The sequence below is a fragment of the Nocardia sp. CA-136227 genome (genome assembly GCF_050955695.1).
GTDB lineage: Bacteria > Actinomycetota > Actinomycetes > Mycobacteriales > Mycobacteriaceae > Nocardia.
In genome coordinates, this window is record NZ_CP192081.1 from 1,723,207 (window position 1) to 1,779,952 (window position 56,746).

General features: G+C 69.5%; 46 protein-coding genes, 1 tRNA gene, 2 pseudogenes and 2 riboswitches (2 of these 51 running past the window's edge). Of the genes and pseudogenes, 15 read left to right on the forward strand and 34 right to left on the reverse strand.

Going from position 1 to position 56,746, the window contains the following annotated elements:
• Together ACQP06_RS07610 and ACQP06_RS07615 are read right to left on the reverse strand one after the other, a co-directional pair.
• Positions 1–349 carry the 5' portion of a cyclase family protein gene (locus tag ACQP06_RS07610; RefSeq protein ID WP_433671511.1) on the reverse strand. 299 nt of this gene lie to the left of the window's left edge, so the window shows 349 of its 648 coding nt (coding positions 1–349); its start codon is at positions 347–349; the stop codon falls past the left edge of the window.
• Position 350: 1 nt separating this feature from the next.
• Positions 351–1,187, reverse strand: a complete 837-nt coding sequence (locus ACQP06_RS07615) for a class I SAM-dependent methyltransferase (protein ID WP_433671513.1) — start codon at positions 1,185–1,187, stop codon at positions 351–353.
• An 85-nt stretch (positions 1,188–1,272) separates the two neighbouring features.
• On the opposite strand from ACQP06_RS07615, the gene ACQP06_RS07620 reads away from it, so the two are divergent.
• Positions 1,273–1,701 carry a helix-turn-helix domain-containing protein gene (locus ACQP06_RS07620; protein WP_433671515.1) on the forward strand — a complete coding sequence of 143 codons (429 nt, stop codon included), beginning with the start codon at positions 1,273–1,275 and terminating at the stop codon, positions 1,699–1,701.
• Between the two features lie 17 nt (positions 1,702–1,718).
• On the opposite strand, the gene bla is transcribed toward ACQP06_RS07620, so the two are convergent.
• Both bla and ACQP06_RS07630 read right to left on the reverse strand, forming a co-directional pair.
• Complete coding sequence (bla, locus tag ACQP06_RS07625) at positions 1,719–2,627, reverse strand: class A beta-lactamase (RefSeq protein WP_433671516.1); 909 nt, start codon at positions 2,625–2,627, stop codon at positions 1,719–1,721.
• Positions 2,628–2,674: 47 nt separating this feature from the next.
• On the reverse strand, positions 2,675–4,453 hold the full coding sequence (locus tag ACQP06_RS07630) for a penicillin-binding transpeptidase domain-containing protein (protein ID WP_433671518.1): 1,779 nt from the start codon (positions 4,451–4,453) through the stop codon (positions 2,675–2,677).
• Between the two features lie 154 nt (positions 4,454–4,607).
• Here ACQP06_RS07630 and ACQP06_RS07635 point away from each other — a divergent pair, with 154 nt between their 5' ends.
• Positions 4,608–5,513 (forward strand): serine hydrolase, encoded by a 906-nt coding sequence (locus tag ACQP06_RS07635; RefSeq protein WP_433671520.1) that lies wholly within the window; start codon positions 4,608–4,610, stop codon positions 5,511–5,513.
• Here the strand turns inward: ACQP06_RS07635 and ACQP06_RS07640 are convergent.
• The gene (locus ACQP06_RS07640; protein WP_379277195.1) at positions 5,462–6,415 is read right to left on the reverse strand and encodes a LysR substrate-binding domain-containing protein; all 954 of its coding nucleotides are present in this window, start codon (positions 6,413–6,415) and stop codon (positions 5,462–5,464) included. The two genes, ACQP06_RS07635 and ACQP06_RS07640, sit on opposite strands and share 52 nt — an antisense overlap.
• A 36-nt stretch (positions 6,416–6,451) precedes the next feature.
• Positions 6,452–7,306, reverse strand: coding sequence for a thioesterase family protein (locus tag ACQP06_RS07645; protein WP_433671522.1), 855 nt, complete (start codon positions 7,304–7,306; stop codon positions 6,452–6,454).
• Between the two features lie 148 nt (positions 7,307–7,454).
• Here ACQP06_RS07645 and ACQP06_RS07650 point away from each other — a divergent pair, with 148 nt between their 5' ends.
• Positions 7,455–7,637, forward strand: coding sequence for a YegP family protein (locus ACQP06_RS07650; RefSeq protein WP_433671523.1), 183 nt, complete (start codon positions 7,455–7,457; stop codon positions 7,635–7,637).
• Between the two features lie 55 nt (positions 7,638–7,692).
• Here ACQP06_RS07650 and ACQP06_RS07655 read toward each other — a convergent pair whose 3' ends face one another.
• Positions 7,693–8,622, reverse strand: coding sequence for a LysR family transcriptional regulator (locus ACQP06_RS07655; protein WP_433671525.1), 930 nt, complete (start codon positions 8,620–8,622; stop codon positions 7,693–7,695).
• Positions 8,623–8,693: 71 nt separating this feature from the next.
• On the opposite strand from ACQP06_RS07655, the pseudogene ACQP06_RS07660 reads away from it, so the two are divergent.
• A pseudogene (locus tag ACQP06_RS07660) lies at positions 8,694–8,927 on the forward strand (indolepyruvate ferredoxin oxidoreductase subunit alpha); the annotation flags it as partial.
• 11 nt (positions 8,928–8,938) lie between these two features.
• Here ACQP06_RS07660 and ACQP06_RS07665 read toward each other — a convergent pair.
• The 4 genes from ACQP06_RS07665 to ACQP06_RS07680 form a co-directional block, all read right to left on the reverse strand.
• Positions 8,939–10,447, reverse strand: coding sequence for an amino acid permease (locus ACQP06_RS07665; protein WP_433671526.1), 1,509 nt, complete (start codon positions 10,445–10,447; stop codon positions 8,939–8,941).
• Positions 10,448–10,479: 32 nt separating this feature from the next.
• Positions 10,480–11,550 carry a Glu/Leu/Phe/Val dehydrogenase dimerization domain-containing protein gene (locus tag ACQP06_RS07670; protein WP_433673264.1) on the reverse strand — a complete coding sequence of 357 codons (1,071 nt, stop codon included), beginning with the start codon at positions 11,548–11,550 and terminating at the stop codon, positions 10,480–10,482.
• A 245-nt stretch (positions 11,551–11,795) separates the two neighbouring features.
• Positions 11,796–15,290: an indolepyruvate ferredoxin oxidoreductase family protein gene (locus tag ACQP06_RS07675; protein WP_433671528.1), complete on the reverse strand. Its 3,495-nt coding sequence runs from the start codon at positions 15,288–15,290 to the stop codon at positions 11,796–11,798.
• 170 nt (positions 15,291–15,460) lie between these two features.
• Positions 15,461–15,946, reverse strand: a complete 486-nt coding sequence (locus ACQP06_RS07680; RefSeq protein WP_379277190.1) for an Lrp/AsnC family transcriptional regulator — start codon at positions 15,944–15,946, stop codon at positions 15,461–15,463.
• Between the two features lie 85 nt (positions 15,947–16,031).
• On the opposite strand from ACQP06_RS07680, the gene ACQP06_RS07685 reads away from it, so the two are divergent.
• The gene (locus tag ACQP06_RS07685; protein WP_433671530.1) at positions 16,032–16,646 is read left to right on the forward strand and encodes an LppP/LprE family lipoprotein; all 615 of its coding nucleotides are present in this window, start codon (positions 16,032–16,034) and stop codon (positions 16,644–16,646) included.
• Between the two features lie 65 nt (positions 16,647–16,711).
• On the opposite strand, the gene hutH is transcribed toward ACQP06_RS07685, so the two are convergent.
• The 5 genes from hutH to hutU all read right to left on the reverse strand — a co-directional run bounded on the left by hutH (position 16,712) and on the right by hutU (position 23,675).
• The gene (gene hutH, locus ACQP06_RS07690) at positions 16,712–18,298 is read right to left on the reverse strand and encodes a histidine ammonia-lyase (RefSeq protein WP_433671532.1); all 1,587 of its coding nucleotides are present in this window, start codon (positions 18,296–18,298) and stop codon (positions 16,712–16,714) included.
• 26 nt (positions 18,299–18,324) lie between these two features.
• Positions 18,325–19,737 (reverse strand): amino acid permease, encoded by a 1,413-nt coding sequence (locus ACQP06_RS07695; RefSeq protein ID WP_433671534.1) that lies wholly within the window; start codon positions 19,735–19,737, stop codon positions 18,325–18,327.
• A 117-nt stretch (positions 19,738–19,854) separates the two neighbouring features.
• Complete coding sequence (gene hutG / locus ACQP06_RS07700; protein ID WP_433671536.1) at positions 19,855–20,814, reverse strand: formimidoylglutamase; 960 nt, start codon at positions 20,812–20,814, stop codon at positions 19,855–19,857.
• The gene (gene hutI, locus ACQP06_RS07705; protein WP_433671538.1) at positions 20,811–21,998 is read right to left on the reverse strand and encodes an imidazolonepropionase; all 1,188 of its coding nucleotides are present in this window, start codon (positions 21,996–21,998) and stop codon (positions 20,811–20,813) included. Before hutI ends, hutG begins: the two co-directional genes overlap by 4 nt.
• Before the next feature lie 6 nt (positions 21,999–22,004).
• Positions 22,005–23,675 carry a urocanate hydratase gene (gene hutU, locus ACQP06_RS07710; protein WP_433671539.1) on the reverse strand — a complete coding sequence of 557 codons (1,671 nt, stop codon included), beginning with the start codon at positions 23,673–23,675 and terminating at the stop codon, positions 22,005–22,007.
• A gap of 197 nt (positions 23,676–23,872) precedes the next feature.
• Here hutU and hutC point away from each other — a divergent pair, with 197 nt between their 5' ends.
• Positions 23,873–24,628: a histidine utilization repressor gene (gene hutC, locus ACQP06_RS07715; protein ID WP_433673265.1), complete on the forward strand. Its 756-nt coding sequence runs from the start codon at positions 23,873–23,875 to the stop codon at positions 24,626–24,628.
• A 26-nt stretch (positions 24,629–24,654) separates the two neighbouring features.
• On the opposite strand, the pseudogene ACQP06_RS07720 reads toward hutC, so the two are convergent.
• The 5 genes and pseudogenes from ACQP06_RS07720 to ACQP06_RS07740 all read right to left on the reverse strand — a co-directional run.
• Positions 24,655–28,011: pseudogene (locus tag ACQP06_RS07720) on the reverse strand (NAD-glutamate dehydrogenase); the annotation flags it as partial.
• A gap of 70 nt (positions 28,012–28,081) precedes the next feature.
• Positions 28,082–28,879 (reverse strand): IclR family transcriptional regulator, encoded by a 798-nt coding sequence (locus tag ACQP06_RS07725; protein ID WP_379279602.1) that lies wholly within the window; start codon positions 28,877–28,879, stop codon positions 28,082–28,084.
• Between the two features lie 22 nt (positions 28,880–28,901).
• A complete protein-coding gene (locus tag ACQP06_RS07730) occupies positions 28,902–29,474 on the reverse strand; it encodes a histidine phosphatase family protein (RefSeq protein ID WP_433671540.1) in 573 nt (190 codons plus the stop codon).
• A complete protein-coding gene (locus tag ACQP06_RS07735) occupies positions 29,471–30,277 on the reverse strand; it encodes a CbtA family protein (protein WP_433671542.1) in 807 nt (268 codons plus the stop codon). Before ACQP06_RS07735 ends, ACQP06_RS07730 begins: the two co-directional genes overlap by 4 nt.
• A 22-nt stretch (positions 30,278–30,299) precedes the next feature.
• Positions 30,300–30,515 (reverse strand): CbtB domain-containing protein, encoded by a 216-nt coding sequence (locus ACQP06_RS07740; protein ID WP_433671544.1) that lies wholly within the window; start codon positions 30,513–30,515, stop codon positions 30,300–30,302.
• A gap of 40 nt (positions 30,516–30,555) precedes the next feature.
• A riboswitch (cobalamin riboswitch) is annotated at positions 30,556–30,682 on the reverse strand.
• Positions 30,683–30,852: 170 nt separating this feature from the next.
• Positions 30,853–31,062, forward strand: a riboswitch (cobalamin riboswitch).
• A gap of 135 nt (positions 31,063–31,197) precedes the next feature.
• Between ACQP06_RS07740 and metE the strand changes: the two genes are divergently transcribed.
• Positions 31,198–33,462 (forward strand): 5-methyltetrahydropteroyltriglutamate--homocysteine S-methyltransferase, encoded by a 2,265-nt coding sequence (gene metE / locus ACQP06_RS07745; RefSeq protein WP_433671545.1) that lies wholly within the window; start codon positions 31,198–31,200, stop codon positions 33,460–33,462.
• Positions 33,463–33,522: 60 nt separating this feature from the next.
• Here metE and ACQP06_RS07750 read toward each other — a convergent pair whose 3' ends face one another.
• Complete coding sequence (locus ACQP06_RS07750) at positions 33,523–34,941, reverse strand: short-chain fatty acyl-CoA regulator family protein (protein WP_433671547.1); 1,419 nt, start codon at positions 34,939–34,941, stop codon at positions 33,523–33,525.
• 118 nt (positions 34,942–35,059) lie between these two features.
• Between ACQP06_RS07750 and prpD the strand changes: the two genes are divergently transcribed.
• Genes prpD through ACQP06_RS07765 form a run of 3 tightly spaced genes read left to right on the forward strand, consistent with a single transcriptional unit; the run spans position 35,060 to position 38,603 of the window.
• On the forward strand, positions 35,060–36,565 hold the full coding sequence (gene prpD / locus ACQP06_RS07755; RefSeq protein ID WP_433671549.1) for a 2-methylcitrate dehydratase PrpD: 1,506 nt from the start codon (positions 35,060–35,062) through the stop codon (positions 36,563–36,565).
• A complete protein-coding gene (gene prpB / locus ACQP06_RS07760; RefSeq protein ID WP_433671551.1) occupies positions 36,562–37,476 on the forward strand; it encodes a methylisocitrate lyase in 915 nt (304 codons plus the stop codon). Before prpD ends, prpB begins: the two co-directional genes overlap by 4 nt.
• Positions 37,476–38,603 carry a bifunctional 2-methylcitrate synthase/citrate synthase gene (locus tag ACQP06_RS07765; RefSeq protein ID WP_433671553.1) on the forward strand — a complete coding sequence of 376 codons (1,128 nt, stop codon included), beginning with the start codon at positions 37,476–37,478 and terminating at the stop codon, positions 38,601–38,603. Before prpB ends, ACQP06_RS07765 begins: the two co-directional genes overlap by 1 nt.
• 16 nt (positions 38,604–38,619) lie before the next feature.
• On the opposite strand, the gene ACQP06_RS07770 is transcribed toward ACQP06_RS07765, so the two are convergent.
• The 5 genes from ACQP06_RS07770 to orn all read right to left on the reverse strand — a co-directional run bounded on the left by ACQP06_RS07770 (position 38,620) and on the right by orn (position 43,239).
• Positions 38,620–39,612, reverse strand: a complete 993-nt coding sequence (locus tag ACQP06_RS07770) for an SGNH/GDSL hydrolase family protein (RefSeq protein WP_433671554.1) — start codon at positions 39,610–39,612, stop codon at positions 38,620–38,622.
• 86 nt (positions 39,613–39,698) lie between these two features.
• The gene (locus tag ACQP06_RS07775; protein ID WP_433671556.1) at positions 39,699–41,258 is read right to left on the reverse strand and encodes an ArnT family glycosyltransferase; all 1,560 of its coding nucleotides are present in this window, start codon (positions 41,256–41,258) and stop codon (positions 39,699–39,701) included.
• Between the two features lie 12 nt (positions 41,259–41,270).
• Entirely contained in the window at positions 41,271–42,272 is a 1,002-nt protein-coding gene (locus tag ACQP06_RS07780; RefSeq protein WP_433671558.1) for an SGNH/GDSL hydrolase family protein, read from the reverse strand.
• A gap of 201 nt (positions 42,273–42,473) precedes the next feature.
• Positions 42,474–42,546, reverse strand: a tRNA-His gene (locus ACQP06_RS07785).
• A 66-nt stretch (positions 42,547–42,612) separates the two neighbouring features.
• Positions 42,613–43,239, reverse strand: coding sequence for an oligoribonuclease (orn, locus tag ACQP06_RS07790; RefSeq protein WP_433671560.1), 627 nt, complete (start codon positions 43,237–43,239; stop codon positions 42,613–42,615).
• A 216-nt stretch (positions 43,240–43,455) separates the two neighbouring features.
• Between orn and ACQP06_RS07795 the strand changes: the two genes are divergently transcribed.
• A complete protein-coding gene (locus tag ACQP06_RS07795; protein ID WP_433671561.1) occupies positions 43,456–45,207 on the forward strand; it encodes a helicase HerA-like domain-containing protein in 1,752 nt (583 codons plus the stop codon).
• An 11-nt stretch (positions 45,208–45,218) separates the two neighbouring features.
• Here ACQP06_RS07795 and lysA read toward each other — a convergent pair whose 3' ends face one another.
• From lysA to ACQP06_RS07825, 6 genes are all read right to left on the reverse strand, one after another.
• Positions 45,219–46,565, reverse strand: a complete 1,347-nt coding sequence (gene lysA / locus ACQP06_RS07800) for a diaminopimelate decarboxylase (RefSeq protein WP_433671563.1) — start codon at positions 46,563–46,565, stop codon at positions 45,219–45,221.
• 132 nt (positions 46,566–46,697) lie between these two features.
• Positions 46,698–47,492, reverse strand: coding sequence for a mycolate reductase (cmrA, locus tag ACQP06_RS07805; RefSeq protein ID WP_357284449.1), 795 nt, complete (start codon positions 47,490–47,492; stop codon positions 46,698–46,700).
• Between the two features lie 134 nt (positions 47,493–47,626).
• Complete coding sequence (locus ACQP06_RS07810) at positions 47,627–48,058, reverse strand: DUF4189 domain-containing protein (RefSeq protein ID WP_379277241.1); 432 nt, start codon at positions 48,056–48,058, stop codon at positions 47,627–47,629.
• A 97-nt stretch (positions 48,059–48,155) separates the two neighbouring features.
• Positions 48,156–48,740 carry a VOC family protein gene (locus ACQP06_RS07815; RefSeq protein ID WP_433671565.1) on the reverse strand — a complete coding sequence of 195 codons (585 nt, stop codon included), beginning with the start codon at positions 48,738–48,740 and terminating at the stop codon, positions 48,156–48,158.
• Positions 48,740–50,767 carry an FAD-dependent oxidoreductase gene (locus ACQP06_RS07820; protein WP_433671567.1) on the reverse strand — a complete coding sequence of 676 codons (2,028 nt, stop codon included), beginning with the start codon at positions 50,765–50,767 and terminating at the stop codon, positions 48,740–48,742. The genes ACQP06_RS07815 and ACQP06_RS07820 overlap by 1 nt, the downstream gene beginning before the upstream one ends.
• A complete protein-coding gene (locus ACQP06_RS07825; RefSeq protein ID WP_433671568.1) occupies positions 50,764–51,342 on the reverse strand; it encodes a PadR family transcriptional regulator in 579 nt (192 codons plus the stop codon). Before ACQP06_RS07825 ends, ACQP06_RS07820 begins: the two co-directional genes overlap by 4 nt.
• A gap of 173 nt (positions 51,343–51,515) precedes the next feature.
• On the opposite strand from ACQP06_RS07825, the gene ACQP06_RS07830 reads away from it, so the two are divergent.
• From ACQP06_RS07830 to ACQP06_RS07845, 4 genes are all read left to right on the forward strand, one after another.
• Complete coding sequence (locus tag ACQP06_RS07830; protein ID WP_433671569.1) at positions 51,516–52,460, forward strand: hypothetical protein; 945 nt, start codon at positions 51,516–51,518, stop codon at positions 52,458–52,460.
• A gap of 198 nt (positions 52,461–52,658) precedes the next feature.
• Positions 52,659–53,072: an effector-associated constant component EACC1 gene (locus ACQP06_RS07835; protein ID WP_433671570.1), complete on the forward strand. Its 414-nt coding sequence runs from the start codon at positions 52,659–52,661 to the stop codon at positions 53,070–53,072.
• 6 nt (positions 53,073–53,078) lie between these two features.
• Entirely contained in the window at positions 53,079–55,319 is a 2,241-nt protein-coding gene (locus tag ACQP06_RS07840) for a caspase family protein (RefSeq protein ID WP_433671571.1), read from the forward strand.
• A gap of 83 nt (positions 55,320–55,402) precedes the next feature.
• The gene (locus tag ACQP06_RS07845) at positions 55,403–55,876 is read left to right on the forward strand and encodes an excisionase family DNA-binding protein (RefSeq protein ID WP_433671572.1); all 474 of its coding nucleotides are present in this window, start codon (positions 55,403–55,405) and stop codon (positions 55,874–55,876) included.
• A 220-nt stretch (positions 55,877–56,096) separates the two neighbouring features.
• On the opposite strand, the gene ACQP06_RS07850 is transcribed toward ACQP06_RS07845, so the two are convergent.
• Positions 56,097–56,746, reverse strand: partial view of a hypothetical protein gene (locus ACQP06_RS07850; RefSeq protein ID WP_433671573.1) — the 3' portion only. The gene runs 454 nt beyond the window's last position; the window shows 650 of its 1,104 coding nt (coding positions 455–1,104); its start codon lies beyond the right edge, outside the window; its stop codon occupies positions 56,097–56,099.

Consider the following 56,746-nt stretch of genomic DNA (forward strand, 5'->3'; position numbering starts at 1 on the left):
TGCCCCAGTGCTCCGACCATCCGGTCGCCACCAGCACGATCACGCCCGCAGCCACCCGCCCCTCGAAGTACTCGCGCCCGATCGGCCGACCGCCGCCCGTGGCTCGCGCGTCCACCACGACGGCCGGTCCGGTGAATCGCTCCAGCGGCAGCTCGTCGAGGGCGGGCAGGGCGTCGTCGATGTGCCGGGGCGCGTCCACGTGCGTGCCCGTCTGCGAACCCATGTCAAGGTGCAGCACATTGACGCCGTCGGCGGCCACGGTCAGCGCGGGTCGCACGGTCACCTCGGGATCGCCCGGGTAGACGGGCATGCCGGATCGGATCGGCACGGAGAGATCGAGGATGGGCATGTCAGCCGTGCTCCGGGGCGGTGGCGCGCAGCAGCCAGCAGGCGGCGGTGAAGCGGGCCGCGCCGTCGTGGACGAAGGGTTCGAAGGCGGCGCGGACGACCTCGACGACCTTCGCGCGGGTCGCCTCGTCGGCCTCGAGCAGCGCCAGGCCGACCGGTCCCAATCGGGAGACGTAGCCGGTGAGTTCGGATTCGGGCAGCGCGCAGTCGGCGTCGACCGGGGTGATGTCGATATCGGTCCAGCCGGCGTCGGCCAGGATCCCGGCCACCCGGTCGCGGTCGGCGAACCCGAATTGCCCAGGGGCGTCCGGGATTCGGGGCCCGAGATCGGGGAGCAGCGGGGCGGCCGCGTCTTCCGCGGTGGTGAAGAACGGGTTGTCGGCGGCGGCCCGCCACACGACACAGGCCAGCCGTCCGCCGGATCGGGTGGCGTGGCGCAGATTGGTGAACGCGGCCACCGGGTCGGCGAAGAACATCACCCCGAAACGGGACATGACGAGGTCGTGGACCGGGTCGAAGGTGTGGGTCTGGGCGTCGGCGCACACGAAATCCACCGGGAGGCCGGCCCGTTCGGCATTGGCGCGGGCCGCCTCGAGCATCGGCTCGGCGATATCGACGCCGGTGCAGCGTGCGCCCGTCGCGCGGGCGACGGCCAGGGTGGTGCCGCCGGTGCCGCAGCCGACATCCAGCACCCGCCGGGCGCCGTCGGTGCGTGCGGTCTCGACCAGCAGGTCCTCGAGCGGCCGCAGCACCCGGCCGATCAGGTCCTGGAAGTCGACCCAGGCGGTGCCGGAGGTGGCCCAGCGGTCGGATTGATCCTTGTCGAGCGGTGTCGTCATGATCGCTGTCCTTCATCGGGGAACGGACGGAGAACTACACTGTCTCAATTCAAGCCGACTCGAGGTCAAGTACGAGGTAACCCCGATGACCAGCCTGGACATCGCCGAGGTGGTCCGCCGCACCGGCGTCCCCGCCTCGACCCTGCGCTACTACGAGGAACGCGGCCTGATCGCGTCCACCGGCCGGCGCGGCCTGCGCCGCCAGTTCGACAGTTCCGTGCTCGAACAGCTGGCCCTCATCTCGCTGGGCCGCACCGCCGGATTCTCCCTCGACGACATCGTGCTGGTCTTCGGCCCGCAGGGCGAACTCCGGGTGGATCGGGCCCTGCTCACCGGCAAGGCCGACGAATTGGACCGCACCATCACGCAGATGACCGCGGTCCGGGACGGCCTCCGGCATGCCGCCGCCTGTCCCGCCCCGAGTCACGCCGAATGCCCGAGCTTCCGGCGCATCCTGCTGGGCGTGATGGCGGGCGAGATCGGCGTCACCGAGGCGATGAGCGGACCGAAATGACTGCGTGACAGGTCATTTCAGCGGACGGCGTGCACGGCTTCCTTGGTGAGCGCGGCCACCAGCGGATTGTCGTAGGCCGCGTCCTTGTCCGGCTTGGCGGTGAGTACCACGATCACCAGCGGCGCGGACCCGTCGGCGGGCCAGGTGACGGCGGCGTCGTTGGCGGTGCCGTAGTCGCCGGAACCGGTCTTGTCGCCGGTCTTCCAGTCCGCGGGCAGTCCGGCGCGGATGCGGGCGTCGCCGGTGGTATTGGCGAGCAGCCATGCGGTCAGCTGCTTGCGTTCCGGATCGGCGAGGGTATTGCCGACGACCAGCTTCCGATAGTCGCCGGCCAGGGCGGCCGGGGTCGTGGTGTCGCGCTCGTCGCCGGGGATATCGGTGTTGAGCTCCGGCTCCCAGCGGTCGCTGCGCGTCTTGTCGTCGCCGAGCAACCGTAGGAACTGGGTCAATCCCTGTGGGCCGCCGAGCAATTCGAGCAGCTGATTGCCCGCGGTGTTGTCGCTGCGGGTGATGGCGGCGTCACAGAGTTCGCTCACCGACATCCCCGTGTCCACCCGGGTGCTGGTGACCGGCGAGCCCGTCACCACCTTGTCCGCGCCGAAATGGATGACCTGGTCGAAGAATCCGCTGGCGAGGGGATGCATCTTCAGGAGCGCGCCGCAGGCCAGGCCCTTGAACGTGGAGTTGAAGGTGAAGCGTTCGTCCTGCCGGTAGCCGACGGTCGTGCCGGTGCCGGTGTCGATCACGAAGACGCCCGCCCGCGCGCCGTGCTGCTCCTCGAGCGCCCGCAGGGCGGCGTCGTTCGGCGCGGACGTGGTCGACGGCTCGTTGTGGGTGGCCTCGCTTTTCGAGTCGGTGCCGCAGGCCGCGAACAGCGGCGTGAGCACGAGTAGCGATGCCAGGGCGCGGTATTTCAGGGTCGGCAAAACAAGCCTTTCAATCGGTTTCGAGCGGTGTGGAGTGTTGCGGCTGGTCAGCGCGGTGCGCGCAGCATGCGGCCCGCGGCCTGCACGGCCGGGTCGGAACTGCCCGCGTCGCTGATGAAGACGGCGAAGGCGAGATCGCCGTCGATGCCGACGAACCAGCCGTGCGCGTGCTTGTCGTCGATGTATTCGGCGGTGCCGGTCTTGCCGAGCAGGCCGGGGATGTCGCGCAGGGCGGTGGCGGTGCCGCCGGTGATGGTCTCGCGCATCATGGATTTCACCTGATCGGCGATGCCGGGCGGCAGGGCCGGTGGCTGCCGGTCGGGCTTGCCGGGTTGACCCTGCACGATCGCCGGCGGCATGACCGACCCGTGGGCGAGGGACGCCGCCAGCAGCGCCATGCCGAACGGCGACGCGGTCACCTTGCCCTGCCCGATGCCCTCCTCCACCCGCAGGGCGGGTGTGTCGGCGGTGGGCACCTTGCCGGTGACGGTGGTCAATCCCGGTGTCACGTAGTCGATGCCGAGTCCGAGCTGGGCGGCGGCATTGGTCAGCCCGTCCGGCGGCAGCTGCACGGCCAGCCGTCCCATGGTGGTGTTACAGGACCGCGCGAAGGCGGTGTGCAGCGGCACCTGGCCGAGGTCGAAGTTGTTGTCGTTGGGGATCTCCCGGCCCTCGATGTTCTCCTTGCCGGGGCAGGCGACGGTGGTGTCCGGGGTGACCTGACCGGCCTGGAGGGCGGCCGACACGGTCACGGTCTTGAAGGTGGAGCCCGGCGGATACAGCCCGGTCAATCCGATCGGACCCTGCGCGTCGGCGGGCGCGTTCTGCGCCATGGCCAGCACTTCACCGGTGGAGGGCCGCAGCGCCACGATGGCCGCCGGGGTGGTGATCGGGGCCAGCGCCGCCTCGGCCGCGCGTTGCAGGCCGACGTCGAGGGTGGTGCGAATATCGGTGACCGGCTGGGGATCCGGGCCGCCGACCCGCTGGGTGCCGTCGCTGCCCTGGGCGCGGACCGCCCATCCGGCGGCGGCGTCGGCCCGCTGCTGCCACAGCTCCGACAGGCCCGAGAAGGTCGGTGAGGCGAGTGCCTTGTCGACGGCCAGCAGTCGCGTCTGCTGCGCGGTCGTCACGTTCGCCAGCGTGGTGAGCGCGGATTGAACGGTGGCGTAATCGGATTCGCGGAGGGTGACCGCGGTGACCGGCTTCCCCTGCGCCGCGGCCAGATCCGCTTGCAGGCTCGCGGCGGTGATGTCGGGCGCGACCGGTTGCAGTGCCGCCGCGACGGCCGCGGGGTCCGCGCCGGGCGCGACGTTCACCAGGGTCACCGCCTGCTGGGTGAGCAGCGGGCCACCGGTGCTGTCCAGGACCTTGGCCGGGTCGGGGTAGGCGACGGCGTAGGACAGCGGGCCGATGTTCAGGCCGGGCGCGATGGTGGCCGGGTCCCAGCGGATCTTCCAGTCACTCCCGGAGCGTTCGGCGCGGCCCGCGGTGGTGTAGGTCCACTCGTTCTTGCCGTCCTTGCCCAGCTTCCAGGTGGCGGAGAGGGCGAAGGTGCCGCCGTCGTCGGTCTTCTCGACCTTGCTCGCCGCGAAACGCACCTGTTTGCCGAGGTTGTCGTACAGCGTTCCCAGCGTGGTCGAGGCGGTGGCCGGATCGCTGGTCGCGGTCGCGGCGGCCGGGACGTCGTCGCGGGTCAGCGCGTCAACGAAGGCGTCGACGGTCTTGGACAATCCGGACGTGGGATCCGAGCCCGAGCACCCGGTCGCCGCCACCAGTACGGCCGCGACACAGATACCGGTGCTTGCCCTCCTGCTGAAAGCTGCCATGACAGCCACCCCAACACGGATCAGCACCCGGTGTCCAAGACCAACACGGATGAGAACCGATAAGCGTTTCGTTATCGTCGCAGCGCAAGGCCCACAGGCTCGCGAAGTATCGGGCGGTTGACGGCCCGATCCGGGCGCCGGGAATGCTGGGGGAGTGGAAGCGATCTTCGGGACGGCCGGTGTCGAAGGCCGCGTGCACGCCCGCTGTCTGAACTGTGACGGCGAATTCGGCTGGGCCGCCGACGAACCGGTGGTGCTGTCCTCGGTGGTGAAGGTGCCGCTGGTGCTGGAGTTCGCGCGGCAGGTCGCGGCCGGGCAGCTCGATCCCGCCGACCGGGTGCGCGCCACGGCCGCGGACCGGCTGGGCGGGGTGGGGTCGGCGGGCTGCCACGACGATGTCGAGTACAGCCTGCGCGACGCCGCCTACTTCGCGCTCACGGTCAGCGACAACACCGCCGCGGACCTGCTGTTCGACCGCGTCGGCGTCGACAACGTCCGCTCCCTGGTCCGCGAGCTCGGGCTCGCCGACACCCGGGTGATGGGGTCGATTCGCGACATCCTGTACCTGATGGCCGAGGACATCGGCGCGCGTGACCTGCTCGAATTCGCTCGGCGCTACCCCGAATCCAGTCCGGAGGAGGTGTTCGGCAGCCGGGCGGTGGATCCGCTGCGCACCACCGCCGGGACCGCCCGCGACATGACGCGCCTGCTGACGCTCATCGGCCGCGACCTGGCGGGCCCGCCCGAGGCGTGCCGGTTCGTGCGAGATCTCATGCGCCAGCAGGTGTACGGGCATCGGCTGCCGTCGGCGTTCCCGCCCGGGACCGACATCTGGTCCAAGACCGGGACGCTGCCGGGCATCCGCAACGAGATCGGCGTCGTCGAGTATCCGGACGGAAGTCGTTACGCCGTAGCGGTTTTCACGGTGTCACACAATCTGGCCGGTCGGCAGCCGGTGGTGGACCGGGCGATCGGGACGGCCGCGCTGACGGCCATCGAGCGCATCGATCACTGCCTGCCCGCGACCACATCCCACGGGCGGCGCTGCGGCGCGTCCTGAAGCGGGGCCGGGGGCGCGACGCCGTCGCCCTGCACCACCGACACGATGAGCTCGGCGAATTCCCGCACCAGCGGATGCGGGGCGGCGGCGGGCCAGGTCAGGGCGAGTCGCCAGCTCAGCGTGCCCTCGGGCAGCGGCCGCCACACCACCCGCGGCTCCTTCTGCGCCACCAGGCCGGTGTCGAAGGCGACGCCGCGACCCGACAGCACCATGCCGAGCACGAACTCCGGATTGACCGCGTGCTGCACCGAGGCGGGGTGGAAGCCGTGCTCCCAGCAGGTGCGCAGGGTGGCGTCGTAGAGGCCGGGGGCGGCGGCGCGCGGGAAGATCACCAGGCCGTGCCCGCTCAGGTCGGCCAGGGTGAGGGAAGTCCGCTGGGCCAGTGGGGAATCCCGGGGCAGCACCACGCCGAGCGGGGTCTCCACGGCCGGACCGGATTCGAGGCCGGGCGTCTCGGCGGGATATTGCAGCAGGCCCGCGTCCAGTTCCCGTTCGCCGAGCAGGCGGACCTGTTCGGCGGTGGTCAGCTCCTGTAGGTCCACCCGCACCTGGCGGTTCTCGAACGCGGTCAGCATGGCGGCCAGCACCCGGCCGGCCAGTTCGGGCGGCACGCCCACCCGCAGCGCGTCGACCTCGCCGCGGTGGGCCTTGTCGACCAGCGATTTCGCGCGTTCCCAGCGGGCGATCAGGTCGCGGGCCTCGACCAGCAGGATCTGTCCGGCCTCGGTGAGTTCCACGCGGCGGCTGTCGCGGTCGAGCAGCCGCGCGCCGAGCTCGCTCTCCAGCTTGCGGATGCGCTGGCTCAGCGCGGGCTGGGCGATCCGCAGCCGCTCGGCCGCGCGGCCGAAGTGCAACTCCTCGGCGACGGCGATGAAGTAGCGCAGCTGACGCAGCGGGTCCATCCCGTCGACGATATAGGTTTCCTTATCGCCGGGTGGTCAGGCCCGGGCGCGCACCTCGAGGATCTGCAGGCAGCGTCCGATCGGGCCCTGCTGGTCGTGCAGGACGGTCGAGCACAGGCCGACCCCGTCGGGTCCGATCGAGGTCTCCACTGCCAGGCCGATCCACTCGCCGACCGGCAGCCGGAACAGGTCGATGGTCAGGTCGGTGTTGAGGAAGGTGAAGTGCCGCGGATCCAGGCGTGCGCCAACGCCATTGGCCACGTCCGCGACCGAGAACACGCGCACCAGGGGTGAGATCTCCTCGCCCTCGACCACCTCGACGAGGGGCTTGACCCACACCCGCCGGGTGATGTCGTCGCTCTCCACGCCGCGCAGGTCCACCGACTTCACGTAGCCGACGTCCCAGCCGGCGGGCAGGCCCCAGCTGACCTTGCCCTCTTCCGGTACGGGCGGCAGCGGGGCATCGGCTGCGTGTGCGACCTGGGAGGTGTCCGTCGTGGCGATCCGCCAGGCCGCGGCCTTGGCCACCACGCGGGTACTGCCGTCGGGCTGCGGTGCCACCAGTTCTGCCGCCACCAGCTCGACCCGCTTGCCGGGCCGCTCGATCCAGGCGCGAACCTCGATCTCTCCCACCGGAATCGGGCCGAGGATCTCCATGGTCAGCCGCGCGATCCGCGTGCCCTCCCGGGGTGCGCACCGTTCCACCGCGCGGGCCAGCAGTGCCGAAGGCGGTGCGCCGTGCTGCATGGTTGCCGCCCACACGCTCACCGTGGACGCGGTGGCCCGGTATCGCTCGAATCCGTCGCGCTGGGACTCCAGCGCGAGGAAGTACGCCCTGGTCCCGGCCTCGTCCCCGGAGACCGCCTGATCTGCCGCTGTCGCATCCTGCATTCGGGTCACCCAGTCAACGTATCAGCCCACGTCCGACCCACTAGACGGTGTACGACAAACCCCCGCATGTCCATTCCGACCGTTCGGCATTCGAGCCCATACCCTGAGGCATGTCAGATGCACTTTCCAGGCGTGGAACGAGGTAGTCATGTCAGGCAAGTTCGAGCTGTTCGCTGATGCGGCCGACAAATTCCGGTGGCGGCTCAAGGCCGGCAACGGCGAGGTTATCGCGCAGAGCCAGGCCTACGCGAGCAAGGACGCGGCGAAGAAGGGCATCGCCTCGGTCCAGACCAATGCCGCGGGCGCGGCCATCGCGGACCTCACCGATTAGCCCGACCCGAGCGAGGCTCCGTCGCAGCTGATTCCGCGGCGGGGCCGCCGCGCGTTCAATGCCGCTGTGTCCGAGCCGCTTCGATGCGGGCGGCCAGATCGACCAGCTCGGCCGCCGGACCGGTCGGCGGCGTGCGCCGATGCCAGATGGCCCGGAACTTCCTCGTCAACGGCGTCGATTCGGCCAGCGGAACGGCGCGCAGCGTGCCCGCCCGCAGTTCGTGCGCCACGATCAGCCGGCTCACCACCGCCGGTGCCGCCCCGCTGCGAGCGGTCGCGAGAATCGCCGCAGCGGAACCGAGTTCGGCGGCAGGCGGGGCCGGTGTCCCGTGAATCTCGAGGGTCTCCCACACCGTGTCCCGGGTGCCCGAGCCGCGTTCGCGCCACAGCAGCGGAGTGTCGGCGAGTTCACGCGCGGTCAGCGGTCGGCGGCGGGTGGCCCATCGGTGACTCGGCGCGACGACCACCACCAGCTCGTCCGCGGCGAGCACCCGGCTGCCCAATCCCGGTGGCGGATGCGGTCCTTCGACGAATCCGAGCTCGGCGTCGCGATCGCCGACCGCCGCCGTCACCTGCCGCGAGTTGGCCACGTCCAGGACCACCGCCAGCTCCGGATGGATCTTCCGCAGCGCGGTCAGCCAGTGCGGAATCCGGTGGTCGGCAATGGTCGTCGAGGCCATGAGGCGCAGGCTCGGCCGCTCCACGCGGTGCAGGGCGGTAATGCCCTCGGTCAGCGCCAGCGCGGCCGCGAGCACCGGACGGCCCAGCTCGACCACCGCCTGCCCGGCATCGGTGAGCACCGATCCCGTGCGCCCGCGATCCAGCAGCCGTAACCCGAGCCGCCGTTCCAGCGCGCTGATCCGCATACTGGCGGCGGGCTGGCTGATGCCGTGCCGCCGCGCGGCCGCGCCGAGACTGCCCAGTTCGGCGACCGAGACCAGCAGGGCCAGCACGTCCAGGTCGGGCGTACCGGGCGGCAGGATCATAAGGACAGCTTATGACGTGATCAGCGTTCGGGCGCTACCTGACCACCGGAAACGGCCGGAGGATCAGCACCATGACTTTCGTGATCGGCGCGGACTGCGTGGACGTTCTGGACAAGGCCTGCATCGAGGAATGCCCGATCGACTGCATCGTGGTCGGCGAGCGGATGGCCTACATCAACCCCGACGAGTGCATCGACTGCGCGGCCTGCGAACCGGTCTGCCCCGTCGAGGCGATCCACTACGAGGACGACCTGCCCCCGGAGCAGGAGCAGTTCGTCCTCGTGAACAGCCGGTTCTTCACCGATGGGGTGCAGATCTAGGGGACCGGGTCCGGTTCTCGGTCCGGGATGGCTTCCGCGGCGGGGGCCTTCCGCCGGCCGAGGACGGAATGGGAACGGCTGTAGGCGAAGTAGATGACGATGCCCAGGGCCATCCAAATGACGAACCGGATCCAGGTCTCGATGGACAGGTTGAGCATCAGCCACAGGCAGGCCAGGGCGGCCAGGACGGGGATGAGGGGGACCAGCGGGACGCGGAAGCCGCGCTTCAGGTCGGGGCGGGTGCGGCGCAGGATCGGGACGCCCAGGGAGACCAGGACGAACGCGACCAGGGTGCCGATATTGACCATTTCCTCGAGGGTGCCGAAGTCTACGAAACCGGCCAGGAGAGCGCAGATCACGCCGACCAGGACGGTCAGCCGGACGGGGGTGCCGTGCTTGCCGGTGTGGGCCAGACCGCGGGGCAGCAGGCCGTCGCGGGCCATGGCGAACAGGACCCGGGTCTGTCCCAGGAACATGACCATGACGACGGTCGACAGGCCCGCCAGCGCGCCGATGGAGATGATGTTCTTCACCCAGGTCGCGCCGTGGATGGCGAAAGCGGTTGCCAGGGTGGCATTCCCGCTCGCCAGTTCGGTGTAGGGGACCATGCCGGTGAGGATCAGCGAGACCGCCACGTACAGCACGGTGACGATGGCCAGCGAGGCGAAGATGCCGCGCGGGACGTCGCGCTGCGGATTGCGGGTCTCCTCGGCGGTGGTGGCCACCACGTCGAAGCCGACGAACGCGAAGAACACCAGCGAGGCCGCGGCCAGCAGGCCGTACCAGCCGAAACTGGTTCCGCCGGAACCGGTCAGGAAGGAGAACAGCGACTGGTGCACGCCGCCCGCCTGCTCCGAAGGCTGGGCCGGGGGAATGTAGGGGGTCAGGTTGGAGGCCTTGAAGTAGGTCGCGCCGACCACCAGCACCAGCGCGATCACGGCCAGCTTGATGGCCACCGCCACCGCCGAGACCCGCGAGGACAGCTTGGTGCCGGTCGCCAGCAGCGTGCCGACCACGGCGATGATCACCACCGCGCCCCAGTCGAAGGTGATGGACCCGATGTGCGCGACCGGGCTCACCACCCCGTGCAGCACCTCGCCGAGATACTGCGACCACCCCTTGGCGACCACCGACACCGCGAGCGCGAACTCCAGAATCAGATCCCAGCCGATGATCCAGGCGATGACCTCGCCGAATGTGGCGTACGCGAACGTGTACGCACTGCCCGCCACCGGCACGGTCGAGGCGAATTCGGCGTAGCACAACGCGGTCAGCCCGCACGCGACGGCCGCGAACACGAAGGCCAGCGAGACCGAGGGTCCCGCCACCGTGCCCGCGGTCCGGGCGGTGAGCGTGAAGATGCCCGCCCCGATGACCACGGCGACACCGAAGATGGTCAGATCCCGCGCGGTCAGATCCTTGCGCAGTTTGGAATCCGGTTCATCGGTATCCCGGATCGATTGCTCGACCGATTTGGTGCGGAACACTCCGCTCACGAACGCCACAGTGCGTCTCCTTTCCGAAATTCGGTGCGGTGTCAGCGAACTCGCGGGATGGCGTCGAGCCGCCGTTCCGCGAACCTGTTCGCCGCCGCACCGGTGCCGATGCCCTCGGCCCGGGATTCCGCGATGATGTCGCGGCAGCGGTCGAAGATGCCCCTCACTGCGTCTTCGACCTCGGCCGGCGCCGCGTGCCGCAGCTCACCGGCCACCTGAACCAGCCCACCCGCATTGGCCACGAAATCCGGGACCCAGGTGATGCCGCGCTCGTTCAGGGCGTATTCCACCGCGGGCGTGGCCAACTGGTTGTTGGCCGCCCCGCAGACGAGCTTCGCCTCGATGGCCTCGGCGCTCGACGCGGTGAGCGTGCCGCCGAGGGCGCAAGGGGCGTAGACGTCGACCGGAGCCGTGGACACGGTGCTCAACAGTCGAACCGAGGGGTGATCGGTCGAAATGCGTTCCAGCGCCGCGGTGTTCACGTCGGTGGCGCAGACCTCCGCGCCGTCGGCCAGCAGCAGCTGGATCAGTTCGCGGCCGACCTTGCCGACGCCCTCGACGCCGACCGTACGTCCCGCCAGCGTCGGTGCGCCCCACACGGATTCGGCTCCGGCGCGCATGGCGTTGAACACGCCGAGGGCGGTGAGCCGCGCGCTGTCGCCGGACCCGCCCGCCGCGGTGCTGCGCCCGGTCACGTAGCCGGTATGGCGGCCGATCGCGTCCAGATCGTCGGTGTCGGTGCCCACGTCACCGGCCGTGATGTACCGCCCGCCGAGGGATTCCACGAAGCGCGCGTAGGCGGCGAACAACTCCTCGCTCTTGTCCAGCGCCGGATCGCCGATGATGACGGCCTTGCCGCCGCCCAGATCCACCCCGGCGGCCGCGGCCTTGTAGGTCATGCCCCACGACAGCCGCAGCACATCGTCCAGCGCGGCCGCCTCGGAGGCGTACGGGTACATCCGGGTGCCGCCGAGCGCCGGGCCGAGCGTGGTCGAGTGGATCGCGATGATCGCCTTGAGTCCGCTGCGGTCGTCCTCGCAGAACACCACCTGCTCGTGTCGCCGGGCGCTCAGTTCGTGCGAGCGGCCGAAAACCCCTGCGTCGGTGTGCATTGCGGTCACGGTCGATTCCTTTCGTGGACGCCGCTCGTGGCGGCGGGGTGGGTGGCCGCGGGGTGGGCGGCCGGGCGCTGCCGGACGAGCGGCAGCAGTGGGTGGCCGCGGCGGTAGCGCCGGGGCGAGCGGGTGTGGGTGTCCACGCGACGTCTCGGCGGCGCGCGTCACCCGGCTCCGGCGGCAGGACCAGGCCGCTGCCGGAACACGGTGGGTAGGTGTGGAATTGAGTGGTGAGCTGTCGGTCAGCCGTCGAGGCCGAGTTCGCGCAGGCGGGTGCGGTACCGCTCGACGTTGCCGAGCTTCACGTCCTCGTAGCCCCGGACCAGGTCGGGCAGGGCCGCCGCCTCGACGGCGGTGGCGTACCCGTCGACGGTGAGACCGGCCGCGAGCCGCCGCACCATGCCGGTGTACTGGGACAGCAGTTCCCGCTCCACCTTCCGGACATGGGCGTAGCCGAAGGGGTCGAGCTTGGTGCCGCGCAGCGCCTTGCCTTTGGCGAGCAGCTTCAGGGCCACATGGGATTTCGGGGTGAGACCGATCTTCTTCTCGCGGCCCAGCGCGCGCAGCACCGGCGGGTGCAGCTTGTAGGTGAGGTTCTCCCCGCCGGGGACCTGCGCCTCGACCTCGGCCAGGAACGCGGGATCGACCAGCAGTCGCGCGACCTCGTACTCGTCCTTGTAGGCGGTGAACTTGAACAGCCCGCGCGCCACGGCCTCGGTGAACTCGGTGCGCTCGGTGACCGCGCGCTCGGCGGTCCACGCGGCCTGGACGGTGTTGATGTAGCGGCGGGCGACCTTCACGTTCTGGTAGCCGATCAGTTCGGCGGCCCGCAGTTCCACCAGCCGCCGGACCTCGCCGTCGAAGCCGGTGCCCGCCAGCAGTTCGGCGGGCGCGACCCGCGGAGCACGCTGTGCCGCACCGGAATCGGTGGCCGCGGCGAACGCGGCCGGATCGGCGATGGCCACCCGGCCCCAGCGGAAGGCCGCGACATTGGCCGATACCGCGACACCGTTGATGCCGATCGCCTCCTCGATGGCCGCGGCGGGCAGCCGCAGGCCGCCGGTCTGGAAGGCCGCGCCGACCATCAGGAAGTTGGCGGCGGCGGTGGTGCCGAACAGGTGTTGCGCGGCGGCCAGGGCGTCGAAGCCGACCTGCGAATCCGATACCGTCGCCAGCCGATCCAGCAGCGACCCGGTCTCCGGGTAGGCGACCGACTTGTCGTAGACCATGTCACCGGTCGGGGTCTTGCTGGTCGAGGCGACGACGACGGTTCCGTCCGGGTTGCCGTACTGGAGGTTCTTGGGGTCGGCGGCGGTCAGCAGGTCGATGGCCATGATGCAGTCCGCGCTACCGGGGGTGAGCCGGTTCGACGGCTCCAATTCCGTGGTGGAGAACCGCAGATGCGACAGCACCGGCCCGGCCTTCTGGCTCAATCCGATCTGATCGAGGCTCTCGACCGCGTACCCGGCGCGCAGCGCGGCCGTGGCCAGCACCTGGTTGACCGTCACGATGCCGGTGCCGCCGATGCCGGCGATGAGCACGTTCTGCGTGCCCAGCGGAGCGCCGAGGCCCGGATCGGCCACGGCGGGCGGTTCGGTGGGCTTGCGCCGCATGCCGCGGACGCGCTGGGAGCCCTTGCCGCCCTTGGCATCCGGTCGCAGTTCCACCGTGACGAATGACGGGCAGTCCCCGTCCAGGCAGCTGTAGTCGGTATTGCACGAGGTCTGGTCGATGCGCGTCTTGCGCCCGAACTCGGTCTCCACCGGCTGCACCGACAGGCAGTTGGACTTGGTGCCGCAGTCGCCGCAGCCCTCGCACACCGCCTCGTTGATCACCACGCGGGTATTGCGCACCGGCAGTGTGCCGCGCTTGCGCTGTCGCCGGGCGTCGGCGGCACAGTGCTGGTCGTAGATCAGCACCGTCACGCCCTTGACCTCGCGCAGCATCTTCTGCGCCTCGTCGAGCCGATCGCGATGCCACAGCAGCGTGCCCTTGGCCAGAGCTCTCCTGTTGTGCCGCTTGGGATCGTCGGCGCAGATGATGATCTGCCGGACGCCCTCCATGGTCAGCTTGTGGGTCAGCTCGGCGACCGTCAGCCCGCCTTCCACGTCCTGCGCGCCGGTCATGGCGACGACCTCGTTGTAGAGCAGCTTGTAGGTGATGTTCACCCCTGCCGCCACGCACGCCTGCACGGCCAGCTGGCCGGAGTGGAAGAAGGTGCCGTCGCCGATGTTCTGGAACAGGTGCGGCACATCGGTGAACGGGGCCTGCCCGATCCACTGGCTGCCCTCGCCGCCCATCTGGGTGAGGCCGGTGACCGCGCTGTCGCTGCGCCCGGACAGGGTGACCAGGGTGTGGCAGCCGATGCCGCCACCGCCGATGGACCCCTCGGGCAGGGCGGTGGAGCGGTTGTGCGGGCAGCCGCTGCAGAAGTACGGGGTGCGCTTGGCCGACAGCACCTCCAGCGACAGCGCCGGGGGCGGAGCCTTCTTCAGCTCGACGTGGTCGCGCAGCACCCGGCGCAGCGGGCCGAGCAGGCGGCCGGCGGTGAGCTCGCCGTCGAAGGGCATGAGCGGCAGGCCGTTCCCGTCCAGCTTGCCGAGGATGCGCGGGGCGTCGGCGGTGCCGTACAGGATCTCGCGGATCTGGGTCTCGACGAAGGCGGTCTTGTCCTCCACCACGATGATCTGTTCCAGGCCGCGCGCGAACTCCGTGACCCGCTGTGCGCCGACGGGATACGGCATGCCGATGCGCAGCAGACGGATGCTGGCCCGGTGCATGGCCGCCTCGTCGACGCCGAGATCGTGCAGGCCCTGCCGGACCGCGTCGAAGGTGGTGCCGGTGGCCGCGATCCCGATCCGCGCGTGCACCGGATCGACCTCGATGACGTCGAGATCATTGGCGGCGCCGAAGGCGCGCACGGTGGCCCAGCGCGGCCCGTACAGATCGGCCTCGGCGAGCACGCTGTCGGCGGGGGCCGCCATGGGCCGCTGCCGGTAGGCGAAAGTCCTGCCCTCCCACCGCACTTCGGGCACCGCGATGGGCAGGTTCGCGACCGAGCCGTCCACCGTCCAGGCCCCGTCGGCGACATCGGCCACGATCTTCAGCGCCACGACGCACCCCGAGGCCCGCGACAACGCGATGCCCTGCATCCCCATGGTGATGATCTCGCGGGCATTGCGCGGGAACAGCACGGGCACACCCATGGCGGCCAGCGACCGTTCGCTCACCGCGGGCACGGTCGAGGACTTCGAGGCCGGGTCGTCGCCGACCAGCAGCAGCACGCCGCCGCGCGGATTCACCCCGTACATGTTCGCGTGCCGGATGGCGTCGGTGGCCCGGTCCACGCCGGGGCCCTTGCCGTACCAGACGCCGACCACGCCGTCGTGGGTCGGCGTCCCGGCGGGCAGATCGGCCTGGCTACCCCAGACCGCCGTGGCCGCGAGCTCCTCGTTGAAGCCGGGCACGAAGGCGATGTCGTGTTCGGTCAGCACGGTCGGCATGCCCAGCAGCATCTTGTCGACCCCGCCCAGCGGGCTGCCCTGATACCCGGACACGAAGGTCGCGACCCGGTGACCGGCGCGCATATCCCGCACCTGCTGTTCCACCAGCAGGCGGGCGATGGCCTGCACGCCGGTGAGGAGGACCGGACCCGCGCCCGACCGGTAGCGGTCGGCGAGGTCGTAGGGCGTAGCCGGTTCGGCCTGTGGTGCAGGCGCGCAGGCAACGTCGGTCATGAACAGTCACCACACTCTCCACAGCTCAGATTGTGAGCTGCAACGAAGGGACCAAGCGATCGGTGCTGCGAAATCTGCCGTGAAGGGTGATCTGTGTCAACAGTCGGGCGAAAAGTTGATCAGACTGCTCAAAAGTGATCTGGAACACTGTGACGTGCGCAGCATTCTGGTCAGCCGGGGGCCGGGTGACTCGTCAGATGCTCGACGAGCGGCAGCGACCGGTATTCGATCGGCGTCGCCAGCGCCAGCATGGTCTCGGTGTGCTTGACCCCGGTGATGGCGTGCACCCGCTGGATGACGCCGAGCAGATCCGGCTGTGACCGGGCCGCCACCCGGACCAGCAGGTCGCCGCGCCCGGTGGTGGCGTGCACCTCGAGCACGTTCGGGAACGCGCGCAACGACTCCACGATGTCGTTCATCTTGTTCTGGTCCAGTTCGATGCCGAGGAAGGCGTGTACCGCGAACCCGATGGCCTCGAGATCCACGTCCGGCGGATACCCCCGGACCACCCCGGCCGCCTCCAGCCGTTTCATCCGCGCCTGCACGGTGTTCCGCGCGATCCCGAGCCGCTGTGCCAATTCCAGGATCGGCACCCGCGGGTCGGCCGCCAGTTCCCGGAGCAGCGCGGAATCGAGCGCGTCGATCTTGATGCTCATGCCGCATTCTCGCACAGCGATTCTCGATAACACCGCTGCTCACATGGCCGATGATGGAGGCGTGAAGCGTGCTCGGGGAGGACCCATGAAGACCAGGTCAGCGGCTCTGTTCGCGATGGCGGCCGCCGTGGTGGCGGTGACCACCGCGTGCGATCCGGGGTCGTCGACGGGCCCGGTGACGACCAGTCCCGCCGGTCCGGCGGCGACCGTCCCCGGCGGCCCGGCCACCACCGCGGCGGGGAGTCCCGCGCCGACCACCGCCTCGGGGCAGCCGGGCACCGCTCCCGCGGGGAGCGGGCACGGGCTGTGCTTCGACATCAACTCCGACCTGGCGCGCGCCGCCATCGCCAAGCTGAATCCGCCGCCGGTCGGCGGCTGGAAGACCGGGCAGGCGGGGGAGGTGGCGCTCGACTCGGGCTGCGACGGGGTGCTGTCGTGGATGATGGTGAACTCCGACACCAATCATCCGTACACGCACGTGCTGTTCTTCACCGGCGGCAGGTTTCTGGGCACGGCCACCTCCGATCCGTACATGTACACGCAGGTCAGCGGCAAGACGCGGAACTCGCTCTCACTGACCTACCGGTGGCTGAACAACAGCGATCCGATGTGCTGTCCCCAAGGCGGTCCCAGCGTCGTCACCTTCACGCTCAACGGCACCGAAGTGAAAGCGGACGGTCAGTTCCCGCCGCACGCCTGACCTGTCGCTCGTGAGAGAGGCCCGGAACCAACAGGTTCCGGGCCTCTCTCCGACAAGACCGAGGGTCAGGCCAGCGGGCCGACCACCGACTCCGCACCCGCCAGCAGCTCACCCGAGGCCGCCAGGCGCACGACCGCCTCGATCTCCGGAGCCAGGTAGCGGTCCGGGCCCGGACCCTGCACCGATTCGCGAATCCGGTCGCGGACGGCGGCGGTCGCGGGGGACGGCTCCAGCGGCGCGCGCAGGTCCAGGGCGCGGGCCGCGGTGAGGGCCTCGATGGCCAGCACCCGGGTCAGGCCGTCGATGGCGCGGCGCAGCTTGCGGGCCGCCGACCAGCCCATGGAAACGTGGTCCTCCTGCATGGCCGAGGAGGGGATCGAGTCCACGCTCGCGGGCGCGGCCAGGCGCTTGAGCTCGGAGACGATCGCGGCCTGCGTGTACTGGGCGATCATGTGGCCGCTGTCCACGCCGGGATCGTCGGCCAGGAACGGCGGCAGGCCGTGGTTGCGGGCCCGGTCCAGGAAGCGGTCGGTGCGGCGTTCGCTGATGCTGGCCACGTCGGCGACCACGATGGCCAGGAAGTCGAGCACGTAGGCGACCGGCGCGCCGTGGAAGTTGCCGTTGGACTCCACCCGCCCGTCGAGGGTGACCACCGGATTGTCGACGGCGCTGGCCAATTCGTAGGACGCGATCAGCTCGGCGTGCGCGAGGGTGTCGCGGGCGCCGCCGGCCACCTGCGGGGCGCAGCGCAGCGAGTACGCGTCCTGCACCACCGTGCAGTCGGGGGTGGCGTGGCTGGCCACGATGCCCGAACCCTGCAGCAGCCGAACCATGTTCGAGGCGGCCAGCGCCTGGCCCGGCTGCGGGCGCAGGGCCTGCAGGTCGGCGGCGAACACCTTGTCGGTGCCCAGCAGGCCCTCGACGCTCATCGACGCGGTGACGTCGGCCAGGCGCAGCAGCCGGCGCAGATCGTGGCAGGCCAGCACCAGCATGCCGAGCATGCCGTCGGTGCCGTTGATCAGCGCCAGGCCCTCCTTCTCGGCGAAGACCATCGGCTCCAGGCCGGCCGCGGCCAGGGCCTGCGCGGCGGGCATCAGCGTGCCCTCCGCGTCGCGCACCATGCCCTCGCCCATGACCGCGAGGGCGACGTGCGACAGGGGAGCCAGGTCGCCGGAACAGCCGAGGCTGCCGTATTCGTGCACCACCGGCGTGATCCCCGCCGACAGCATGGCGGCATACGCCTGGGCGACCTCCACGCGCACGCCGGTCCGGCCGGTCGCCAGCGTGGACAGCCGCAGCAGCATGAGCGCCCGGATCACCTCACGCTCGACCTCCGCGCCCGAGCCGGCCGCGTGCGAGCGAACCAGGCTGCGCTGCAGCTGGGTTCGCAGTTCCAGCGGAATGTGGCGGGTGGCCAGGGCTCCGAATCCGGTGGATACGCCGTAGACCGGCTTCGGGTCGGCGGCGAGCGCCTCGATGCGGGTGCGGCTGGCCGCGATCACGGTGAGCGCGTCCTCCGACAGTCGCACGGCGGCGTTGCCGCGGGCGACCCGGACCACGTCCTCGGGGGTGAGGGCGCCGACGCCGACGACGACTTCGGCGTCGGAGGCTGCGGTGTTTTCCTCGGAGAGTCGGAGAGTGTTCGCGCTCATCGTGATGGTGTCCTATCGAATCTTGTTCAGGGCAGGGCGATTTCCGGGGCCGGATCGGTGAGGGCCGCCGGAACGGGTTGGGTTGTTGCGGGCCGGACCCACAGCCGGAAGGCGGCGGTGAGCAGGACCAGCCAGACGGCTCCGACGACCAGCGCCACCCGGGTGTCGGCGTCGAAGGCGAGCAGGAGGATGACGAATGCCAGGCCCGCGATCGCGGCGACCGGCAGGTACGGCCAGAACGGCACCGGGAACTTCAGCTGTGCGGCTTCCTCCGCGCTCATCTGCTTGCGCGAGCGGAAGTGCGACAGCAGGATCATCAGCCACACGAAGACCGTGGCGAAGGTGGCGATCGAGGCGATGACCACGAAGACCCGGTCCGGGATCAGGTAGTTGAGCACCACGCCGACCAGCAGGGCCGACACCATGATGACCACGGTCATCCACGGCACACCGTTGCTGGAGACCCGCCGCATCACCGCGGGGGCCTGCCCGCGCAGGGCCATGCCGTACATCATCCGGCCCGCGCCGAAGATATTGCTGTTGATGGCCGACAGCGCGGCGGTGATCACCACGATGTTCAGCACGGTCGCGGCCGAGCTCAGGCCCAGGCTGTCGAAGATCTGGACGAACGGGCTGCCCTCGTCGCCGATCTGGTTCCACGGCGTGACGGCCATGATCACGGCCAGGGTGAGGATGTAGAACAGCATGATGCGGGCGGGCACGGTGTTGATCGCGCGCGGGATGGTGCGCTCGGGGTCCTCCGCCTCGCCGGCGGTGACGCCGATGATCTCCGAGCCTCCGAAGGCGAACATGACGATCGCGAAGCAGCCGAGGAAGCCGCCGATCCCGTTGGCGAAGAAGCCGCCGCCGGCGTTCAGGTTGGACAGGCCGGTGCTGGTGTCGTGGATGCCGAATCCCCAGATGAGAACCGCGATCCCGCCGGCGATCATGGCGATGATGGCGACCACCTTGACCAGGCTGAACCAGAATTCGAGTTCACCGAAGACCTTGACGTTGAGCAGGTTGATCGCGCCGATGAAGAAGACGATCGCCAGCACCCAGATCCAGCGGGGCACATCGGGGTACCAGAACCCCATGTAGACGCCGAAGGCGGTGGTGTCGGCCAGCAGCACGATGACCATTTCGAAGACGTAGGTCCAGCCGGTCAGGAACCCGGCCAGCGGACCGATGTGCTGGCTGGCGTACTCGCCGAACGACCCGGACACCGGGTTGCGGACGGCCATTTCGCCGAGCGCCCGCAGCACGATGAAGATGACCGCGCCGCCGATCAGGTAGGCCAGCAGGACCGAGGGGCCGGCCTTCTTGATCGCTTCGGCCGAGCCGTAGAACAGGCCGGTGCCGATCGCGGATCCGAGTGCGATGAATCGGATGTGGCGGGCGGTGAGACCCCGGGTCAGGGTCGAGGAGATGTCTTTCACGGATCGGACTCCCTGATGTTGTTCACGACGCAGTTCGACAGGGATTGTGAGTGCGTTCACACATGTATAGGGCTGTCTATACAACTGTGTCAAGAGTGTTCAGTTACACGACGGCAACTAATCTAGAGTGCTGCCACGCCGAGTCACGATCCGGTGGATCAGTCGAGCGGCCGTACGCGCGGTTCGATGGTCGATATCGAGGTCGGGATTCAGTTCCGCCACATCCAGCAAGGCGAGCTTCCCGCTGTGCGCGACCAGGTCACATACCCGTTCGATGACCTCCAGCGGCACGCCGTACGCGGCGGGCGCGCTGACACCCGGGGCGGCCGCCGCGGGCAGGACATCCAGGTCAATGGTCATATACAGGACATCGACGGAGGCCAGGAACTCCTCGATGAAACCGCGCACGCCGGGGAGATCCATGGCGGTGCAGTCCTCATCGAGCCGATATCGCACGCCCAGGGCCGCGGCGGTGTCGAACAGGGCCACGGTATTGCTCGGCTGGGAGATGCCCAGCACCGCGTAGTTCAGCGTCCGCCCGGCCTCGGCCTCGCGCTCGGCCATCTGCCGGAACGGCGTGCCCGAGCTGGGTGTCGAGTCGCCGCGCAGGTCGAAATGGGCGTCGAGGTTGAGTACGCCCAGGCGCGCTCCCGATGCGACGGCCTGCGAGGCGGCGATGCCGAGATAGCTGCCGTAGGCGACTTCGTGGCCGCCGCCGAGGACCGTCACGAAGTGCCCGGCGTCGAGCAGTTCGGTCACCACCGCGCCCAGGCGCCGCTGGCCGGATTCCAGATCCCCGTCCTCGACCGCGACGTCACCGGCGTCCATGGCGCTTGCCGGGCAGGGGAGCGCCATGGACGACAGTGCCTGCCGCAGCGCGGCTGGTCCGGCGGCAGCTCCGGTCCGCCCCTTGTTGCGGCGGACCCCCTCATCGCTGCTGAAGCCGACCAGAACGCTTGCTCCGGAAGGGGTTTCGGGGGAGTAGGGAGTGATCGCGCTGTGCCAGCGCAGATGGGCGGCGCCCGGGCCGTCGTCGCGCCCCGACCAGGAGGCGGGCGGGTGATCGACAGCGGTCATAGCCGGTGACCGTCCTTCCAGATCTCGCGCACCAGCGCCACACCGGGCCGGTAGGCCAGATACAGGTGCGAGGGTGCGTCCAGTGCGATCAGATCGGCGCGCGCACCGACCCGGATATGCCCGATGTTGTTGCGCCGCAACGCGGCCGCGCCGCCCGCGGTGGCCGCCCACACGGCTTCGTCCGGGCTCATGTGCATTTCGCGCACGGCCAGTGCGATACAGAACGGAATGCTCGTGGTGTAGCAGGTTCCCGGGTTGCAGTCGGCGGCCAATGCGACGGTCACGCCCGCGTCGAGCAGGGCGCGGGCGTCGGGATACTTGTTGCGCGTGGAGAAGTCGGCTCCCGGCAGCAGGGTCGCGACCGTGCTGCTCGCCGCCAGCGCCTCGACATCCTCGTCGGTGGTGTAGGTGACGTGATCGACCGAGGCCGCGCCCAGCTCGGCGGCCAGCCGGACGCCGGCGCCGTAGCTGAGCTGGTTGCCGTGCACCCGCGGGGTGAGCCCGGCGGCGATGCCCGCCTCGAGCACCGCCCGGGACTGGTCGGCGTCGAAGGCGCCCTCCTCGCAGAAGACGTCGATCCATTTGGCGTGCGGCGCGCACGCCGGGATCATCTCGTCGATGACCAGCCGCACGTAATCGTCGCTGCGCCCGGCGAACTCCGGCGGGGTGACGTGCGCGGCCAGCAGGGTCGTCTCCGGCGTGTGCCGGGCGATGACCTCGAGGCTCCGCAACTCGTCGGCAACGGTCTGCCCGTAGCCGGACTTGGACTCGATCGTGGTGGTGCCGGTCCGCGCGGCCTCGGCGACCAGCCGGGCCATGTTCGCGTCCAGGGTCGCGTCGGTCGCGGCGCGGGTGGCGGCGATGGTGGTGCGGATGCCGCCCGCGCCGTAGGGCGCGCCCGTCATGCGGGCCGCGAACTCCTCCGACCGTTCCCCGCCGAACACCAGATGTGCGTGACTGTCGACGAATCCGGGCAGGGCGGCGCGGCCTTCCAGGTCCACCCGCGTTCCGGCGCTGCCTTCGGGCAGGCGGGCCCGTGGGCCGACCCACTGGATCAGGCCGTCGCCGAGCACCACCGCGGCATCGCGGAGCACGCCGAGCGGTCCTGCGCCGAGCTCGGGATCATTGGTGACCAGCGCGCCGATATTGTCGACGACCGTCCACTGCCCGGATTCGTGTCGCATGTGGGTTCAGCTCTCCTGCATCGGGATTCGAACGCCGCGGGTCGCGGCCACCTCGGCGGCGTGCTGGTAGCCGGCGTCGACGTGGCGGATCACGCCCATGGCGGGGTCGTTGCTCAGCACCCGCTCGAGCTTGCGGGCGGCCAGCTCGGTGCCATCGGCGATACACACCTGACCGGCGTGGATGGACCGGCCCATGCCGACGCCGCCGCCGTGGTGGATCGACACCCACGAGGCCCCGGACGCGGTGTTGACCAGCGCGTTGAGCAGCGGCCAGTCGGCGATGGCGTCGGAGCCGTCGGCCATGGCCTCGGTCTCGCGATAGGGGGAGGCCACCGAACCGGAGTCCAGGTGATCGCGGCCGATGGCGAGCGGCGCGGACAGCTCGCCGGAGGCGACCATCTCGTTGAACTTCAGTCCGGCGCGGTGGCGTTCGCCGTAGCCGAGCCAGCAGATGCGCGCGGGCAGGCCCTCGAAGTGCACCTTCTCCTGCGCCATGGTGATCCAGCGCTTGAGGTGCTCGTTCTCCGGGAACAGGTCGAGAATGGCCTGATCGGTGGCGGCGATGTCCTTCGGGTCGCCCGACAGCGCGGCCCAGCGGAACGGGCCCAGGCCCTCCTCGAACAGCGGCCGGATGTAGGCGGGCACGAAGCCGGGGAATTCGAAGGCGCGGTCGTAGCCGCCCTTGCGGGCCTCGTCGCGGATGGAGTTGCCGTAGTCGAACACCTCGGCGCCGGCGTCCATGAACCCGACCATCGCCTCGACGTGGGCGGCCATGGACTTGCGGGCCTCGGTGGTGAACCACTCGGGGTCCTCGGCGGCGCGCCGGTGCCAGTCGGTGACGTCGACGCCCAGCGGCAGGTAGGACAGCGGGTCGTGGGCGGAGGTCTGGTCGGTGACGATGTCGATCGGCGCGCCCATGGCGAGCAGGCGCGGGAAGATCTCCGCGGCATTGCCGACCACGCCGATGGACAGCGGTTCCCGCGCGTCGCGCTTCTGGATCGCCAATTCCAGTGCGGCTTCGAGGCTTTCGGCCTTGACGTCGAGGTAGCCGTGCGCGATGCGGCGGTCGATGCGGGTCACGTCGACGTCGACGCAGATCGCGACGCCGTCGTTCATGGTCACCGCGAGCGGCTGCGCGCCGCCCATGCCGCCGACGCCGGCGGTCAGGGTGATGGTGCCGGCCAGGGTGCCGCCGAAACGCTTGCGCGCCACCGCGCCGAAGGTCTCGTAGGTGCCCTGCAGGATGCCCTGGCTGCCGATGTAGATCCACGAGCCCGCGGTCATCTGGCCGTACATCATCAGGCCCTCGGCCTCGAGCTTGCGGAACTGCTCCCAGTTGGCCCAGTCGCCGACCAGGTTGGAGTTGGCCAGCAGCACCCGCGGCGCCCATTCGCTGGTCCGCATGACGCCGACCGGCTTGCCGGACTGGACCAGCAGGGTCTCATCGTCCCGCAGCGTCTTCAGGGTCCGCACGATGGCGTCGTAGGCGTCCCAGCTGCGGGCCGCGCGCCCGGTGCCGCCGTAGACGACCAGATCGTCGGGGCGCTCGGCGACCTCGGGGTCGAGGTTGTTCATCAGCATCCGCAGGGCGCCCTCCTGCTGCCAGCCGAGGCAGTTCAGTTCGGTGCCGCGCGGCGCGCGGACCGGGCGGGGGCCGGACGGGGTGTTGGTGGTCATCGGGACTCCTGTGTACTGACTGGTGGTGATGCCCATAACAGTCCGGATTCGAGGCCTGGAACAGCGTCGGCGGCCAGAATTCTCGGATCTCAGACACGTGACGGTCGCGGCTGCCCGGATCCGCGCCGATACACTCGGTCCCGAACGTGCGGGTGTCCACCGATGGGCAGGATGTGGGACAGGTGACGAATGTGGCCATGGACGAGGTGGATATCGCGGCGCTGTACGCGGCTCGCAGCCACGGCGCGGCCCCGGCGTATCAGCGCGTCAAGGACATGATCGCGGAACAGATCGTGGCGGGCCGCTGGCGTGAGGGCGAGCTGCTGCCCTCGGAGAATCAGCTGGTCGGTGCGCTGGGGCTGTCGCGCATGACGATCAATCGCGCACTGCGTGAACTGAGCGCCGACGGGCTGGTGGATCGGCTGATCGGCGTCGGCACCTTCGTGGCCGGGCGCAAGGTCAGCTCGGCGCTGGTCGAAGTGCGCAATATCGCCGACGAGATCCACGACCGCGGACACGGGCACCGGGCCGAGGTGGTGTCACTGGAGCAGCGCGCGGCGGACCCGGCGATCGCTCAGGAGCTCGGGGTCGAAGAGGGCAGCACCGTATTCCATTCGAAGCTGGTGCATTTCGAGGACGGCCTGGCCATCCAGCTCGAGGACCGCTTCGTGAATCCCGAACTCGCGCCCCGCTATCTCGAACAGGACTTCACCACCACGACGCCCAACACCTATCTGGTGACGGTGGCCCCGCTCGGCCGGGGCGAGCATGTCGTGGAAGCGGTGCTGCCGACCGCCGACGAGTGCGCGCTGCTCGGGCTCGACGAGACGGAGCCGTGCCTGCTGATCCGCCGCCGGACCTGGTCCGAAGACCGGCTGGTCAGCGCGGCTCGGCTGCTGCACCCCGGTTCCCGCTACCGGCTCGCGGGAACCTTCGACGTGCAAGGTTCGTAAGGGACTACTCCGAAGTCCGCGCGGGATCAGGCCGTGTGGACCAGGCCGCGGATCTGACGCACCGCCACCGACATGGCGGCGACATCGGCCGCGGGACTCCGGAAGATCTCGGTGAGGGTGGATCGGGTGCGTGCGATCCGGTTGGCGTTGCGGGCCGCCCACCGCGCGATGGTGTCGGCCGCGGGTTCGGTGGGATCGGTCCGGTCGGACAAGAGCGCCAGGCACAAACCGCGCAAGGACCCGTACAGGTCGTCGCGCAGGGCCAGGCGGGCCATCGAATTCCAGCGGTCCCCGGTGGACAGCCGCGACACCGATTGCAGCAGGCGCACCGTGCCCAGGTCCTGGCTCAGTGCGTAGTACAGCCCGGCCACGTCGGCCGGGTCGTGACCACCGGCGTCGGCGACCTCGATGATGTCGAGCAGACCGAACTGATCGAGCAGCAGGTGCACCCGGGTGGCCAATTCGCGGGGCACCCCGGCATCGACCGACCCGGCGATCCGGTCGTGCAGGTCGGCCAGTTCGCGGTCGCGCAGCCAGTCCGGGACCAGGCGCGCGTGTGCCGCCAGTCGCGGTGCGAATCTGGCTGTCTCGGAAGCGATGTCGAGCGGTTGCGGGCGGTGGGCCAGCAGCCACCGCACTGCTCTGTCGAGTACTCGCTGAGTGGTTCGGACGAGACCGTTGGTCACTGCCGCCTGGAGACCGGCGTCGGCGATATCGGCCCAGAGGCGGTGCAGCCCGAACACCCGGGTGGCGATCAGGTAGGCGCGCACCACATCCGTGCCCACGGCCGCCGAGTCCTCGCCCAACCGGAACACGAAACTGATTCCGCCGTGGTCGACGACGTCGTTGGCGAGCTGGGTCGCCACGATCTCACGGTGCAGCGGATGCTCGGACACGCTGTCCCCGAAGCGTTCTCGCAAGGTTTCGGGGAAGTAGTCGAGCAGGTGATCGTGCAGGGCGGGGTCGTCGGGCAGGTCGCCCGCGAGCAGTTCCTCCTTGATCGCGAGTTTCGCGTGCGCCAACAGGGTCGCCAATTCCGGGGAGGTCAGGCCGTGCCCGCTGTCGGCGCGCCGGGCGAGTTCGGTCTCGTCGGGCAGCGCCTCCAGGGAGCGGACCAGTCCGCGCCGGGCCTCCAGTCGCGCGATCATGCGGGCGTGCACCGCGATCCGGGCGGCCGCGTCGGCGCGGCTCACGCCCAGGACGTGGTTCTGGGAACGGTTGTCCCGCAGCACCATCCGGCCGACCTCGCCGGTCATGTCCGCCAGTAGCCGGTCGCGTCCGCCGCGGTCGAGGCGCCCGGCCGACATCATGCCGTCGAGCAGGATCTTGATATTGACCTCGTGGTCGGAGCAGTCGACGCCGGCCGAGTTGTCCAGGGCATCGGTATTGATTCTGCCTCCGCCACGGGCGAATTCGACGCGGGCCAGGGCGGTGAATCCGAGGTTGCCGCCCTCGCCGACCACGGTGGCCCGCATGTCGGCGGCGTTCACCCGCACGCCGTCATTGGCCTTGTCGCCGACGTCGGCCTGGGACTCGGCGGTCGCCTTGACATAGGTGCCCACGCCGCCGTTCCACAGCAGGTCGACCGGTGCGCGCAGGATCGCCCGGATCACCTCGTCCGGTGCGGCCGCGTTGACCGAATCCGGAAGTCCCAGTGCCGCACGGACTTCCGGGCCGAGTGGCACGGACTTCGCGGTGCGTGGCCAGACCCCGCCGCCGGTGCTGATGAGGTCGCGGTCGTAGTCCGCCCAGGACGAGCGGGGCAGCTGGAACAGGCGCTTGCGTTCGGCGTGGGAGACTCCGGCCTCCGGTCGCGGGTCGAGGAAGATGTGCCGGTGGTCGAACGCGGCGACCAGCCGGATGTGCTCGCTGAGCAGCATCCCGTTGCCGAAGACGTCGCCGCTCATGTCGCCGATGCCGGCCACCGTGAAATCGGCGGTCCCGGTGTCGCGGCCCATTTCGTGGAAGTGGCGCTCGACGCTCTCCCACGCGCCGCGGGCGGTGATGCCCATCGCCTTGTGGTCGTAGCCGACCGACCCGCCCGAGGCGAACGCGTCGCCGAGCCAGAAGCCGTAGCCGGCCGCGACCTCGTTGGCGATATCGGAGAAGGTCGCGGTGCCCTTGTCCGCGGCCACCACCAGGTAGGTGTCGTCGCTGTCGTGGCGGACGACGTCGCGGGCCGGGAGCACCGAACCCGTCGCCGCGTCGATATTGTCGGTGACGTCGAGCAGTCCGGCGATGAACTGCCGGTAGCAGGAGATACCCTCGGCCAGCTGTGCGGCGCGGTCGGCCGCGTCGTCACCGGTGGGGCGCGGGGGCTGTTTGACGACGAATCCGCCCTTGGCGCCGACCGGCACGATGACGGCGTTCTTCACCGCCTGGGCCTTGACCAGCCCGAGCACCTCGGTGCGCAGGTCCTCCTTGCGGTCCGACCAGCGCAGGCCGCCGCGCGCCACCGCGCCGAACCGCAGGTGCACGCCTTCGACCCGGGGTGAGTAGACGAAGATCTCGAATCGTGGCCTGGGCTGCGGGAGTTCGCCGATGTGCTGCGGGTCCAGTTTGAACGACAGCACCTCGGCACGGCCGTCACGCACGAAGTAGTTGGTGCGCAGGGTGTTTCGGACGAGGGTGGTGAGGGCGCGCAGACTACGGTCGGCTTCGAGCCCGACGACGCGGCCGATGACCTCGTTCAGGCGATCGATCAGTTCGGCTTCGGCGGCTGCGCTGCGCGTGTCCGGCGCGAACCGAGCGTGGAACAGCTCGACCAGCAGTCGCGCGGAATCGGGGTGTGCGGCGAGGACTTCCGCGATCCGTTCCGGGCTGTAGGGGAATCCGCTCTGGCGCAGGTATTTCGCGTAGGCGCGCAGGATGGACACCGGACGCCAGGCCAGGCCCGCGCTCAGGACCAGGCGGTTGAAGGCGTCGCTCTCGGCGTCGCCGCGCCAGGTGGCGGCGAAGGCCGCGGTGAAGCGGGCGTTCGGTTCCGCGCCCGCCGGCGGCTCGCCGTCGAAGGCCAGCCCGAAGTCGTAGATCCAGCACTGGTTCCCGGTGGAATCGTCGAGCGGGTAGGTCCGTTCGTCGAGGACTTCCACGCCGAGGGATTGGATGACCGGCAGGATGCGGCTGAGCGAGACGGCCGCCCCCGCGATGTAGAGGGTGAGCCGCAATCGTCCGCGTGCTCGTCCGGTGGGCGCGTGCAGGGCGACGTCGAACGACTCCGGTCGCAGCGCTTCGATGCGGGCGATGTCGGCGGCGGCGCGGTCGGGGCCGAAGTCGTGTTTGTACCACTCGGGCAGGGAGTGGGAGTAGGCCGTGGCCGGTGCTTCGGCTGCCATTCGGGCGTGGAGGGCGTCGTCCCAGTCCTGCGTCATCGTCGGAAATCTCCCCGGTGCGGCGGTTGTCTATACAACAACATACAACCCCTGTGAGTGGTCTCACAAGGGTGCCGCCGAGTCAGGGCGTGACGGGCACCTGACCGGCGATGCGCGAGGTCAGGCGCTCGGCGCCCCACCGCACCGCCTGCCCCACCACCTCCGGCTCGGGGTTGGACAGCGTCCGCCAGGTGGTGCTCAGGGCCGCCACCGGACGGCTGTTGTGATCGAAGACCGCCGCGCCCACCGATCGCAGGCCCGCCGTCACCAGCTCCACCTCCTCGGCCCAGCCGCGGGCACGCACCTCGTCCAGATCGCGCCGCAGCTCGGTCAGCGACCGCGGTCCGCGTCCGGTGCGGGTGAGGAAGTCGGAACGCTTGGCGTACAACGCCTTCACCTGCGCGTCCGGCAGCGAGGCGAGGATCGCGCGCCCGTTCGCGGTCAGGTGCGACGGCAGCCGGACCCCGATATCGGTGATCAGCGAGACCTCCGCCGCGGGACCCGAGCCGGGACGTTCCTTCAGGAGGTAGACCGTCTCGTTGCCGTGCAGAATTCCCAGATGCACCGCCTGCCCGAGCTGCCGGGCCAGCTGGTGCAGGATCGGCTGCGCCAGCCGTTCCAGCGGCTCGTGCCGCAGATAGGCCGAGCCGATCTCGAAGGACGTCACACCCAGCCCGTAGGCCTGGTCACCCGGTACATAGACCACGAATCCGCGGTCCACCAGCACCGACAGGATGTGGTACACCGACGAGCGCGGCAGCCCGAGATCGCGGGCCAGCACCGCCGCCCGGACCGGTCCCGGGCCGTGCGCCAGCCGGACGAGGATGTCGAGCGCCCGGCCGACGGCCGGAGAGGTGGTCGAACCCGAGGATTGCGCCATTCCCCGGATTCTGCCAGCGAAGTCAGTCCGCGAGCTCGTGCGCGGTCGCGCGCAGCGTCCACGCCGGGCCGCGGTGGTGCAGGGTGGTGGCGCTCAACGGTGGAATGTCGATGCGCCAGAACGACTCCGGGGGAGCGTCGAGGGTGCGCAGGACCGCGGCCCGCACGATCGCGGGATGCGTCACCGCGACGATCCGGTCGCCGCGCCCGGCCAGGCCGTGCAGCCAGACGCCGACGCGATCGATCAACCCGGTGATCGATTCGCCGCCGTGCTCGTGGAAGCCCGGGTCGGTGAGCCAGCCCATCAGCTGCTCGGGCGCGAGATCGTCCATCGCCCGACCGGCCCAGTCGCCGTGGTCCAGGTCGCGCAGCTCGGGCTCCGGGGTCCCGGTGAATCCCAGTGCCCGGCAGGTCTGTTCGGCCCGCAGCTCGGGCGCGAACAGCACCGTCGCGGGCTCCGGGCCGGGCAGCCCGCCCGCCTGCTCGACCGACCGCGACCCGAGCGGGTCGAGCGGTTCGTCGACCGGGAAGCGGGCGGACCGCACGGCCTCGGTGATCGCGTGCGTCACCAGGGTGAGACGGGTGACCGCGCTCATGCCGCCACGGCGGGCGCGGCCGGGGAGCGGTCGCCGAGCAGGCGTGGCGCCAGCCAGGCGAATCCGACCCCGATGACCGCCCACACCAGCAGCTGGGCGGCGAACGCGTACAGCCGGAAGTGGTACAGGTCGTCGGCGGGGAAGCCCGGGAACACGATCGTGCCCGACGCGTCCCGCAGCGGTTCCGGCGCTTCGTGGAACGACGGCAGCAGCGCCAGCAGCGCGCCCATCACGACGACGAAGCCGGCCGCGGCGGCGGCCCCCGCGGTCCAGGTGTCCAGGCGCGCGGTCAGCCTGCGGCCGAACCAGATCGCCGCGACCAACGCGATGGCGCTGATCGCGATCAGGCCCAGGTACAGGGCCGTGCGCTCCTCGATCGTGTCCGGGTTCCCGACGGACGGCGGGTTGGCCGGGTACTTCAGGAACGGCACCGCGTACAGCGCCAGGAACATGCCGCCCGACACCAGCAGCGCCAGATTGCGCGGCGAGATCTTGCCCGCCTTGCGCAGCGCCAGGAAGTACACGACCGCGAACAGCGCGCCCAACGCGGCGCCGAACACGATCATCCCGAAGCCCAGTCCGACATTCTGCTGCTGCGCGCGGGTGAACAGCTCGGCCCCGTGGTCCATGTCCATGGGCTTCCCGGCGGCCTTGTCCAGCGCCATCTGCGCGTGGTCGCGGCCCTCTTCGAAGTCGATGGCGCGATCGATGATCGGCTCGGACAGGATCCGGGCGAACACGAACGCCAGCGATCCGCCGAGGGCGCCCAGCAGGACCCCTCGGCCGATGATTCGCTTTTCCATTGTGGTTACTCGATTCCCGGTGCTAGTGGCAGGGGAACCCGAGGAAATGCCGGCCGTCGTGCACGAACTCGTGCACGTGCATGTCGCTGCCGAACACCGACACCGCACCCTGATCGATACCGATGAAGTAGATCGCCAGCAGCGCCATCAGGGTGGTGCCGACCAGCCACAGCGCGGTGGTGGGGATGGAGAGCGCGCCGCTGCCGACACCGGAGCGAGGAGCGAAAGAGGTAGCCACGAAGGACTCCTTTGAGTCAGGGGGATTCCGCGTCCCCGTTGCCGATCGAACCGACGATGTGAGGGTCTGACTCGCATCCGTCTCGCGGGGAGATTGGGCTGCTCACAGTGGCGCGACCGTTCCGGCATTGCACCGGATTCCTCATGACATCGTCGATCAACCATACGAAAGCGCATCGCCGCTGGTCAATCCGCCTGCCCGGGTCGACCACCTGATGGGACGCCGCCGCGCGTGCGGGGATCGCGCTGGCGCTGGGCTATATTCGCCAACGCAACTGGTTCGCCGGAGGTGGAGTCGAGGAGCCCCTGACCCATTCGACGGCGTCGAAGCCCGCTGCCCGCGCTCGCGCTGGCCGGGTGAGAGGGAACCCGGTGGGAATCCGGGACTGTCCCGCAGCGGTGAATGGGAACGAACGCCGTCAGAAGCACTGGGCGCATGCCTGGGAAGCGACGGCCGGTAGGTCCGGCCTCGGTCTCGTGCCGGGGCCGACCCGATTGTCGGGTCGATGCCCATGAGTCCGAAGACCTGCCCGTCGTGCCGGATACGCCGTATCCGGCGGTCGTCGCCTCGTGGATTGGGCGTTACGCCGATCGGATCCGGGCACGGAAACATGCCGCATGGGCTCCGTCAGCGTACGCTCGTTTGGGCGGCGGTCATCGACTGCTGACCATGGAGTTCATCAATGCTGAACCCTGACAACACCTTCACCGCCACGGTGCTGGGCCTGCCGCGCATCGGCCCGAACCGGGAACTGAAACGCGCGATCGAGGCGTACTGGGCGGGGCGCATCGACGCCGCCGCGCTGCACGGTCTCGCGGGCGGACTGCGCGCCGCGCAACTCCTCGCGGTGCACGCCGCCGGACTCGATTCGGTTCCGGTCGGCACCTTCTCCTACTACGACCAGATGCTCGACACCGCGGTGCTACTGGGTGCGCTGCCCGAACGGGTGCACGGCGTCGCCGACGAGCTGGACCGCTACTTCGCGGCCGCGCGCGGCACCGCCGACATCGCGCCGCTCGAGATGACCAAGTGGTTCGACACCAACTACCACTATCTGGTGCCGGAGCTCTCGGCCTCGACGAGGTTCACCCTGCACCCGGACAAACCGCTCGCGGAACTGGAAGAGTCACTGGCGCTGGGCATTCCGGCCCGGCCGGTCATCATCGGACCGGTCACCTTCCTGAAATTGGCCAAGTCGGTGGACGGCAGCGAGCTGCTCGATCGGCTGCCCGATCTGCTGCCGCTGTACGAGCGGCTGCTGGGCCTGCTGGCGGCCGCGGGGGCGCGCTGGGTGCAGCTCGACGAGCCGGTGCTGGTCACCGATCTGACGGATACCGAACTGGCGCTGGCACGTTCGGCCTATCAGCGGCTGGCCGCGGTCTCCGCGCGGCCCGACCTGCTGGTGGCCTCGTACTTCGGACGATTGGGTGCGGCGCTGCCCGCGCTGGCGGACACCGGGATCGAGGGCCTCGCCATCGACCTGGTGTCGGGCGGTGACGCGGATATCGCCGCGGCGCAGCGTCTTTCCGGGACCCTGCTGGTCGCGGGCGTCGTCGACGGCTACAACGTGTGGCGCACCGATCCCGATCGGGCGCTGACCGGGCTGGCCGCGCTCGCCGCAGCCGGTGCGCCGGTGGCGGTGTCGAGTTCCTGCTCGCTGCTGCACGTTCCGTACAGCCTCGCCGCCGAGCCTGACCTGGAGCCGCGCCTGCGGTCCTGGCTGGCATTCGGCACCGAGAAGATCGCCGAGATTCGGCTGCTGGCCACCGTCCTGCATGAGGGGCAGGACGCGGCCGCCGAGCAGCTGGAGATCGCGCGAACGGCCGTGCTGGACCGGCGATCCGACGCGCGACTGCACGACACGGCGGTCCGCGACCGGCTGGCCGCACTGGACACGACGGCCGCGCACCGGGCGCCCGCGGCGGAGCGCCGGCGGTCACAGCGGGAGCGGCTGGACCTGCCGCCGCTGCCGACCACGACCATCGGTTCCTACCCGCAGACCGGCCGCATCCGGGTGGCGCGCGCCGCCCTGCGCCGCGGCGAGATCGACCGGGCCGAGTACGACACCCGCATGCGCGCCGAGATCGCCGAGGTCATCGCGCTGCAGGAGGAGATCGGCCTGGACGTGCTGGTGCACGGCGAGCCCGAGCGCAATGACATGGTGCAGTACTTCGCCGAGCAACTGGACGGCTTCGCGGCCACCGCGCACGGGTGGGTGCAGTCCTACGGAACCCGGTGCGTGCGCCCGCCGATCCTGTTCGGCGACGTGACCCGACCGGCGGCCATGACCGTCGACTGGATCTCCTACGCGCAGTCGCTGACCGGCAAACCGGTCAAGGGCATGCTCACCGGGCCGGTCACCATCCTGGCCTGGTCCTACGTCCGCGACGACCAGCCGCTCGCCGACACCGCGCGCCAGCTCGCCCTGGCGATCCGGGACGAGACCGTGGACCTGGAGGCCGCCGGGACCGCCATCATCCAGGTGGACGAACCGGCCTTGCGGGAGCTGCTGCCCCTGCGCCGCGCCGACCAGCCCGAATACCTGGAATGGGCGGTGGTGGCGTTCCGGCTGGCGACCTCCGGGGTCGCCGACAGCACCCAGATCCACACCCACCTCTGCTATTCGGAGTTCGGTGAGATCATCGGCGCGATAGCGGGATTGGACGCCGACGTCACCTCGATCGAGGCGGCGCGCTCGCACATGGAGGTGCTCGACGACCTCAACGCGGCGGGCTTCGACCTGGGCGTGGGACCGGGCGTATACGACATCCACTCGCCGCGGGTGCCCGGCGTCCGGGAGATCGAGGCGGCGCTGACGCGGGCACTGAAAGCGGTTCCGGCCGACCGGCTCTGGGTCAACCCGGACTGCGGGCTCAAGACGCGCGGCACCGCCGAGGTGACGGAGTCGCTGCGCAATCTCGTGGCCGCGGCGCGCGCACTGCGGTAGCCGAAGGCCGGGGCTTGCCGCATGCGCTGCGAACGAACGCGGTGCGCCCCGGCCGTCCGGTCAGGTGATCGGCGCGTACGGGATGGTCCGGGAACTGTTGTCGTCCACCCGGATCGGCCGGCCCAACTGCGGGAACGCGCGCTGCGCGCAGTCGGTCCGCTCGCAGACCTTGCAGCCCGCGCCGATCGGCACCGCCGTGCGTGGGTCGTCGACGGGCAGGCCGTGCGAGTACACCAGCTTGTCCGCGTAGGTCAGGTCGCAGCCCAGCCCGATGGCGAAATCCCGGGTGGGGGACAGGTATCCGGGCGTCTTCTCGTCGGTGGTGCGCGCCAGCCACAGATAGTTGCGGCCGTCGGGCATGCGGGCGATCTGGGTGCGGATGCTGCCCGGCGTGGAGAACGCGTCGTGCACCACCCACAGCGGGCAGCTGCCGCCCACCCGGGAGAAGTGGAAGGCGGTGGCGGACTGGCGTTTCGAGATGTTCCCGGCGCGATCGGTGCGGACGAAGAAGAACGGCACCCCGCGCTTGCCGGGCCGCTGCAGGGTCGACAGGCGGTGGCAGACGGTCTCGAAGCCGACCTCGAAGGTGGCGGCGAGCAGTTCGATGTCGTAGCGCAGGGATTCGGCCGCGTCCCAGAAGCGGGTGTAGGGCAGGATCAGGGCTCCGGCGAAGTAGTTGGCGAGCCCGGTGCGCAGCAGGCCGCGCGAGTTCTCGGGCATGGTGTCGGTCGCGTCGATCAGGTCGGCGATCACCTCGGCCTGGGTGAGAAAGGCCAGCTGCGTGGCCAATTGGAAGGCGCGCTGACCGGCGGTGAGCCGCCGCGCCAGGGTCAGTACGCGGCTGTCGGGGTCGAAGACCCGTTTGGGGCCCGGATCGCTGGGATCGTCGGTGCGGATGAGGACCGCGATGCCGTGCTGCTCGCGCAGCAGCCGGGTCAGCTGGAGGTCGAGTCCGCCCAGGCTCAGGCCATTGCGGTCGAACAGCTGCTCGGCCGCGGTGTCGAGCTCGGGGATGTGGTTGCGCCGATCGTAGAAGTAGTCGCGGACGTCCTCGTAGGGCATGGCCGCGGCGGATTCGCCCGCGTCGCCGTCGATTCCGGCGGAGACGCGTTCCATCTGCTCGGTGGCGCCGCGCAGGCGGCGGTGCAGGCCGACCAGAACCCGCGCGGCCGCCGGCACCCGGGCCACCAGGTCGTCGATCTCGGCGGTGGTGATGTCGGCGCCCTCGGGATCCTCGGCGAACACGTCCTGCAGGTCGGCGATCAGCCGGGCGTCGGTGTCGGCGGCGAAGAAGCCCATGTCCAGGTCGAAGCGGGCGTTCAGGCGCAGCAGCACCGGGACCGTCAGCGGGCGCTGGTCGTGCTCGAGCTGATTGATGTAGCTCACCGAGAGCTCGAGCGTCTTGGCCAGCGCGGACTGCGACAGGCCCCGGCGCTCCCGCAAGGCGCGCAGGCGCGCGCCCGCGTACATCTTCTGCATGCGCTCAATCTAGCAATCCGAGCTTTCACAACTTTCACCGATTCAGGGTTCCTGTTCCGCAAAAATAGGCTTTTGCAAGGGATTTCCCGGCCCGGAGCCGCTGTGTACCGTGCGAAATATGAAGAACCATCCCGTCCGCACCCACCGCTCCGCGGAGCATTTCCCCCGCGCGGGACACCTCGCCTGGCGGATCGCCGAGGTCGCCGCCGATCCGGTGGAGGTCACCCCCGACGTCGAACGGATGATCGTCAATCGGCTCATCGACAACGCGGCGGTCGCGGCGGCATCCCTCACCCGGCGACCCGTCGCCAATGCCCGCGCCCAGGCCCTGGCCCATCCGTACGCACCGGGCGCGACCGTCTTCGGCGCGCCCGGTTCCTACTCGCCGGAATGGGCGGCCTGGGCCAATGGAGTCGCGGTGCGCGAGCTGGACTTCCACGACACCTTCCTGGCCGCGGAGTACTCGCACCCGGGCGACAACATCCCGCCGATCCTCGCCGTCGCCCAGCACACCGGCCGCGGCGGCCGCGACCTGATCCGCGGTCTGGCAACGGGTTACGAGATCCAGGTGGACCTGGTCCGCGCGATCTGCCTGCACGAGCACAAGATCGACCACGTCGCACACCTGGGCCCGTCGGCCGCCGCCGGGATCGGCACGCTGCTCGGCCTCGATGCCGAGATCATCTACCAGGCCGTCGGTCAGGCCCTGCACACCACGACCGCCACCCGGCAGTCCCGCAAGGGCGAGATCTCCAGCTGGAAGGCCTACGCCCCCGCCTTCGCCGGGAAGATGGCCGTGGAAGCGGTGGATCGCGCGATGCGCGGCGAGGGCGCGCCGGCGCCGATCTGGGAGGGCGAGGACGGCGTGATCGCCTGGCTGCTGGGCGGTCCGGACGCGGAGTACTCGGTGCCGCTGCCCGGACCCGGCGAACCCAAGCGCGGCATCCTCGACACCTACACCAAGGAGCACTCGGCCGAGTACCAGAGCCAGGCCCCCATCGACCTGGCCTGCCGGATGCGCGAGCGGATCGGCGACCTGGACCGGATCGCCACGATCGTGCTGCACACCAGCCACCACACCCACTACGTGATCGGCACCGGGTCGGGCGATCCGCAGAAGTTCGATCCCGGGGCTTCTCGCGAAACCCTCGACCACTCGATCATGTACATCTTCGCGGTTGCCCTCCAGGACGGCGCCTGGCATCACGAGCGCTCGTACGCGCCCGAGCGCGCGCAACGCCCGGACACCATCGCGCTGTGGAACAAGATCTCCACCGCCGAGGATCCGGAGTGGACGCGGCGCTACCACTCCACCGACCCGAGCGAGAAGGCATTCGGGGCGCGTGCCGAGATCACCTTGAAGAGCGGCGAAGTCATCGTGGACGAACTGGCGGTCGCCGACGCGCATCCCCTGGGCGCGCGGCCCTTCGACCGCGACCAGTACATCGCGAAATTCCGCACCCTCGCCGAGGGCGTCGTGGAACCCGCCGAGCAGGACCGCTTCCTCGAGGTGGTCCAGCGTGCGGGCGAGCTGTCCGCCGGTGAGCTGCCGGAACTCACCTTCACCGTCTCGCCGGACGTGCTGGCCCGCGCGCCCCGCTCGCCGCGGGGTCTGTTCCGATGACCGGCCTGATCGCCGCGGCCGCCTCAGCCGCCGACAAGCGCGCCGCGTTCCGGGCGGGCCTGACATCGGGCACGATCCAGCGGTTCCCCGGGGCGTTCAATCCCTTGGTGGCCAAGCTGATCCAGGAGATCGGCTTCGAAGGGGTCTACGTCTCGGGCGCGGTGCTGTCCGCCGACCTGGGCCTGCCCGATATCGGGCTGACCACCCTGACCGAGGTGTCCGGGCGCGGGCAGCAGATCGCGCGGGTCACCGACCTGCCCGTCCTCATCGACGCCGACACCGGATTCGGTGAGCCGATGAGCGCCGCCCGCACCGTCACCGTCATGGAGGACGCCGGAATCGCCGGGCTGCACCTCGAGGACCAGGTCAATCCGAAGCGCTGCGGCCACCTCGACGGCAAGGCGGTGGTCCCGGTCGAGGAGATGGTGCGCCGCCTGCGCGCGGCCGTATCCGCCCGGCGGGACCCGAATTTTGTGATCTGCGCGCGCACCGACGCGGCCGGGATCGAGGGCCTCGACGCCGCCGTCGACCGGGCCCGGGCCTACGCCGAGGCCGGCGCGGATCTGATCTTCACCGAGGCGCTGCACACCCCGGCCGACTTCGAGAAGTTCCGGGCCGCCGTCTCGATTCCCTTGCTGGCCAATATGACCGAGTTCGGCAAGTCCGAACTGATCGCGGCGTCCACGCTGGAATCGATCGGCTACAACGCCGTCATCTACCCGGTGACCACGCTGCGGCTGGCCATGTTCGCCGCCGAGACCGGGCTGCGGGAGATCGCCGCCACTGGCACCCAGTCCGGGCTGCTGGATCGCATGCAGCACCGCGGCCGCCTCTACGAGCTCCTCGACTACGAGCGCTACAACGAATTCGATTCCGACATTTTCAATTTCACCCTGGGAAGGAACCAGTGATGACGGAGACCGCGATACGCGCCGTCCACAAGGGGCTCACCGGAGTCGTCGTCGACACCACCGCGATCTCCAAGGTGGTGCCGGAAACCAACTCGCTGACCTACCGCGGCTACGCGGTCCAGGACCTGGCGGCCCACTGCGGTTTCGAACAGGTCGCCTACCTGCTGTGGTACGGCGAACTGCCCACCGACGCCGAGCTGGAGCGGTTCCTGCAACAGGAGCGCGCGGCCCGCCGGGCGGACCGGTCGCTGCTGGCGCTGGTGCACAAACTGCCCGAGAACTGCCACCCGATGGACGTGGTGCGCACCGCGATCAGCTATCTCGGCGCGGAGGATCCGGCCGAGGACGACAACTCGCCGAAGGCCAACCGCGCCAAGGCATTACGCATGATGGCGGTGCTGCCCACCATCATCGCCGCCGACCACCGCCGCCGGCACGGCCTGGATCCCATCGCGCCGCACTCGCACCTGGGCTTCGCCGAGAACTTCCTGACCATGTGCTTCGGCGCGGCGCCCGCGCCGAAACTGGTGCGGGCCTTCGAGATATCGCTGATCCTCTACGCCGAGCACAGCTTCAACGCCTCCACCTTCGCCGCCCGCGTGGTCACCTCCACCCGCTCCGACATCTACAGCGCGGTCACCGCCGCCATCGGCGCGCTCAAGGGCCCGCTGCACGGCGGCGCGAACGAGGCCGTGATGCACGACATGCTCGAGATCGGCGATCCCGCCCGAGCCGAGACCTGGCTCCGGAACAAGCTGGCGGGCAAGGAGAAGGTCATGGGCTTCGGCCACCGCGTCTACAAGAACGGTGACTCCCGGGTGCCGACCATGCGGGCCGCGCTGCTCGACATCGCCGCCGCCACCGGCGGGGACACCTGGATCCGCATGTACGACGCCCTCGAACACGCCATGGCCGAGGCCACCGGCATCCGGCCCAACCTCGATTTCCCCACCGGCCCCGCCTACTACCTGCTGGGCTTCGACATCGAGGCGTTCACCCCGATCTTCGTGATGAGCCGCGTCACCGGCTGGGCCGCCCACATCATCGAGCAGAGCGAATCCAACGCCCTGATCCGGCCGCTGAGCGAATACGTCGGCGTCCCGCCACGACCGGTCGTGGCGGGCTGAACCGTCCGCTACCGGGTCAGCGGCCGAGGTGGCTGTAGACCTCGGCGGCCACGGCGGTGTCACCGCGCGGCGTCGGGTGGAAGGGGAGGCCGACCAGGTTGACCTTCGGGTCGAGGGCGGCCAGCACCCACGGGTCGGGGGCGCACAGACCGTGTCCGGCGGTGGGGACGCGGGCATCGACGAAGTCGATCGAGAGGAGCTGGGCCGCATCGCGTTCGGCGTCGTCGAGGCGGTTCCAGAAGGCGTTGACGGCGCCGCCGCGGGGCTGGATGTAGCGGAAGGTCCCGAGGACGTCGAGGCACCAGGTGTTCGAATTGGCCGGGGCCAGTTCGGGATAGCCGACGAGCTGGATCTTCGCGTTGGGCGCGTAGTACTTCACGTACTCGACGACCTTGCGGATGCGGTCGGCGTAGGCGGCACCGGTGATGGTGTCGAGCTCGGGCCAGTGCTCCTTGTCGACGGCGTCGGCGTCGCAGCCCTGGCTCATGTTCAGCGCGCAGCGCAACTGGCTGGGGGCGTCGGCGACATTGGTGGAGTCGCGCGGCCAGGAGTCGTTGGCGCCCAGCTGGATCGCGACCACCTGAGTGCGCGGGCCGAACGCGCCGTTCTTGCTCGCCTTGATCGCCAGCTGCGACAGGGTGTAGCCGTCACGGCCGGGGATCTCCTTGCCGGTCGAGGTGACCGGGCCGCTGTCGATGGAGGCGTTGGTGCAGGTCGCGTTCTCGAAATCGGCTGCGGGGACGCCCATCAGCGCGCTGAGCTGGACCGGCCACGAGGTGGCGCGGTGCAGGCACTCGTGCGCCGCGGCGTCGTTGTTGCCGTCGCATTTGACCAGGACCCCGTCGCAGGCCGGGTTCGCGGCGAACGAATCACCGAGTACGACAAGGGTGCGACCCTGCGCGGGGGCCGGTTCGTCGGCCCCGGCGATGCCCACCGAACCCGCGGCGGCGAGCACCGCGGCGACGGCGGCCAGCCGCAGCGACGCGCCCTTGGTCGTGAAACTCAACATGCAAATCCTCCCCAGCGGAAACGTTGCGCTAGACCGACAGTGTTGCTCATGAGACCGACAGTGTTCTCACCAGGCCGACAGAGTGCTCACGAGGCCGGAGGGACGATCATGTAGGTCAGCTTCGGCCAGGCCACCGACAGCGGGACCAGCGGCTCGCGCAGGATCCAGATGTTCACGTGATGGTTCTGGCCCGCGATGCCGAGCTCGTCGACCATGTGCAGCGCTTGGGTTTTCTGCCCGAAGTTCGCGAGGAACGCCCGCTGCTCCGGACTGTCGTTGTAGCCGACCCACAGGATGGTGGTGGCCGAGTCCGGCGGCGGACCCCACACGGCGAAACCGCGATTGGGGCTGTAGGTCGGCGGGATCGACTGGAACTTGCCGTAGTGGTCGAGCGCGCCGGCCTCGTTGTAGGCCTCCGCGACCACCGCGGTCGCGGCCCGCTCCTCGGGCGGCAGACCCGCCGCCACCTTCTCCACGGCGTCGGCCAGGTCCGCCCAGTCGTCATTGCCGTAGTGCTGCAGGAAGCCCAGTTTGCTGGTGTTGGGGACGTCGATCCAGCTCTTCGGGTAGGGGAGCGTGGCCAGGGCGGCCATCAAAATCGCTGTGAGAACGGTCAATCCGGTGAAGACACGCCGCAGTACGGCCGCCGGACGCGGACCCGCGGTGTCGAACAAGCCCGACAGGACCATCGCGCCCGCGCCGAAGATCGCGGGAATGATCCCGGCGACGTAATAGGACCGGCCGTGGCTCGCGACCACCAGCACCACCATCAGCAGCGCCGCGACCAGCACGAAGCGGTACGGCCGCAGCTTCGGATCCCGGGCCAGGCCGTACAGGCCCAGCACGCCCAGACCGCCGCCGAGGAAGCCGGTGACCACCAGGATCGCGATCACCGTGCCCCACTGGCCGCCGTCGCTCTGCGCGGTCTCGTGCGCGATCGCGGCATTGGTGGCCAGCTGCGGCCAGTCGTGGGAGGCCTGCCACAGCAGGGCGGGGGTCATGGCCGCCGCCATGATCAGCAGGCCCAGCCACAGGGCCGGGCGGCGCAGGATCTCCCGCGGACCCGCCACCAGCATCGCGGCGCCGACGCAGGCGCCGAGCATCAGCACCAGCCACTTGTCCTGCACGTCGATCGCCGCCGCCACGCCCGCGGCGACGAGCAGGCGGTCGCGGCGGGTGCGCACCCAGCGGACCAGCAGCCAGATGATCAACGCCTGGAACGCCACATCGATGGCGACGCTGTCGAGCACGGTGTAGGCGAAGATGAACGGCGAGGCGGCGTAGCCCGCGGCGGCGAGGAGCTGGAACCGTTCCCGCGCACCGCATTCGTAGGCGACCGCGGCGGTCAGCACCGACACCGCGAGCAGCAGCAGCAATCCGGGGATCCGCAGCGCGATCACCGATCCGGGCGCGAGCACGTCGGCCAGCCGCGCGATCACCGGGATCAGCGGGCCGTTGTCGACGTAGCTGACCGCCAGGCGGCGACCGCACGCCAGGTAGTACAGCTCGTCGCCCGCCAGCTGGAACCGGAACGCCGAGACCGACCAGACCAGCGTGATCAGGCCGGAGACCAACAGGACACCGCGCCACGCGAATTGCGGCGGCGTGGTCGTCGCCTCGGATTCAGGGGTGATGGTGAGCGTCATTGCTTCTCCGGGTCAGTGCGACGCGAGGTGGCTGTGGATGGTGGCGGCCACGGCCGTGTCGCCGCGCGGCGACGGGTGGAAAGGCAAGGCGGACGGGCTCTGCCGGGGATCGAGGAAGTTGCTGAACCACGGGTCGGCGGCGCACAGGCCGTGTCCCGCGGTCGCGGGCTTCAGGTCGATGAAGTCGACGCCCAGGATTCCGGCGGCCTCGCGCTGCGCGGTCTGCAGCCGGTTCCAGTACGCGACCATGGCTCCGGCCCGCGGCTGGACCCAGTGCACGAAGCCGAGGATGTCCGCGCACCACTCGGTCGCGCCCTCGGGGGCGATCTCGGGGTAACCGATCAGTTCGATCTTCGCGTTCGGGGCGTAGTACTTCACGTAGTCGACGACCTTGCGGACGCGGTCGGCGTAGGCCGTCCCGGTGATGGCCGTGTAGTCCGGCCACCGGCCCTCGGCCACGGCGGCGTCGTCACAGCCGTGCACGAGGTCGGTCACACAGGTGAACACCCTGTTCACATCCGCGGAGAGGGTCGCGTCCTTGGGCCAGGAGTCGTTGAACCCGAGCTGGATGGTCACCACCCGGGTCCGCGGCCCGAACGCGCCGTTCTGCGCGGCGTCGAGGGCCAGCTGCGCCAGCGTGTAGCCGCCGCGACCGGGCACCTGCTCGCCGGTGGAGGTGACCGGGCCGGTGTCGATGGACGCGCTCGAGCACGAGTTGTTCACCACGTCCGCGGCCTCGACGCCCATCAGGGCGCTCAGCTGGACGGGCCACGAGGAGGGTCCGTGCAGGCAGGCCCGCAGCCCGGTGCTGTCCGGGTTCTCGCATTTGGTCAGCACCACGTCACAGGACGGGTTCGCGCTGTAGGAGTCGCCGAGCACCACGAGCGGGCGGCCGGGTGCCGGGGCGGGTTCGGCCTCGGCCGTGCCGGCGGATACCGCGGCGGCCAGGACGCCCATGGCGACGGCCAGCCGGGGTAGGAGTACGGCCCGGCCGGTTGTCCAGGAACTGGTCAAGTGCAAAATCCTCATCGAGCCACAGCCATGCCGAACGGGGCACGATTATGATGCAGCCCACAGCAACTGACAGATAAAGCAAAGTAACTGCATTTCACTTGGTTGGCAAGCAAGCGATTCGCACCTGGCGAAGGGGCGTCATCTACCCCACAACGCAGTTCGGCCCAGGCGAGAGAATATTCTCTGGCCTGGGCCGATAAGGGTGGCTGACGGGACTCGAACCCGCGACACCCAGGATCACAACCTGGTGCTCTACCAGCTGAACTACAGCCACCATTGCCGGTAACTTCCGGCGCGCTAGAGCTTAACGTGTCGCCGCTGCGAGTACCTAATCGGCTGTTCAGGAGGGGTTTACGGGCGGCTGCGCGGGGGGCGTCAATTCGGCGGCGACAGCGGCGATCTCGGCCGTGGAGGGGCCGGGAGCCGGAACGAACGCGGTGCGGCGGTAGTACTGGAGCTCACGGATGGACTCCTGGATATCGGCCAGCGCGCGGTGCGCGAGCCCCTTCTCGGGCTGACCGAAGTAGATCCGCGGGTACCAGCGCCGGGCCAGTTCCTTGATCGAGCTGACATCGATCATGCGGTAGTGCAGGTGCGCGTCCAGCGCGGGCATGTCGCGCGCGATGAACCCGCGATCGGTGGCGATCGAATTGCCCGCCAGCGGAACGGTCCGCGGCGTCGGCACGTACTGCTTGATGTAGTCGAGCACCTGCTGCTCGGCCTCCTCGAGGGTGACGGCCGACCGCCGCACCTCCTCCGTGAGCCCCGACTTGGCGTGCATCTCGGTCACCACCGGCGGCATGGCGGCCAGCGCGGCGTCGTCGGCGTGGATCACGATGTCCACACCCTCGCCGAGAATATTGAGGTCACTGTCCGTGACGAGCGCGGCCACCTCGATCAGCTTGTCGCTGTCGAGCCGCAGCCCGGTCATCTCGCAGTCCATCCACACCACGTACTTGTCGGTCACCGCCAAACACTAACTCTTCGCCCGACCCCCACCCGGTTTGCGTCGGACCGTCCGCGCGGCCCGAACCCGATTGGTTAACCGTGGGCAACCCGCGTCGAGGCCGCTCGGACGTGCGATCGAGCAGTATCGTTGCGGTCGAATCTCACGCGCGGCGAGCGGATGGCGTGTGGGTCGGGCAGTTTCTGAGCGGTCGGCACGGCAGACGGAGGAAGCGCGATGACCACCCCGCAGGAGAAGGCAGCGGCGGCTCGGAAGGCCGCCGAGGAGGCGGCGCGGATCGCGGCCGAAGCGGCGGCCGCGGCCGAAGCCGCCGAACAGGAGGCCGCCGCGCAGGAGGCCGCCACCGCGGCTGCGGCTGCGCCTGCGGCGGATGCGGACGGCAAGGCCGCGGGCACGGCGAAAGTGGCTGCCGCCGATGCCGATCCGACGAGCAAGGACGAGGTCGCCGCCCGGGAGATCGCCGCCGGGTACGCCATGGAGGGGGTGGCGCTGGAGCTGGGCACCGTGATCGTCGGCGGCACCGTGCATCCCGACGCGCGGGTGCGGATCCCGATGAAGACCATGAACCGGCACGGACTCATCGCGGGGGCCACCGGTACCGGTAAGACCAAGACCGTGCAGGGCATCGCCGAGCAGCTCTCGGCGGCCGGTGTGCCGGTCGTGGTGGCCGACATCAAGGGCGACCTGTCCGGGCTGGCGCAGCCCGGCCAGTCCAACGAGAAGCTGCTGACCCGAGCCCAGGAGACCGGCGACGCGGACTGGAAGCCGCAGGGGTTCCCGTGTGAATTCGTCTCGCTCGGCACCGGCGGGATCGGGGTGCCCATCCGGGCGACGATCACCTCGTTCGGGCCGATCCTGCTCAGTAAGGCGCTGGGGCTCAACGAGACCCAGGAGTCGACCCTCGGCCTGATCTTCCACTGGTCGGACCAGCAGGGCCTGGCGCTGCTGGACCTCAAGGACCTGCGCTCGGTCATCCAGTACCTCACCAGCCCGGAGGGCAAGGAGGATCTCAAGGGCATCGGCGGCGTCTCCGCGCAGACCGCGGGCGTGATCCTGCGCGCGCTGGTGAACCTGGAGGCCGACGGCGGCGACACCTTCTTCGGTGAGCCGGAACTGAATCCGGCCGACCTCATGCGCAGCGCGGGCGGGCAGGGCGTGATCACCCTGTTCGAGCTGGGCGCGCAGGCCGCGCGGCCGCAGATGTTCTCGACGTTCCTGATGTGGGTGCTGGCCGATCTGTTCCAGACCCTGCCCGAGGTCGGCGATATGGACAAACCCAAGCTGGTGTTCATCTTCGACGAGGCGCACCTGCTGTTCAACGGCGCGTCCAAGGCGTTCCTGAACCAGGTCGAGCAGACGGTGAAGCTGATCCGCTCCAAGGGCGTCGGCGTCTTCTTCTGCACCCAGCTGCCCACCGACATCCCCAATGCGGTGCTTTCCCAGCTGGGTGCGCGCGTCCAGCACGCGCTGCGCGCCTTCACGCCCGAGGATCAGGCGGCGCTGTCGAAGACGGTGCGCACCTACCCGAAGACCGCCACCTACGACCTGGAGAAGGCGCTCACCTCGCTGGGCATCGGCGAGGCGGTGGTGACGGTGCTGTCGGAGAAGGGCGCGCCGACCCCGGTCGCCTGGTCGCGCATGCAGCCGCCGCGCTCGCTCATGGACACCATCGGCGACGACGCGATCCGTTCCCGCGCACAGCAGTCCACGCTGTACGGCAAGTACGGCCAGACCATCGACGCGGAATCGGCGTACGAGATCCTGACCGCGAAGATCCAGGCCGCCGCCGCGCAGGCCGATCAGGAGGCGGCGGCCAAGAGCTCGCGCTCGGCCAAGCCGGTGCCGGAGGGGGATTCGATGGCGGAGAAGATCGTCAACAATCCGGCGTTCAAGAACTTCCTGCGGTCGGCGGCCACCGTGGCCGGGCGCGAGATCAGCCGCAGCATCTTCGGCACCCGGCGGCGGTAGGCCGGTCGGGCTCAGTGCCCGATATCGCGGCTGAGCAGATCGTCGATGGTCTCGCGGCGGACCAGTTCCCGGGACCGGCCATCGTGGACCGCGACGATCGGCGGCCGCCCGATGCCGTTGTAGGACGAGGCCAGGCTGTGGTGGTACGCGCCGGTGCACGGCACCGCCAGCACCTCGCCGGGGCGCAGATCGACGGGCAGCCGGATGTCGCGGGCCAGGATGTCGCCGGCCTCGCAGTGGCGGCCCGCGATGGTGGCGGTCATCTGGGGGCCGGTGGGATGCCGGTTGGCGACCACGGCGTCGTAGCGCGCGCCGTAGAGGGCGACGCGCGGGTTGTCGCTCATGCCGCCGTCCACGGTCACATAGGTGTGGCCGTTCTCGACGTGCTTGATCGACAGCACCCGGTACAGCGTGACGCCCGCCCGCGCGACGATGGCGCGACCCGGTTCCAGGGCGATGCGCGGGCGCGGGAAGCCGTGCCGGGCGCACGCCGCGTCCAGGGCGTCCTCGATGATGTCGGCCAGTTCGGCCAGGTTCAGTTCCGCGTCCCCGCCGCGGTAGGCGACCGCGTGCCCGCCGCCGAGATCCAATTCGGTGAGGGTGACGCCGAATTCGTCGCGGATGCGGGCCATCTCGGCGACCATCCGCCGCACCGCCTCGCCGTAGGGGAAGGTGTTGTAGATCTGTGAACCGATGTGGCAGTGCAGGCCGGTGAGTTCCAGATTGGGTTGCCGCACAATGCGATCCACCACCTCCTTGATCGCCGTGCCGCCGATCGGGAAGCCGAACTTCTGATCGGTGACGCCGGTCCGGACCGCCGGATGCCCGTCGATGTCGATATCGGGGGTGACGCGCACCAGCACCCGTTGCGGTTTCACGGCCAGCGCGGACAGCAGGGTGATCTCGGTAAGCGAGTCGACCACGATGCGCCCGACCCCGCAGCCCACGGCGGTCTCCAGTTCGGCGAACGGTTTCCCGTTGCCGTGCAGCACGATTCGCTCCGGATCGGTCCAGCCGGACAGCGCGACCGCCAGTTCCCCGGCCGAGCACACGTCCAGGGACAGGCCCTCCTCGGTGATCCATTCGGCGACCGCGCGGGTGAGCAGGGCCTTGCCCGCGTAGATGATCTCGGCGTCCGGGAATCGGGTGCGGTAGGCGCGGCAGCGGTCCCGCACCTCGGCCTCGTCGAGGACGTAGGTGGGGGTGCCGTACTGGTCGGCGATATCGGCCAGCGCCACCCCGCCGACGGTGATGCGCCCGTCGGCGTCGTAATGCGTGTCGCGCGGCCAGACGGCCGGGTCGAGACGGGGGACCAGGCCCCCGTCCCGCAGCGACGGGAAGATCTCGAGCAGCGTCAAGGCGTCTCCTGGTGAGAGCTCCCCGCTTTCTCTTCTGCGGGGCCGTCACCAGGACTACGCCTGATCGAGGGGGTCGAACCGGTCCGGTACGTGCCCTTTACGAGCCCCGGTCCGATCTTGACGTTTTGCTGATCAGCCGCCGAGCTTCTTGTAGGCGGCGCCCGCCACCACCGAGGTGATGGACCGCGGCCCGAACTGCCCGGCGATGCTCATACCCTTGCTGATCAGGCCCGGGACCACTCGCATCTTGTTGCGGGCGAGCGCGTCGATGGTGATCTTGGCGGTGTGGGCGGCGGTGACCCAGATGAACTCAGGGATCTTGCTGCCCATCTCCTCCTGGTCCGGGTTGTCGGTGCGGACCGGGCCGGGGGCCAGCAGGGTGACATTGACGCCGGAGCCCTTGAGCTCGCCGCGCAGCGACTCGGAGAAGGTGTTGGTGAACGCCTTGCTCGCCGAGTAGGTGGTGTTGTGCGGAATCGGCATATTGCCGGCCGCGGAACCGGTGATCAGGATGCCGCCCGCGCGGCGCTCCAGCATCCCCGGCAGCACGGCCAGCGTGAGGTCGTGCACGGCCACCGCGTTCAGTTCCATGATGTCGCGCTCGTAGTCCAGATCCAGCTTGGCGAGCGCGCCGAAGGTGGCGACACCGGCGTTGTTGCACAGGATCGCGATATCGCGGGCGGCCAGCTCCTTGGCCAGCGGGGCCCGCTGGTCCCGGTCGGACAGATCCACCGCGCGCACCTCGGCGGTGATGCCGTACCGCTCGGTCAGCCGCTGCGCCAGGTCGGCCAGCAGATCGCCGCGCCGGGCGACGAGGATCAGCGAGTAGCCCCGCGAGGCAAGCTCTTCGGCGAGGGCGACCCCGATCCCGGAGGAGGATCCGGTCACGACGGCACGATTGTCGGCGGTGGGTGCAGGCAGGCTCACGACATGGCAGCCTACCCACGGAGTCGGGTGGCGGACAGCCCGGTGCGAGCGCCGGGCATCCGTGCGGGGTGGATGCCCGACGCCGCGGGCTCAGCGCGAACGCGCGGGCAGCGGTTCGCGTCGGCGGTGCTTGGTCAGCCCGCGTTCCCGGTGCACTGCGAATCGGTGATGTGCACGCTGCTCGGCTCGGAGCTGCCGAGGCTCACCAGCAGCGGGCTCGGGTCCGGGCCGCTGGCGGCGATGGCATTGGCCTCGGCCATGGCCTTGGTGCGGCCGAGGCCGGTGTAGAGGTTGCCGTCGCGGTTGGCGAGAGCGGCGCAGCCGTTCACCCAGCGGATCTTCACGTAGCAGTTGGAGACGCCGCACTGTTCCAGTGCGGCGGCGTCCGCGCTGCCCTGATCCTCGTAGTTCCAGGTGGTGCCGATGCTGTAGTAGTTGCCGTCGATGCCGACCGCCATCGAGCCGTAGAGATCGCCCGCGGCGTGCGCGGTGCCCATACCGCCGACGAACATCGCCGCGGTCGTCGAAGCCACCAGGCCGAGGGCGGCCTTGCGAGTCAGAGCCATAGAGATTTCTCTCCCCCAAGATCGTTGAAGCAAATGCCTCGTGATCATGTCAGGAAGGTCCGACACCGCCGACCATCTGAATCGGTTGGTGGATAGGTCAATTCCGCGGTTTCGGCTCCATGAACGCGATGCCCCAATTCACGTGGCCGCGCCACACCCCCGCGATGCGGCCGCCCTGGACGGCGGGTTTGGGGTCGCCGATCGGGCCGCCCGCCGCGCGGATGGCGGCGACGGCGGCGTCCAGATCGGCGGTCATGAAGGCGACGCCGACCAGGGCGGGCGGCCGGCCGGAGGTGACCGCTTCGATGAAGGGTTCGCCGACGCGGTAGAAGGCCATCTCGGGCCCCTCCGGGCCGCGGGGGAAGAAGCGGCGGCGCGGTGGGACCCCGAGGACGGCGGTCAGATCGGTGACGGCGGAGTCCAATTCGGGAACCCAGTAGACGACGTGGTCGATGATCGTCACGCCGTTGGGGTGTCCCGCACCGGACTGGGTCTCCGCCGATTCCAGGCAGGGCACACCGAGGGTCGCGGGGTCGGCGTGGGTTTCGTCGAAGCCCCAGGCCGCTTCGCCCAGAACGCATTCGACCTGCCCGACGCGGAAGCGGCCGTCGGTGACGGTGAAACCCAGTGCCGCCCAGGACTGCTCGTCGCCGGGCAGACCCAGGCGGGTGAGGTTCGGCATTACAGGCTCGCCGCCAGGCGGGTGCCCTGGTTGATGGCGCGCTTGGCGTCGAGTTCGGCGGCCAGGTCGGCGCCGCCGATGAGGTGCACCTTCACGCCCGCGTTCTGCAGTGGCTCGTGCAGGTCGCGCACGGATTCCTGGCCGGCGCACAGAATCACGTTGTCGCATTCGATGACCTGCGGGCGCTGCCGCTTCTCGCCGTAGCTGACGTGCAGGCCGCGGTCGTCGATGCGCTCGTAGTTGACGCCGCCGATCTGCTCGACGCCCTTGGCCTTGACCGCGGCCCGGTGCACCCAGCCGGAGGTCTTGCCCAGGTCCTTGCCGAAGGCGGACGACTTACGCTGCAGCAGCACCACTTCCCGGGCGGCGGGGGAGGGCTCGGGGGTGGTGACGAAGCCGGGGACGGTCGGGTCGTCGGAGACGCCCCACTCCTCCTTCCACTCGTCGAGCTTGAGGCTGGGATGCCCTTCGACGGTGAGGAATTCGCTGACGTCGAAGCCGATGCCGCCCGCGCCGATCACGGCCACCTTCTTGCCGACCGGCTTGCCCTCGCGCACCAGTTCGGCGTAGGTGAGCACCTTCGGGTGGTCGATGCCGGGGATATTGGGGATGCGCGGCTTCACGCCGGTTGCCAGGATGACCTCGTCGTAGCCGCCCGCGATGAGCTGCTCGGCGGTGGCGCGGGTCTCCAGATGCACGCGCACGCCGGTGAGTTCGAGCTGTCGGGTGAAGTAGCGGATGGTCTCGTTGAACTCTTCCTTGCCCGGGATGCGGCGGGCGATGTCGAACTGCCCGCCGACCTTGTCGTCGGCCTCGAACAGGTCCACGTGGTGCCCGCGCTGGGCCAGGCTGACCGCGGCCGACAGTCCGGCCGGGCCCGCGCCGACGACGGCGAACTTGCGGGTGCGGCGGGTGGGCAGCAGCTTCAGCTCGGTCTCGTGCCCGGCGCGCGGATTCAGCAGGCAGGACACGGTTTTGGCCTGGAAGGCGTGATCCAGGCAGGCCTGGTTGCAGGCGATGCAGGTGTTGATCTCGTCGGTGCGCGCGTCCTGCGCCTTGCGGGCCCAGTCGGGGTCGGCGAGCAGCGGGCGGGCCAGCGAGATCAGGTCGGAGTCGCCGCGGGTGAGGATCTCCTCGGCGGTCTCGGGCATATTGATGCGGTTGGACGCGCACACCGGAATGTCCACGAGGTCTTTGACCTTCGCGGTCCACTCCACGAACGCGGCGCGCGGCACCGAGGTGACGATGGTGGGCACCCGGGCCTCGTGCCAGCCGATATCGGTATTGATGATGGTGGCGCCGGCGGCCTCCACATCCTTGGCGACGGCGGCGATCTCGTCCCAGGTCTGGCCCTTCTCCACGAAATCGGCCATGGAGAGCCGGAACACGATGATGAAGTCCGGGCCTACCGCCTTGCGGACCCGGCGCACGATCTCCCCGGCGATGCGGCGGCGGTTCTCCGGCGAGCCGCCCCACTTGTCCTTGCGCTTGTTGGTGCGCTCGGCGAGGAACTGGTTGATGAAATAGCCTTCACCGCCCATGATCTCGACGCCGTCGTACCCCGCGAACTTGGCCAGGGCGGCGGTGCGCGCGTAATCGTCGATGGTGTTCTCGACGCCCTTGCCGGACAGCGCGCGCGGCTTGAACGGGTTGATCGGGGCCTTGATCGCCGAGGCGGAGACGCTGGTCGGCATGTAGGAGTAGCGGCCGGCGTGCAGGATCTGCAGCGCGATCTTGCCGCCCTCGGCGTGCACCGCCTTGGTGATGGCGCGGTGCCGGTAGGCCTCGGTCTTGTTGGTCAGCTTCGCGCCGAAGGGCAGCAGCCAGCCGGTGCGGTTGGGGGCGTAGCCGCCGGTGATGATCAGGCCCACACCGCCTTTCGCGCGTTCGGCGAAGTAGGCGGCCAGCCGGTTGGTGTGCCAGGCGCGATCCTCGAGGCCGGTGTGCATGGAACCCATGACCACCCGGTTGCGCAGGGTGGTGAAGCCGAGGTCCAGGGGTTCGAACAGGTGCGGGTACGCGCTCATCGGCGAGTGCCTTTCGGGTCGGACGCCTGCGACCGGGCTGTGTCGCGTTTCAGGGCGTCGAGTACTTCGTCGCACCAGTCGATGAACCCCTCCTCGACGCGGATGCCGCCGCGCAGGACGAGGTACTGGTGCAGTTTCGGGCCGGTGAGTTGATCCGGCGCCGGGTAGTCCTTCTTCTCGAAGGCGCGGTACAGGTCGAGGCGGTGGGCGTGCTGGTCGCGGTGGCGCTGCACCTCGCCGACGATCACGCTCGGTTCGCCGAGGGAGGCGGCGCGCAGCTTGACGCCGAGGTCGCTGCGCAGCGGTTCCAGGTCGGCGGGCTCGGCGATCCAGCGGATCAATTCGTCGCGGCCGGCGTCGGAGACGGTGTAGACCTTCTTGTCCGGGCGGCCGTCCTGCGGCACGGTCTCGGCGATCACCCAGCCCTGCTCGTCCATGCGCTTGAGGACGCGATAGATCTGCTGGTGGGTGGCGTGCCAGAAGAAGCCGATGGATTTGTCGAACCGCTGGGCCAGGTCGTAGCCCGAACTGGCGCGTTCGGTCAGCGATACCAGCAGCGCGTGTTCGAGGGCCATGCCGCCAGGGTAACTGCTACGAGACGTACTATGCAATTCAGTGCATAGAGCCCGCGTGTGGCGCGCAGACGTCGGCGTGTCGGTTAACGCGGCCGGTAGCGGGGCTGATTTCTGAGCGAACCACTCGCCCCTGGGGAGATACTCGGGCGGGGATGAACCTCAGGGGAGCCGATATGCGTTCGACATTCGCCACGGTGGGGGCGGCAGTCCTCATCGCGACATCCGCGGTTCTGATGACCGCGTGCAATGACAAGACGGGCACTCCGGTCCCGGTGACGTCGGTCAGCGCCGCGCCGCAGGGGGCCGGGCAGCCGGGCGCCACCAAGCCCGGTGGCGTCGACACCCGGGCGTTCCTGCGCAGCATCGGCAAGACCGGTTGGTACGAGGGCTTCGAGATCACCATCGACCAGGCCACCGTCACCGCCGACGGATTCGGCGGCGCGAAGATCCGCGTCGACATCACCTACAAGAACACCACCACCGCCAACAAGACGCTCGCCGTCGTGCCCGCCGTCCAGATCGGCGGCGCGATCGACGGCGGCGCCGGGTGGAACAGCCCCGAGGTCCCCGGAAAGGGTTCCGCCACCGGCGATATCACCGCGTCGGTGAAGTCGTACGACACCCCCGAGCACCTGCTCGACACCGTCACCATCCTCTACGGCAGCGCCGCGGAGAATCAGACCAAGTTCCCGCTGAAGACCGACGCCAAGGTCGAGAGCGTCGCGCCGCGCACGCTGAACATCACCGGCAAGCTCACCCAGGATCAGACGACGGTCGAAATCACCGGCGCCACACTGACTCCCAGCTACATCAAGAACGAGGCCGGGAAGATGGAGCTGGCGCTGCGCGTCAAGTTCATCGGCGGCGCGGGCATCGCCGCGGGCGGCACCAACATCTCCTATACCGACTTCAGCGCCAAGACCCCGGCCGGGTCGACCGAGGTCGCCGACTTCCGCGGCGCCGTCATCGAACTGCTGGGCCGCAACCAGACGATCGACAAGGCCGGCAACGTCATCGTCTTCCTGGTCCCGTCGCCGGGCACCGGCCCGTACACCCTCTCCTTCGACGCCGCCAAGGGCGAGAAGCCGGCGGGCACCCTGAGCTTCACCGTCAGCTGAGCCCGCCCGTCCTCATTGCTCCGCGGTAGCCGCGTGCGGGTAGTCGACTACCCGCACGCCACGGTGCGGAGTTCACCTCCCGGGTGGCCCTGCGTGCGCTCCATCGGCCGTTTTGCCTGGTTCGGGTAGTTCTGTACCCGTGAGACCTCGGATCCGAGCGATGAGAATCGGTCTTGTCGATTCGGGAAAGAGGCTCCGATGGCTACCACACAGAACGACCACAGCGGCGTGACGGTTCGAGTATCGATATCCGCCGCGGGGATCGACGACGAGCACATGGACCGGCAGACCCGCATGCTGCGGACGGAGCTGGCCGCCATGGACGGCGTCGAATCGGCGGTCCTGGCGCGCGACACCGCCGGGGCCGCACCGGGTTCGAAGGTGGCCGACCCGGTCACCCTCGGCGCGATCGTGCTGGCCTTGAGCGCCTCCGGCGGGGTGTTCACCACCCTGATCGAGACGGTGCACGACTGGCTGCGGCGCGATCCGGGCTCCCGCCGGGTGGTGGTCACCATCGACGGCGAGAGCATCGAAATCGATGCCGCCAGTGACGCCGAGCAGCACGCGCTGCTCGAGGCCTTCCTGCGACGGCACGGCGCGGTGGCGGGGTGAGTTGTCATGGCCGGCCGATTCGCCCTGGTAGTGGCGACCTACACCTTCTCCGATCCCGGACTGCGGCAGCTGACCGCGCCCGCCCACGATGCCGAGGCGCTCGCCGAGGTGCTGGCCGATCCGGCCATCGGCGGGTTCGAGGTCACCACCCTGATCAACCAGCCGCATCACGTGGTCGGTGCGGCGGTCGGTGACTTCTTCACCGATCGCAGGCGCGACGACCTGACCCTGCTGTACTTCAGCGGCCACGGTCTCAAGGACGACGCGGGCAAGCTCTACCTCGCGATGACCGACACCCGCACGCTCAACCCGCTGTTCACCTCGGTGGCCGCGGATCAGGTCGACTACGCCATGACCGGCTGCCACTCCAATCACCAGGTGCTGATCCTGGACTGCTGCTACAGCGGCGCGTTCCCGGTCGGCGCCATCGCCAAGGCCGACGACCAGGTCCACGCCCTGGAGAGTTTCAGCGGCCGCGGCCGCACCGTGCTCACCGCCTCCGACGCCACCCAGTTCGCCTTCGAGGGCGACACCCCGCACGGCCAGGCCCCGCAATCGGTGTTCACCCGCCACCTGGTCACGGGCCTGCGCGACGGCGGCGCCGACCTCGACCAGGACGGTGACATCACCGTCGACGAGCTCTACAGCTACGTCCACGACCACGTCGTCGCCGAACGCCCCCGCCAGCGCCCCAAGAGGCAGGACAACGTCGAAGGCCGCACCATCCTGGCCCGCAACCGCAATTGGCAGGTGCCGCAACACATCCGCTCCGACCTCGACAGCCCCGCGGTCCGAGACCGCCGCAACGCCCTCGAGGACCTCGACCAGCTCTACCGCACCGGCGGCGCCATCGTCCGGACCCGAGTCCGCGACGCCGTCACCCACCTCGTGAACGACGACAGCCGCGCCATCGCCGCCGCGGCCGCCCACTGGCTCGACACCCACCCCACCGGCGCGGCAACGACGCCGCCCGGCAGCGGTGACTCGACGCCCCCGAACCTCGAGTCCAACCCGGTCGATGAACCCCTCCCGGCAATGGCGCCGGAGCGCACCGATGATGCTGCGCAGCAACAGGAATCACCGACCTCGGACCCGACCTCGGACCCGATACCGTCGCCGCTCCTGTCGGAGCACCAGACAATCGAAAACCCCGATGGCCGGCTCCGCCGCAGACTCCGCGATCGGAAATGGGCGGTACCGATGGCGGCCGCCGCCATGGCGGTTGCGTGCATAGCCGTGGTGGGGGGCTGGTATTTCGCCCCGAACGGCGTTGCCGGGCATGCCATCGGCGACGAGAAGGCGCTGCGGGGTCCCGACATCGAATTGCTCGGGATGATCGGGTCGGCGGGCTACCACCGCGACACCTGCTTCCACATGGACCCGGACCCGGGCCAGACCGCGCAATTCGTCTGTAAAACCAACAAGGCGGCCGGAGTGCCCCTGGCGGTGTTCTTCCGGTTCGCCAATATCGACAAACTCACCGACTTCTACCAAACCAGCATGCGGATCAAGCACACCTACGGCTGCCCTGGCGCTCCGCCGGGACCGGATGCGCCCGTCTACGACAATCTCGACAGAGTTGTCGGCCGACGGACGTGTTACCTCGATACCACGACCGACACGGCCGCACCCGCGCTGATCGTGACCGATGAACCCGACCTCGCAATTGCCGAGTTCTTCTATCAGCCGGCCGACTGGACTTCGCCGGTCGCGGAACAAATGCGAAACTACAAGGCGGCTAGGGGTAATCGACAGTTCCTGGCAGCGGACGAGGCGAGGGACCCGGACCAGTTCACGGCCGCGGACAAAGACCTGCTGTCTCATCTCGGCAGTGCTTTCACCCGCTCGAACTGTCGGCACGAAGACCCATCGCAACCCGCGGACGCGCAAATCGGGTGTAGCACACCGGTCAGCTATCCGGGAGCCTCGTTCCTGGAATTTCCGACCGCTGCCGCCGCGAACGTGGTGTACCAGAATGTACTGAGCCTGAATGCGACTCATGCCTGTGATGGTCGGCCAGGGCAGGACAGTCCCCTGTTCCAGAAGAGCGTCATGGTCGGTCGGTTCACCTGTGCCGCGTCCCCCGGCGATGCGGTCCACCCCGACGATCACCACCCCTGTCTGATCTCGATCCTCGACGACCCGCACATCCTGCGCGAGTTCTGCGCCAGCTCCGCCGGAGCACCCGAGGTTTCGATCACTACCGAACCAGCGTTGCTCGCTTGGTTCCAGAAGGTGTACGGGTAACCCCTTCGGATCCCTCGCTCGACCTGATCTCCTTTCGAATTATTCGAAAACGAGGCACAATGGGGTGAACGCGAGGAGGGCGAATGACCGAGACATTGGACGAGCGCACGCTGCTACCAGAACACCCGGATCAGATCGCCGAGTTGCGCCGATTTCTGGACTCGGTACCGGCCACGGTCGAAGCCGCCATTCTGAGGTCCGCCGATGGTGAGGTGGTCGCGTTGCCCGCAGAGGTTGTCGAGGCTCTGCGACTGGTGGCGCGGGCGCTGTCGGAGGGGAAGGCCGTCACTGTCGCGCCGCTCCACACCACCCTCACCACTCAGGAAGCCGCTGAGCTGCTCGGCATGAGCAGGCCGACCTTTGTGAAGTTGCTCGATTCGGGTGCGATCCCCTTCACACGCCCCGGTCGCCATCGACGCGTCCGCCTCACCGACGTGCTCGCGTACCGCGAGTACCGACGAGCCGAGCGCTCGGCGGGTCTATCGGAGCTGACCAGGATCTCCGAGGACATGGGTCTTTACGAAGATATTCCACCGAATCCATTGAGACGGAACTGAATCGATGCGGCGGATACTCCTCGATACCTGTTTCCTGTACCCCGCCGCAGGTAATTCGACTTCTCGGGAACCAGGTCGCCGAGCACAAACGGCCGCCCAAACACATCCAGGGCCTGCTGGACGTACTGGAACGATCCGGGGTGCCGGCGTTCGCCGCCGAAGTCCGGCGTCGGCTGAACTGAGAAGTCGGTGGTGCGCACGACCGGGTGCCATCGGCTCGCTATTTGATCGGATAGAACGTGGTGCCGCTCGCCACGTAGAGGGGCGCGTCGGATTCCGCCGTCGCAACCTTGAACGGCTTCCCATTGTCATCGAGGATGAGCGTGCCGCTGGTTTTGCCGTCGGTCCAGTCCAGATGCAGGCGATAGGAGACTGTGTCCTTGTGGGGCGATTTCGCTACGATCAATAGCAATTCAGGGTCGGTATCGCTGATCTTGTAGGGGAAGGTCAAGGGCGTGGCCGAGAAATGGTCCTCGTCGAGGTACTTCGCGGGATCGGCATTGGAGCCGACGATTTTCGGTGGCGTCGTGTCGAGGTCGATGTCGGCGTAGCGGGCCGTGATGGGGCTGCCGCACTGCCCATTCACCCTGATTCCGTGGAGCGGTCCGGCAGTCCGGTCGGTGACCTCGGCGTGCAAGCCCGTGATCATGACCGGGGCGGCGCCGGTCCCTGTCATGCTGACCTGGACCAGGTTCGTGTCAGCGAGGGCGGCATCGTGGGTGTTCACCCATGCGCCGTAGCCGCCGTAGGGTGGCGGTGCACCGAGTTGGTCTGCGGTCGATGTGACGATCAGACCGGCGCAGTTGCCGCGGACTACGGTCTTGACCGCTGCGGACAAGGGTGGGTCCGTCGTCGCTGTGGATTTGTCGT

Excerpts from the sequence above, each read along its gene's own strand:
- ACQP06_RS07615 (WP_433671513.1), bottom strand. The coding sequence starts at position 1,187 with ATGACGACACCGCTCGACAAGGATCAATCCGACCGCTGGGCCACCTCC.
- ACQP06_RS07620 (WP_433671515.1), top strand. The coding sequence starts at position 1,273 with ATGACCAGCCTGGACATCGCCGAGGTGGTCCGCCGCACCGGCGTCCCC.
- ACQP06_RS07630 (WP_433671518.1), bottom strand. The coding sequence starts at position 4,453 with ATGGCAGCTTTCAGCAGGAGGGCAAGCACCGGTATCTGTGTCGCGGCC.
- ACQP06_RS07640 (WP_379277195.1), bottom strand. The coding sequence starts at position 6,415 with ATGGACCCGCTGCGTCAGCTGCGCTACTTCATCGCCGTCGCCGAGGAG.
- ACQP06_RS07645 (WP_433671522.1), bottom strand. The coding sequence starts at position 7,306 with ATGCAGGATGCGACAGCGGCAGATCAGGCGGTCTCCGGGGACGAGGCC.
- ACQP06_RS07650 (WP_433671523.1), top strand. The coding sequence starts at position 7,455 with ATGTCAGGCAAGTTCGAGCTGTTCGCTGATGCGGCCGACAAATTCCGG.
- ACQP06_RS07655 (WP_433671525.1), bottom strand. The coding sequence starts at position 8,622 with ATGATCCTGCCGCCCGGTACGCCCGACCTGGACGTGCTGGCCCTGCTG.
- ACQP06_RS07670 (WP_433673264.1), bottom strand. The coding sequence starts at position 11,550 with ATGCACACCGACGCAGGGGTTTTCGGCCGCTCGCACGAACTGAGCGCC.
- ACQP06_RS07675 (WP_433671528.1), bottom strand. The coding sequence starts at position 15,290 with ATGACCGACGTTGCCTGCGCGCCTGCACCACAGGCCGAACCGGCTACG.
- ACQP06_RS07680 (WP_379277190.1), bottom strand. The coding sequence starts at position 15,946 with ATGAGCATCAAGATCGACGCGCTCGATTCCGCGCTGCTCCGGGAACTG.
- ACQP06_RS07685 (WP_433671530.1), top strand. The coding sequence starts at position 16,032 with ATGAAGACCAGGTCAGCGGCTCTGTTCGCGATGGCGGCCGCCGTGGTG.
- hutH (WP_433671532.1), bottom strand. The coding sequence starts at position 18,298 with ATGAGCGCGAACACTCTCCGACTCTCCGAGGAAAACACCGCAGCCTCC.
- hutG (WP_433671536.1), bottom strand. The coding sequence starts at position 20,814 with ATGACCGCTGTCGATCACCCGCCCGCCTCCTGGTCGGGGCGCGACGAC.
- hutI (WP_433671538.1), bottom strand. The coding sequence starts at position 21,998 with ATGCGACACGAATCCGGGCAGTGGACGGTCGTCGACAATATCGGCGCG.
- hutU (WP_433671539.1), bottom strand. The coding sequence starts at position 23,675 with ATGACCACCAACACCCCGTCCGGCCCCCGCCCGGTCCGCGCGCCGCGC.
- hutC (WP_433673265.1), top strand. The coding sequence starts at position 23,873 with ATGGACGAGGTGGATATCGCGGCGCTGTACGCGGCTCGCAGCCACGGC.
- ACQP06_RS07725 (WP_379279602.1), bottom strand. The coding sequence starts at position 28,879 with ATGGCGCAATCCTCGGGTTCGACCACCTCTCCGGCCGTCGGCCGGGCG.
- ACQP06_RS07730 (WP_433671540.1), bottom strand. The coding sequence starts at position 29,474 with ATGAGCGCGGTCACCCGTCTCACCCTGGTGACGCACGCGATCACCGAG.
- ACQP06_RS07735 (WP_433671542.1), bottom strand. The coding sequence starts at position 30,277 with ATGGAAAAGCGAATCATCGGCCGAGGGGTCCTGCTGGGCGCCCTCGGC.
- metE (WP_433671545.1), top strand. The coding sequence starts at position 31,198 with ATGCTGAACCCTGACAACACCTTCACCGCCACGGTGCTGGGCCTGCCG.
- ACQP06_RS07750 (WP_433671547.1), bottom strand. The coding sequence starts at position 34,941 with ATGCAGAAGATGTACGCGGGCGCGCGCCTGCGCGCCTTGCGGGAGCGC.
- prpD (WP_433671549.1), top strand. The coding sequence starts at position 35,060 with ATGAAGAACCATCCCGTCCGCACCCACCGCTCCGCGGAGCATTTCCCC.
- prpB (WP_433671551.1), top strand. The coding sequence starts at position 36,562 with ATGACCGGCCTGATCGCCGCGGCCGCCTCAGCCGCCGACAAGCGCGCC.
- ACQP06_RS07765 (WP_433671553.1), top strand. The coding sequence starts at position 37,476 with ATGACGGAGACCGCGATACGCGCCGTCCACAAGGGGCTCACCGGAGTC.
- ACQP06_RS07770 (WP_433671554.1), bottom strand. The coding sequence starts at position 39,612 with ATGTTGAGTTTCACGACCAAGGGCGCGTCGCTGCGGCTGGCCGCCGTC.
- ACQP06_RS07775 (WP_433671556.1), bottom strand. The coding sequence starts at position 41,258 with ATGACGCTCACCATCACCCCTGAATCCGAGGCGACGACCACGCCGCCG.
- ACQP06_RS07795 (WP_433671561.1), top strand. The coding sequence starts at position 43,456 with ATGACCACCCCGCAGGAGAAGGCAGCGGCGGCTCGGAAGGCCGCCGAG.
- ACQP06_RS07810 (WP_379277241.1), bottom strand. The coding sequence starts at position 48,058 with ATGGCTCTGACTCGCAAGGCCGCCCTCGGCCTGGTGGCTTCGACGACC.
- ACQP06_RS07815 (WP_433671565.1), bottom strand. The coding sequence starts at position 48,740 with ATGCCGAACCTCACCCGCCTGGGTCTGCCCGGCGACGAGCAGTCCTGG.
- ACQP06_RS07820 (WP_433671567.1), bottom strand. The coding sequence starts at position 50,767 with ATGAGCGCGTACCCGCACCTGTTCGAACCCCTGGACCTCGGCTTCACC.
- ACQP06_RS07825 (WP_433671568.1), bottom strand. The coding sequence starts at position 51,342 with ATGGCCCTCGAACACGCGCTGCTGGTATCGCTGACCGAACGCGCCAGT.
- ACQP06_RS07830 (WP_433671569.1), top strand. The coding sequence starts at position 51,516 with ATGCGTTCGACATTCGCCACGGTGGGGGCGGCAGTCCTCATCGCGACA.
- ACQP06_RS07835 (WP_433671570.1), top strand. The coding sequence starts at position 52,659 with ATGGCTACCACACAGAACGACCACAGCGGCGTGACGGTTCGAGTATCG.
- ACQP06_RS07840 (WP_433671571.1), top strand. The coding sequence starts at position 53,079 with ATGGCCGGCCGATTCGCCCTGGTAGTGGCGACCTACACCTTCTCCGAT.
- ACQP06_RS07845 (WP_433671572.1), top strand. The coding sequence starts at position 55,403 with ATGACCGAGACATTGGACGAGCGCACGCTGCTACCAGAACACCCGGAT.